The organism is Aeromonas sp. XH (assembly GCF_033348475.1).
Taxonomy (GTDB): domain Bacteria; phylum Pseudomonadota; class Gammaproteobacteria; order Enterobacterales; family Aeromonadaceae; genus Aeromonas; species Aeromonas sanarellii.
Genome location: NZ_CP137630.1, coordinates 3,181,050 through 3,238,720, shown reverse-complemented (window position 1 = coordinate 3,238,720; position 57,671 = coordinate 3,181,050). Strand labels below are relative to the sequence as shown.

General features: G+C 63.0%; 48 protein-coding genes (2 of these 48 cut by a window edge). 31 read left to right on the top strand and 17 right to left on the bottom strand.

Translation table 11 applies throughout. The features are described 5' to 3' along the window. Window positions 1–1,967: the 5' portion of a hypothetical protein gene (locus R2B70_RS14810; protein ID WP_318161864.1), read on the bottom strand. Its footprint begins 304 nt before the window's first position; only the first 1,967 of its 2,271 coding nucleotides appear in the window; the start codon lies at window positions 1,965–1,967; its stop codon lies beyond the left edge, outside the window. 115 nt (window positions 1,968–2,082) lie between these two features. Further along, window positions 2,083–2,931 carry an NADPH-dependent 7-cyano-7-deazaguanine reductase QueF gene (queF, locus tag R2B70_RS14805; RefSeq protein ID WP_318161863.1) on the bottom strand — a complete coding sequence of 283 codons (849 nt, stop codon included), beginning with the start codon at window positions 2,929–2,931 and terminating at the stop codon, window positions 2,083–2,085. A 105-nt stretch (window positions 2,932–3,036) separates the two neighbouring features. Between queF and syd the strand changes: the two genes are divergently transcribed. Continuing rightward, the gene (gene syd, locus R2B70_RS14800; protein ID WP_318161862.1) at window positions 3,037–3,585 is read left to right on the top strand and encodes a SecY-interacting protein; all 549 of its coding nucleotides are present in this window, start codon (window positions 3,037–3,039) and stop codon (window positions 3,583–3,585) included. Between the two features lie 81 nt (window positions 3,586–3,666). Here the strand turns inward: syd and R2B70_RS14795 are convergent, their stop codons facing one another. The 5 genes from R2B70_RS14795 to R2B70_RS14775 all read right to left on the bottom strand — a co-directional run bounded on the left by R2B70_RS14795 (window position 3,667) and on the right by R2B70_RS14775 (window position 6,642). After that, entirely contained in the window at window positions 3,667–4,452 is a 786-nt protein-coding gene (locus tag R2B70_RS14795; protein WP_200164414.1) for a Zn-ribbon-containing protein, read from the bottom strand. Between the two features lie 9 nt (window positions 4,453–4,461). Beyond that, a complete protein-coding gene (locus R2B70_RS14790) occupies window positions 4,462–4,761 on the bottom strand; it encodes a DNA-binding protein (RefSeq protein WP_200164413.1) in 300 nt (99 codons plus the stop codon). Window positions 4,762–4,950: 189 nt separating this feature from the next. Further along, a complete protein-coding gene (locus R2B70_RS14785; RefSeq protein ID WP_042074744.1) occupies window positions 4,951–5,187 on the bottom strand; it encodes a DUF2789 domain-containing protein in 237 nt (78 codons plus the stop codon). Between the two features lie 63 nt (window positions 5,188–5,250). Next, on the bottom strand, window positions 5,251–5,547 hold the full coding sequence (locus tag R2B70_RS14780) for a DUF3301 domain-containing protein (RefSeq protein WP_216990815.1): 297 nt from the start codon (window positions 5,545–5,547) through the stop codon (window positions 5,251–5,253). A 66-nt stretch (window positions 5,548–5,613) separates the two neighbouring features. Continuing rightward, the gene (locus R2B70_RS14775) at window positions 5,614–6,642 is read right to left on the bottom strand and encodes a DUF3549 family protein (RefSeq protein ID WP_216990814.1); all 1,029 of its coding nucleotides are present in this window, start codon (window positions 6,640–6,642) and stop codon (window positions 5,614–5,616) included. A gap of 193 nt (window positions 6,643–6,835) precedes the next feature. Between R2B70_RS14775 and R2B70_RS14770 the strand changes: the two genes are divergently transcribed. The 6 genes from R2B70_RS14770 (at window position 6,836) to ptsG (ending at window position 13,347) form a co-directional block, all read left to right on the top strand. After that, window positions 6,836–7,171, top strand: a complete 336-nt coding sequence (locus tag R2B70_RS14770) for a YqcC family protein (RefSeq protein ID WP_042074742.1) — start codon at window positions 6,836–6,838, stop codon at window positions 7,169–7,171. Continuing rightward, window positions 7,171–7,947 carry a tRNA pseudouridine(65) synthase TruC gene (gene truC / locus R2B70_RS14765; protein ID WP_318163362.1) on the top strand — a complete coding sequence of 259 codons (777 nt, stop codon included), beginning with the start codon at window positions 7,171–7,173 and terminating at the stop codon, window positions 7,945–7,947. Before R2B70_RS14770 ends, truC begins: the two co-directional genes overlap by 1 nt. A gap of 184 nt (window positions 7,948–8,131) precedes the next feature. After that, window positions 8,132–8,572 (top strand): flavodoxin, encoded by a 441-nt coding sequence (locus R2B70_RS14760; RefSeq protein ID WP_042074738.1) that lies wholly within the window; start codon window positions 8,132–8,134, stop codon window positions 8,570–8,572. A 524-nt stretch (window positions 8,573–9,096) separates the two neighbouring features. After that, on the top strand, window positions 9,097–10,419 hold the full coding sequence (locus tag R2B70_RS14755) for a maltoporin (protein ID WP_042074737.1): 1,323 nt from the start codon (window positions 9,097–9,099) through the stop codon (window positions 10,417–10,419). 90 nt (window positions 10,420–10,509) lie between these two features. Then, entirely contained in the window at window positions 10,510–11,484 is a 975-nt protein-coding gene (locus tag R2B70_RS14750) for a MalM family protein (RefSeq protein ID WP_042074735.1), read from the top strand. Between the two features lie 429 nt (window positions 11,485–11,913). Further along, window positions 11,914–13,347, top strand: coding sequence for a PTS glucose transporter subunit IIBC (gene ptsG, locus R2B70_RS14745; RefSeq protein WP_042074733.1), 1,434 nt, complete (start codon window positions 11,914–11,916; stop codon window positions 13,345–13,347). A gap of 170 nt (window positions 13,348–13,517) precedes the next feature. Here the strand turns inward: ptsG and R2B70_RS14740 are convergent, their stop codons facing one another. The 4 genes from R2B70_RS14740 to map form a co-directional block, all read right to left on the bottom strand. After that, window positions 13,518–13,901: a DUF3461 family protein gene (locus R2B70_RS14740; RefSeq protein ID WP_042074730.1), complete on the bottom strand. Its 384-nt coding sequence runs from the start codon at window positions 13,899–13,901 to the stop codon at window positions 13,518–13,520. A 266-nt stretch (window positions 13,902–14,167) separates the two neighbouring features. Then, entirely contained in the window at window positions 14,168–14,995 is an 828-nt protein-coding gene (gene dapD / locus R2B70_RS14735) for a 2,3,4,5-tetrahydropyridine-2,6-dicarboxylate N-succinyltransferase (protein ID WP_025327920.1), read from the bottom strand. Between the two features lie 179 nt (window positions 14,996–15,174). Beyond that, entirely contained in the window at window positions 15,175–17,817 is a 2,643-nt protein-coding gene (gene glnD, locus R2B70_RS14730; protein WP_318161861.1) for a bifunctional uridylyltransferase/uridylyl-removing protein GlnD, read from the bottom strand. 64 nt (window positions 17,818–17,881) lie between these two features. Continuing rightward, complete coding sequence (map, locus tag R2B70_RS14725; protein ID WP_318161860.1) at window positions 17,882–18,670, bottom strand: type I methionyl aminopeptidase; 789 nt, start codon at window positions 18,668–18,670, stop codon at window positions 17,882–17,884. Window positions 18,671–19,029: 359 nt separating this feature from the next. On the opposite strand from map, the gene rpsB reads away from it, so the two are divergent. From rpsB to R2B70_RS14625, 20 genes are all read left to right on the top strand, one after another. Then, a complete protein-coding gene (gene rpsB, locus R2B70_RS14720) occupies window positions 19,030–19,758 on the top strand; it encodes a 30S ribosomal protein S2 (RefSeq protein WP_042074723.1) in 729 nt (242 codons plus the stop codon). A gap of 104 nt (window positions 19,759–19,862) precedes the next feature. Continuing rightward, a complete protein-coding gene (gene tsf / locus R2B70_RS14715) occupies window positions 19,863–20,744 on the top strand; it encodes a translation elongation factor Ts (RefSeq protein ID WP_042074720.1) in 882 nt (293 codons plus the stop codon). A 71-nt stretch (window positions 20,745–20,815) separates the two neighbouring features. Beyond that, window positions 20,816–21,550, top strand: a complete 735-nt coding sequence (gene pyrH, locus R2B70_RS14710; protein WP_010673405.1) for a UMP kinase — start codon at window positions 20,816–20,818, stop codon at window positions 21,548–21,550. Between the two features lie 95 nt (window positions 21,551–21,645). Next, window positions 21,646–22,203, top strand: a complete 558-nt coding sequence (frr, locus tag R2B70_RS14705; RefSeq protein ID WP_042074717.1) for a ribosome recycling factor — start codon at window positions 21,646–21,648, stop codon at window positions 22,201–22,203. 72 nt (window positions 22,204–22,275) lie between these two features. Further along, window positions 22,276–23,052 (top strand): polyprenyl diphosphate synthase, encoded by a 777-nt coding sequence (uppS, locus tag R2B70_RS14700; RefSeq protein ID WP_042074715.1) that lies wholly within the window; start codon window positions 22,276–22,278, stop codon window positions 23,050–23,052. Window positions 23,053–23,079: 27 nt separating this feature from the next. Next, window positions 23,080–23,937 carry a phosphatidate cytidylyltransferase gene (locus R2B70_RS14695; RefSeq protein WP_209793912.1) on the top strand — a complete coding sequence of 286 codons (858 nt, stop codon included), beginning with the start codon at window positions 23,080–23,082 and terminating at the stop codon, window positions 23,935–23,937. A 67-nt stretch (window positions 23,938–24,004) separates the two neighbouring features. Further along, window positions 24,005–25,201, top strand: a complete 1,197-nt coding sequence (ispC, locus tag R2B70_RS14690; RefSeq protein WP_318161859.1) for a 1-deoxy-D-xylulose-5-phosphate reductoisomerase — start codon at window positions 24,005–24,007, stop codon at window positions 25,199–25,201. Window positions 25,202–25,274: 73 nt separating this feature from the next. Then, the gene (rseP, locus tag R2B70_RS14685; protein ID WP_318161858.1) at window positions 25,275–26,627 is read left to right on the top strand and encodes a sigma E protease regulator RseP; all 1,353 of its coding nucleotides are present in this window, start codon (window positions 25,275–25,277) and stop codon (window positions 26,625–26,627) included. 34 nt (window positions 26,628–26,661) lie between these two features. Further along, window positions 26,662–29,085, top strand: a complete 2,424-nt coding sequence (gene bamA, locus R2B70_RS14680; RefSeq protein ID WP_042074704.1) for an outer membrane protein assembly factor BamA — start codon at window positions 26,662–26,664, stop codon at window positions 29,083–29,085. Window positions 29,086–29,233: 148 nt separating this feature from the next. Then, entirely contained in the window at window positions 29,234–29,746 is a 513-nt protein-coding gene (locus R2B70_RS14675; RefSeq protein ID WP_042074703.1) for an OmpH family outer membrane protein, read from the top strand. Between the two features lie 3 nt (window positions 29,747–29,749). Further along, the gene (gene lpxD, locus R2B70_RS14670; protein WP_042075018.1) at window positions 29,750–30,769 is read left to right on the top strand and encodes a UDP-3-O-(3-hydroxymyristoyl)glucosamine N-acyltransferase; all 1,020 of its coding nucleotides are present in this window, start codon (window positions 29,750–29,752) and stop codon (window positions 30,767–30,769) included. A gap of 24 nt (window positions 30,770–30,793) precedes the next feature. Next, window positions 30,794–31,255 carry a 3-hydroxyacyl-ACP dehydratase FabZ gene (gene fabZ, locus R2B70_RS14665; RefSeq protein WP_010673414.1) on the top strand — a complete coding sequence of 154 codons (462 nt, stop codon included), beginning with the start codon at window positions 30,794–30,796 and terminating at the stop codon, window positions 31,253–31,255. Window positions 31,256–31,257: 2 nt separating this feature from the next. Beyond that, a complete protein-coding gene (lpxA, locus tag R2B70_RS14660; protein WP_209793910.1) occupies window positions 31,258–32,049 on the top strand; it encodes an acyl-ACP--UDP-N-acetylglucosamine O-acyltransferase in 792 nt (263 codons plus the stop codon). Continuing rightward, complete coding sequence (gene lpxB / locus R2B70_RS14655) at window positions 32,042–33,181, top strand: lipid-A-disaccharide synthase (protein WP_318161857.1); 1,140 nt, start codon at window positions 32,042–32,044, stop codon at window positions 33,179–33,181. The genes lpxA and lpxB overlap by 8 nt, the downstream gene beginning before the upstream one ends. 80 nt (window positions 33,182–33,261) lie before the next feature. Further along, window positions 33,262–33,852: a ribonuclease HII gene (gene rnhB / locus R2B70_RS14650; protein WP_318161856.1), complete on the top strand. Its 591-nt coding sequence runs from the start codon at window positions 33,262–33,264 to the stop codon at window positions 33,850–33,852. 53 nt (window positions 33,853–33,905) lie between these two features. Further along, entirely contained in the window at window positions 33,906–37,385 is a 3,480-nt protein-coding gene (dnaE, locus tag R2B70_RS14645) for a DNA polymerase III subunit alpha (protein ID WP_318161855.1), read from the top strand. A 16-nt stretch (window positions 37,386–37,401) separates the two neighbouring features. Then, window positions 37,402–38,352: an acetyl-CoA carboxylase carboxyl transferase subunit alpha gene (accA, locus tag R2B70_RS14640; RefSeq protein ID WP_042074697.1), complete on the top strand. Its 951-nt coding sequence runs from the start codon at window positions 37,402–37,404 to the stop codon at window positions 38,350–38,352. A gap of 369 nt (window positions 38,353–38,721) precedes the next feature. Further along, complete coding sequence (cadC, locus tag R2B70_RS14635; RefSeq protein WP_318161854.1) at window positions 38,722–40,230, top strand: lysine decarboxylation/transport transcriptional activator CadC; 1,509 nt, start codon at window positions 38,722–38,724, stop codon at window positions 40,228–40,230. 773 nt (window positions 40,231–41,003) lie between these two features. Beyond that, window positions 41,004–42,338 carry a cadaverine/lysine antiporter gene (gene cadB, locus R2B70_RS14630; protein ID WP_318161853.1) on the top strand — a complete coding sequence of 445 codons (1,335 nt, stop codon included), beginning with the start codon at window positions 41,004–41,006 and terminating at the stop codon, window positions 42,336–42,338. 76 nt (window positions 42,339–42,414) lie between these two features. Continuing rightward, on the top strand, window positions 42,415–44,547 hold the full coding sequence (locus R2B70_RS14625; RefSeq protein ID WP_318161852.1) for a lysine decarboxylase CadA: 2,133 nt from the start codon (window positions 42,415–42,417) through the stop codon (window positions 44,545–44,547). Window positions 44,548–44,644: 97 nt separating this feature from the next. Here R2B70_RS14625 and R2B70_RS14620 read toward each other — a convergent pair whose 3' ends face one another. Both R2B70_RS14620 and R2B70_RS14615 read right to left on the bottom strand, forming a co-directional pair. Continuing rightward, the gene (locus R2B70_RS14620) at window positions 44,645–46,063 is read right to left on the bottom strand and encodes an MATE family efflux transporter (protein ID WP_318161851.1); all 1,419 of its coding nucleotides are present in this window, start codon (window positions 46,061–46,063) and stop codon (window positions 44,645–44,647) included. A 106-nt stretch (window positions 46,064–46,169) separates the two neighbouring features. Beyond that, entirely contained in the window at window positions 46,170–47,075 is a 906-nt protein-coding gene (locus R2B70_RS14615) for a LysR family transcriptional regulator (protein ID WP_318161850.1), read from the bottom strand. Between the two features lie 500 nt (window positions 47,076–47,575). On the opposite strand from R2B70_RS14615, the gene R2B70_RS14610 reads away from it, so the two are divergent. Further along, the gene (locus tag R2B70_RS14610; RefSeq protein WP_042074690.1) at window positions 47,576–48,868 is read left to right on the top strand and encodes an HAAAP family serine/threonine permease; all 1,293 of its coding nucleotides are present in this window, start codon (window positions 47,576–47,578) and stop codon (window positions 48,866–48,868) included. 128 nt (window positions 48,869–48,996) lie between these two features. After that, a complete protein-coding gene (yjeH, locus tag R2B70_RS14605) occupies window positions 48,997–50,277 on the top strand; it encodes an L-methionine/branched-chain amino acid transporter (RefSeq protein WP_318161849.1) in 1,281 nt (426 codons plus the stop codon). A 60-nt stretch (window positions 50,278–50,337) separates the two neighbouring features. On the opposite strand, the gene R2B70_RS14600 is transcribed toward yjeH, so the two are convergent. Together R2B70_RS14600 and R2B70_RS14595 are read right to left on the bottom strand one after the other, a co-directional pair. After that, window positions 50,338–50,775, bottom strand: coding sequence for a PliI family lysozyme inhibitor of I-type lysozyme (locus R2B70_RS14600; protein ID WP_042074687.1), 438 nt, complete (start codon window positions 50,773–50,775; stop codon window positions 50,338–50,340). Window positions 50,776–50,888: 113 nt separating this feature from the next. Beyond that, window positions 50,889–52,919, bottom strand: a complete 2,031-nt coding sequence (locus R2B70_RS14595; RefSeq protein WP_318161848.1) for a M13 family metallopeptidase — start codon at window positions 52,917–52,919, stop codon at window positions 50,889–50,891. A 128-nt stretch (window positions 52,920–53,047) separates the two neighbouring features. Here R2B70_RS14595 and tilS point away from each other — a divergent pair, with 128 nt between their 5' ends. Further along, window positions 53,048–54,382, top strand: coding sequence for a tRNA lysidine(34) synthetase TilS (tilS, locus tag R2B70_RS14590; RefSeq protein WP_318161847.1), 1,335 nt, complete (start codon window positions 53,048–53,050; stop codon window positions 54,380–54,382). 7 nt (window positions 54,383–54,389) lie between these two features. Here the strand turns inward: tilS and R2B70_RS14585 are convergent, their stop codons facing one another. Continuing rightward, the gene (locus R2B70_RS14585; protein WP_209793898.1) at window positions 54,390–55,292 is read right to left on the bottom strand and encodes a GGDEF domain-containing protein; all 903 of its coding nucleotides are present in this window, start codon (window positions 55,290–55,292) and stop codon (window positions 54,390–54,392) included. Window positions 55,293–55,499: 207 nt separating this feature from the next. Between R2B70_RS14585 and R2B70_RS14580 the strand changes: the two genes are divergently transcribed. Beyond that, the gene (locus R2B70_RS14580) at window positions 55,500–57,452 is read left to right on the top strand and encodes a monovalent cation:proton antiporter family protein (protein WP_042074250.1); all 1,953 of its coding nucleotides are present in this window, start codon (window positions 55,500–55,502) and stop codon (window positions 57,450–57,452) included. A gap of 2 nt (window positions 57,453–57,454) precedes the next feature. On the opposite strand, the gene R2B70_RS14575 is transcribed toward R2B70_RS14580, so the two are convergent. Beyond that, a protein-coding gene (locus R2B70_RS14575; protein WP_318161846.1) for a patatin-like phospholipase family protein crosses the window boundary here: on the bottom strand, window positions 57,455–57,671 show its 3' end. It continues 941 nt past the right edge of the window; 217 of the gene's 1,158 nt are visible here — the last part of the coding sequence; the start codon falls outside the window, past its right edge; the stop codon is at window positions 57,455–57,457.

Genomic DNA, 57,671 nt, shown 5'->3' with positions numbered 1-57,671 from the left:
CTGATGTGCCTGTCCAGCGGGTGTTCGCAGGGGAAGGCGGCCAGGGTGTCCAGCAGCTCCTGCGCCAGCTGGTGCAGCTGGGCCACGTGGCGCTGGGGCACCACATAGAGCAGATGTCCCTCGCGCAGGTCGTAGATGCGGCCATCCTTCGGGGTCAGTTTGGCGACGTAGTGGCCGAAGGCCTGCTCAATCTCGCGGCTGACCTGATAGCCATGCTGCTCTAGGCTGTTGACCAGGAAGGGCACCCGGAACAGCAGGTAGTGAAGCTTGTCGTCAAACTCGCTGGTGGGGCGCTCGCTCAGGTACCAGCGCTCGGACTTCTGCTGGCGCTTGGCCATCTCCCTCGGCCAGCGGCTCATCAGCCGCTGCCAGTTGGCCAGGCCGCTGCGCGGCTCCACCAGCAGGGCTTCCCCCAGCTGCTTGGCATTCAGGCGGGCGACCCTCAGCTTGAGCCAGAGGGTGAAGAACAGGTAGATGAAGAGCGCCAGCAGCAGCCCGGTGCTGACGCTGGACCAGAGGTAGCGCTCCTGCTGGTGCTGGCTCTGGTCGAGCTGCTGCTCCAGCTCCTTGACCTGCTGGGCCCGCTCCACCTGGGCATAGTTGTCGCGCACCGCCTCCTGCTCCAGCGCGATCTGCTGCTGGCGCACCAGCTCGCTGCGCTGATGAAAATTCTTGTAGCTCTCGAGGGCCTGCTGCAGGTAGCCCTTCTGCTCGTAGGCGATGGAGAGCAGGCGGAAGATCTCCAGCTGGCGCCGGATGTCGCCAATCCGGTTCGCCAGGGTCAGGGCGTTCTCCAGCTGCAGGATGGCGATCCCCGCCTCCTGCTGCTTGAGGTGGAGATCCCCGAGCAGCAGCAGGGTATCGATCAGGGACTCCTTGTCGTCCCCCAGCTCGTGGGACTGGCGCGCGGCATTCAGGTAGTTGCGGGCCAGGTTCAGGTTGCCGGTCTGCAGATAGGTCTTGCCAATCTCGAACTTGAGGTGGGCGATGCGGATGCGGTTGCTGTTCTCGTCCAGCAGATCCAGGGCATTGAAGAAATAGACCAGCGCCATGTTCATCTCCCCCAGATCGCGGTTGAGACGGGCGAGCACGATCAGGGCGTCGCTGAGCAGGGAGGGGTTGCCTAGGGCATGGAAGTAATTGGCCGCCTCGTTGGCGTATTGCAGCGCCTTCTGTGGCTCCTGTTCCGCTTGATAAAGGCTGACCATCTGGTTGGAGAGCAGGCCGAGGAACAGGGGATCCTGCAGATCCCTGGCCTGCTGCTGGGCATCGATATACTCCCCGAGGGCGAGCTGGGGCTGGCCCAGGGCCTGATAGAGATCGCCCCCCACGGCGCTGGTCCAGGCCCTGGCCAGGGGGTTCTTGGCCTGCTCGGCCCACTGGCGCGCCTCCGCCAGCTGGCGTTTGGCCAGATCGAACTGTCGCTCTTCCATGCTGGCGTTGACATGTAGCAGACGGGCGTAGACCTGCAATTGGCTCTCTTTGAGCGGGGGGCTGGCGAGCAGCTTGTCCAGCTTGTCGAGCTGGGCGGCGCCGGCACCGTGGGCGTGCAGCTGCAGGGTCTGGCTGCGGATCTGGAGGTAGAGGCCATGGGCGTGCAGCTCGAACTGCTGCTCCTTCTCGGCCATGGCGATGCCCTTCGCGAAGGACTCCTGGGCCGGTTTGAATTGCCCCAGCTGCTGCAGGCACTCTCCCTTGAGCAGGTAGGCCCCCGTGGTCTGGGTGGCGGAGCCGTAGTTCAGCATGGGCTCCCGATAACCGTACTCCTGGCGATTGCTGATGATCTGCTTGGGGTTGCTGGCCGTGCGTTCCAGAAAGGCGGTGGCGATCTGGACACATCTGGCGGGATCGGTCAGCACCAGGGTCTGGGCCTGCTGCAGATCGATGGACAACTGCTCCTTCGCCAGATCCAGATCCGGAGCCGACAGGGAGGACATCATCATTGCCAGAAAAAACAGTTGATTCATTGGATTAAGGACGGCACGGAGGTGCAGGCATGTTATCCAAGCCCACCCCCGCCCGTCCAGAGTTCATTGATGAGATGCGTGATGGGCCGGATGTGTCGGAACCCGAGTGCCCGGCTTACTGGCGGATGAGGCGCAGATTCGCGGGAACCGGCTCCCAGTCGCTGCGGAAGGGGTTGATGTCCAGTCCGCCGCGGCGGGTGTAGCGGGCGTGGACGGTCAGCTGTGTCGGGGCGCAGAAGTGCTTGAGATCGGTGAAGATGCGCTCGATGCACTGCTCGTGGAACTCGTTGTGCTGGCGGAACGAGATGAGGTAGCGCAAGAGCTTCTCCCGGTCGAGGCGCGAGCCGCGATAGCGGATCACCACGGAACCCCAGTCCGGCTGGCTGGTGACCAGGCAGTTGGACTTGAGCAGGTGGCTGTGCAGGGTCTCCTCCACGATCTCGGTGCCGGCGGCCCCTTGCAACAGGGTCTCGTCAAACTCGTAGCCGTCCACCTCGATATCCAGATCGTCGATGCATTCACCGGGCAGCTGCACTATCTGGTGGGGGGCCTCATCGAGGGTAAAGAGGGCGACGCTCACGGGGGCGCCGGCGCAGGCGCTCAGATCCTGAACCAGCAGCGCCTGTACCGCTTCCAGGGAGTCGCAGCGCGTCTGGTTGAAAGAGTTGAGGTAGAGCTTGAAGGATTTTGATTCGATGAGGTTCGGGCTGGCGGCGGGCACGGCCACCTCGCCGAGGGCGACCACGGGCTTGCCCTTGGCATTGAGCCAGGAGAGTTCGTACAGGGTCCAGACGTCGCAGCCCTCGAACGGCAGGGTCTCGCCAAGGCCCAGATCGTCGCGGTTCAGGCTGCGTGGCACAGGTTGCAGCAGACTCGGGGTGTACTGGCTGATGTAGGTGGACTGCTGCCCCAGGCTCAGGCCCTGCAGCGCACTGGCGCCGGCGTATCTCTCTTGTTTGCTCATGCTGGTTTGCTCACGCTTGTCTGACAAAGGGTTTGATGGTGCAATGGCCGGATTTTTCGGTCACTGTCTTGCGGCGATCAGAGGCCGCTATTGTGGGGAATATCGATGACGGATCAAGTCCTGTCTGCTCTGGAGCAGTTCTTTTTACGCTGGCAGCGCGATGGCGAGGCGAGACGGGGGCTGCCCCTGTGCGAGTGGGAGGCCGGGTGGCGCTCTCCCTGCGAGCTGGATGAGCCCAAAGAGGGGCGGGTGGCCTGGCGCCCCCACAGGCGCGACCAGCCTGCCGACTTCGCGGCCATGGCCGATGCCCTCGAGCTGACCCTGCATCCGAGCGCCCTTGCCCTGTTTGGTCACTGGTTCAGCCGCCCCCTTCCCTGTTCCTACAAGGGACTGCGCATCGAGCTGATCCTGCCGTGGAACGAGGACGATCTGGACCTGCTCAAGGAGAACCTCATCGGTCACCTGCTGATGCTGCGCAAGCTGCAGCGTTCCCCCTCGCTCTTCATCGCCACCACCCGCAACGAGATGACGCTGGTGTCGCTCGACAACGAGAGCGGCCAGGTATGGCTGGAGTGGCTGGACTCAGGTCGCCGCCTGGCGCTGGCCCCCTCGCTGCCGGCATTTCTGGCGCGGCTGGAGACCCTGCCCCATTGAGACGGGCAGGATGAGCAGGATGAGAGAGGGCCTTGCCATCTGGCAAGGCCCTCTCTTTTTATGGGGGCCGCGCCGGCGGCCCTAGTCCTTGAAGTCCCAGGAGAGGTTGGACACCAGGCGGCAGGGATCGCACTTGAAGTCGAAGATCTCGTGCAGGGGGGCGGCCAGCGCCCAGTCGCCGCCACAGCCGGGGCAGGGGCGGGCCCGCTCTTCGGCGGCGCTCAGGCCGCCGACCCGGTAGAGATAGTAATAGGTAGGGATGCCGCTCAGGGCCTCCAGTCGACTGACGAGATCGCTGCCCCGGCGTTGCAGCCGGCTGCCCACCTCGCCGATTTCGTGCAGGGCGGCGTGCTCGGCGATGGAGCCGTTCATCTGCAGCTGATCGCAGGCCTCCCAATCCTCCTGCCACTTGATGATCTGCTTGTGGTCGCCGTTGGCGACGGCAGGCAGCCGATAGAGCGGAATGGGGGCGAAATGGTCGCCGCAGCGCAGGGGAGAGCAGCTGTGCAGGAAGCTGGTATAGAGCAGCATCCAGCTCGGGCGCTCGCCCTCCTGGCCGCACGGATCCGTGCTGTCGGACAGCAGATCCATGCCCTGAAGCTGGAGTTTGGGAGCCAGCAGCCCGGCCTGGTGCAGGCCCTGTTCGGCCAGGGCCACCAGTTCGCTCTGATTGTCCGGGTGCAGGCTGTCCTGCTCCGGGCAGACCACCCGGCTGATGAAATGGCCTGGGTGCATGCTGGTGGGAAACTCCCGCCCCAGGATCTGCCCCTGGTAGCGCAGCATGTCGAGGTAGTGGACTATGGCCCGCTCGGCCTCCCCGAGGGAGGTATCGCGGTAGCACTCAAAGGTGAGTTCGAGGATGTACATGGTGACGCGTCAATCCCGCTTGTGGTCGAGCAGCAGGTCGGTGAGGCGATCAACCTTCTGCTCGAGCCGGGCGAGTTGTTCGCTCAGTTGCAGCAGGCTGACGGTTTCCGGGGCCGCAGGGGGCGTCGCGGGGACGCTGGCTGGCGCGGGCTCAGCCGACTGGGGCTGCTGCTTCCACTGGCTCAGCACCTTGAGCAGCTCGGCCATGGGCACGGGATGGCTGAGGCGGGCCTTGACCATGGCGGTGGAGGGGGTGATCCCCCTGGCACTGAGTTCGTTGGCTATCTGGATGATCTCTTGGGCTGACATCTTGGCTCCTGCGCGGCCGTCTTGCTGCTTGCGGATGGTGGCACAGAGCTTAATCAAAGCCTGCCCATCAGGAAAGCGGCGCGAGGGGGACTGGCTCAGCTGATTGACGTGGGGGGACGCCAGGGCGATTGAGATGTGACTGGGGGCTCTGCGCTAACCCAGAGCCCGGCTGCCGGGAAAGCGGGAGCGTCAGTGGGTCTGGCGCAGCATCACGTCCAGCTGATCGATGGCTTCCGCCCAGTCTGAGTCATTCCAGAGCGCATCGCGCAGGAAGCCCGCCTGGGAAGGGGTCCAGAACGGGGCCTCGGGCAGCAGGGTCTGGTTGTCCAGGGGGTGCTCGCGGATGAAGCGGTGCAGGCTGGTCTCGTCATTGGCCAGTCCCAGCTGGGCAAACAGGGCTGTCATGTCATGGGTCAGCAATTCCATCTCGGCGCTCCTTGCAGGGGGGGTGTCGAGAATTATAGCCAGCCCCCGGGGCCTTGACCCGGCCTAGGAGGGCAGACGATGGGGTGGCAGCTCGACCCCGGCGACGTGCAGCCCCTGCATGCACAGCTGGCCATGGTAATGGCTCTCGCCGTCGCTGGAGAACTCGAACTGGTAGTAGGTCAGCAGGCGCAGGGGCTTGTGCCCCAGCGCGCGATGGGTGCGTGCCAGCGACAGCAGTTGCAGGTCGTGGTGCTGGCAGTAGCGGCGCATGTATTGCCAGGCCAGCTCCGCCTGACGGCGCTGTTGCCAGAAGGCCCAGCCAACGAGGCCGAGCAGCAAGATCCCAAGCATTTCTCCCATCAACGGGTTCCTTCTGTGATGTCGGTGGGGCCCGGCTCCAGGAGGGGGGCGGGCCAGCAAGCGTTCCTACGCCGAGGCGAACAGGCGACCTATGGCCTGGCCGAGGGCCTCGCTGCGTGCGGGGTCGCGCAGTCTCGCCAGCATATCATTGCGCAGGGCCGGTAAAGTGACGAGCTCGGCAAATACCTGGTTGAAGAACTGGGTGGGTTGCAGGGCGAGCTGCTCGAGGAACAGGCCGAGCAGCGCCGGGCTTTTCAGATCGGGCCAGAGGCGGCCCGCGATGGCGAGCAGCAGGGAGGGGCTGGGACGGGTCTGCAGCAGGGTCAGCAGCTTGTTGCTGCGCAGCTCGTTGCCCGGGCAGGAGGCCAGGGCCCGGCACAGATAGGCCAGGGTCTCGGCATCGGGCTCGGCGCACTCCTGCTCCTTGCCGATGCGCTCCAGCAGCGCGCCTTGTAGGGCGGGGGGGAGGGGCGCGTTCTCCAGGCTCTGGCACAGGGCGTAGAGCGGTGCCTGCGGGAGCTTCGGCAACGCCTTGCACACCAGGGCCAGGTTGCGCTCATCCTGCAGCCGCTCCGCCAGATCGGCAAAGCCCTGCAGCCCCAGGTGCTGCCACCCCTCTTCCCCCGGCGCCGCCAGATAGTGGCAGAGCGCCTCGTAGTAGGCGGAAGGGGCCTGCTCCAGCTGGCGGGCCAGCTTGGCGTGCAGGCTGGCCATCTTGGCCTCGGCCGGACGGAAGGTGTAGGGGTTGTCGGCCAGACGCTGCGCCTTCTCCTCATCCAGCTCCCCGGTGAGCTTGTAACCCAGGGTCTCGACCACCTGGTCCATGAAGTGCTTGGGGCCGCTGGAGATGAGCAGGCCACGCTCATCGAGGGCAAACTTGAGGAACCAGAGGTAGTGTCTTGACTCGGCGGGCTGGAAGAAGTGCACGCCGAGCCAGGCATGTTGCTGCAACGGCCAGGGGTAGGGCTCCTGCTGCTGCTCGATGCGCACGAAGAGGTCGCTCGCCAGCGGGCGCACCTGGCGGCCCATGTCGAACAGCTGGAACTGGGTATCGGCCTGGGTCAGAAATTCGGTCAGCGTATTGATGGAAGACATGAGGAGATCCGGCTTGAAGGTGATGCCGGGGATTATAAGGAGGCTGCACCAGATAGCCAGTGGCGGTCGCAGCGGGCGAGAGGGCGACGGCAGCATGGCAGCCGTCCCGGGGGCGGTGTATAGTAACGCCCCTTTTTGATGGCTCTGTTGAGTGGGGCGCCGACAACTGTCGGCCGCACGATGAGGAAGTGAGATGAATCAATATCTGCTGGTCGCCGGCCTGCTGGGAGAGTTGACCGCCGAGTTGCAACGCCTGGAACGCTGGCAAGCCGAGCATCCGGGCAGCGAGGCGCTGGCAAGCGAGCTGCCGTTCTGCGTCGATACCCTGAGTTTCGATCAGTGGCTGCAATTCGTGCTGATCCCCCGCATGGAGCAGCTGGTGCTGCTGCAGGCGCCGTTGCCGACCAGCGTCTCCCTCTACCCCATGGCGAGCGAAGTCTACAAGGAAGAGCTGGCCGAGGTGGAAGCCCTGCTGCGTCTGATCGCCCGCTTCGATCTGCTGCTCTCCGGCAAAGTGGTCGAGCAATGATGGGTGAGCCGGTCAGCGCAGAGAACGCCTTGGTACCGACCCTGCTCTATCAGGATGACTGGCTGGTGGCGGTCAACAAGCCGTCGGGTCTCCTGGTGCACCGCAGCTGGCTCGACAAGGGGGAGACCCGCTTCGCCATGCAGATGACCCGGGATCTCATCGGCGGTCGCCATGTCTATCCGGTACACAGGCTCGACAGGCCCACTTCTGGGGTGCTGCTGTTTGCGCTGGATCCGGCGGTGGCCCGCACCCTGACCGAGGCCTTTGCTGCCCGTCAGGTCCACAAGGAGTACCTGGCACTGGTGCGGGGATGGGCCCCCGAGGAGGGGCTCATCGATTACCCGCTCAAGGAGCAGCTGGACAAGATAGCCGACGCCATGAGCGACCCGGATCGCCCCGCCCAGGAGGCGGTGACCGCGTTTCGCCGCCTGCACAGGGTCGAGCTGCCCCATGCGGTCTCCAAGAAGCATCCCACCAGCCGCTACAGCCTGGTACGGCTCTTCCCCAAGACGGGGCGCAAGCACCAGCTGCGCCGCCACCTGGATCACCTGTTCCATCCCATCGTCGGCGACACCACCCATGGCGATGGCCGGCATAACCGCTTCTTTCGCGAGCACTACGGCTGCGACAGGCTGCTGCTGATCGCCCACCGCTTGAGCTTCGAGCATCCCGTACTCAAGGTGCCGATGCGGATCCAGGCGCCGTTGGGGTCCCAGGTGCTGCAGCTGTTCGCCGAACTGGGCTGGCCCGCCAGCGAGAGCGACTACGGCGTCTGAGTCAGTCTTCATCTGTTTCCTCTGACCGGGCTGTGGCATGCTGTAGGCCAGGTCCGTCAGAGGAATGACTTATGGCTCAACGAGATACTTCTCCCTTCACCGCGTGTCATCATGTCCAGCCTGGGGGAAATCCCCCGAGCATCCCGCCCGAAGCGGGCCAGCCTCTTCCCCTGAGGAGTCGCTGATGGCCGAGATCGACATCCTGGTCGGCACAGTCTATGGCGCCGCCATGCTGGTGGCCGAGACCCTGAGCGACCACCTGCAAGCCAGCGGCCATGTCTGCCGTATCTTCGACGAGGCCGAACTGGAGGACATCGATGCCTCCCGTTTTCTGCTGATCGTCAGCGCCACCACGGGGCAGGGCGATATTCCCCCCAACTTGCAACCCTTTGCCAGCGCCCTGGCCGATCGTGCTCCTTATATGAAGGGGTGGCGCTATGCCCTCATCGCCATGGGGGACAGCAGCTATGAGCATTTCTGCGGGGCGGGGCGAAGGCTGGATGAGTTGTTGCAGGAGCTGGCGGCCGTTCCCCTGATACCGCGTCTGGAGATAGACGCGACTGTGGTGGATGAGCCAGAGGTGGCGGCGCTGGCCTGGCTGAAAACCTGGGAAAATAGGCTGTAGCCGGATTGGCGCATATTTTAAATGTCTCCCCCGTGAGCCTGCTGACGGGGGAGCATTATTTTGGGACTCATTGCTTCTGCTCTCAAATATTATCCTGTCTGACTGCCGGTTATTTTTCTCTCGAACAGAGTGCACCGACAGACCCATATTCATCAAAAACGCGACAAACCAGAAAATTAAAAGTTCCCCATTGAAAGCGATTTCAATCATGTTTTTGCCACTGAATGACTGGTTTTTAACTTAACTCTCATCGCAAATTAATGTTTGAATGCATTTTTAATGGTCTGTTGTTGCTGTGATTGGCTCTTTCTGGGTGATTTGTTGTTCTTGTTCTGCTTTTCTTGACTAACTCTCTCTCCTGTGGATTGAGGGGGGCGATTTGTCACCATTTTGTGAATCAGCTCATGTTTGTGGCGAAACCGGGTACATATAATCGACCTCGGTTATCACCAAAACGTTTTTCCGGTGATAAGAACTTGAATATCAGGATCACACTCCTCTCAGCGGGAATAAGGAAAATGAAAATGAAAGCAAAGTGGCTCCCGATCGCTGCAGCAGTTACCGCAGCCCTGGCTTCCCAAGCCGCCTTCGCCGTTGATTTCCACGGCTACTTCCGTTCAGGTGTCGGTGTTTCCGGTGACGGGGACATGGTCAAATACAACGTCAACAAGGTCGGTCGTCTGGGTAACGAAAACGACACCTACGGCGAAGTACAACTCGGTCAGGAAGTCTTCAACAAAGACGGCAAGACTTTCTATGTAGACTCCATGTTTGCAATGACTTCCAACGGTTCCAACGACTGGGAAGGTACCGGTACCGTCTGCAACTTCGACGCCAAGCAGTGCAACGGCGACTCCGAATTCGCTCTGCGTCAGTTCAACGTGCAAGCCAAGGGCCTGCTGGGCTTCGCGCCGGAAGCCACCCTCTGGGCTGGCAAGCGCTTCTACCAGCGTCACGACATCCATATCTCTGACTTCTACTACTGGAACATCTCTGGTCCGGGTGCCGGTATCGAAGGTATCCAGGCTGGTCCGGGCAAGCTCTCCCTGGCTTGGGTCCGCAACGACCGCAGCGCTGCTGACGTATTCGGCCAGTACACCGAAACCAGCCCCGGCGTCTTCCAGAAGAACGAAGATCTGAACGTCAACACCCTGGACGTGCGTTATGCCGGCATCCCGCTGTGGCAAGACGGCTCCCTGGAAGTGGGCGCCATGTATGCTCTGGTCAATGAGACCGAAGCCCAGAAAGATCTGAAAAACGACAACATGAAAGACGGTCTCATGCTGACCGCCGAACTGACCCAGGGCATCTTCGGTGGCTTCAACAAGACCGTGCTGCAGTACGGTACCGAAGGCTACTCCAAGACCATGGCTTACTACGGTGATGGTTCCTGGTACGGTGCCGAGGCCAAAGACGGTGCCGACGGCTACCGCTTCATCAACTGGGGCGTCATCCCGATGGGTAACTCCTGGGAGATGGGCCACCAGCTGGTCTACGGTGTAGGCAACGAGATGTGGAGCGGCCACGACAAGACCGAAACCCTGTCTGCCGTTATCCGTCCGATGTACAAGTGGGATGACTTCAACAAGACCATCTTCGAGGGTGGTGTGTTCAAGGACAAGACCAGCTACAACAACGGCGGCAGCGACAAGGATGGTGGTTACAAGCTGACCCTGGCTCAGGCCTGGTCTGCCGGCTCCAGCTTCTGGGCCCGTCCGGAAATCCGTGTGTTCGCCTCCTACCTGGCTGACACCGAAGCCGATTCCAGCGGTAGCAAGAACAGCTTCGAAGGCGGCACTTCCGATGACACCTGGCAAGTGGGTGTACAAGCAGAAGCTTGGTGGTAAGCAGTATCTTCAGTTAAGTTAGTCACTGCCCCCTTATGGGGGCAGTTTTGTTTCGCTGGATTTGGCAACCGGGTTATGGAGATAAGAAGAATGAAACTGGTAAAGATGTCTATCGCGGCCGTGGTTACCGCGCTGTTGGCCGGCTGTTCCGGTAGCATGGTCGTGCCCGTGCAGGAGCACGCCTCCATCCTGAGCAATGCCGACCAGGCCAAGCAGGCGCTCTCCCAGACGACGAGCTGCTGCCAGGATTTCAACGAATTCAATTATGTTTCTCTGCCGGAAGGCGAGACGCTGCTGACCATAGATGGCAAGCAGCCCAGTTATCAGTTCGACGAGGGGATGAGCTACTTTGCCGCCTATCGCCTGCCCGTCAATACCGGCAACCTGGCCATCACGCTGGCGTCCCAGGTGAGCAAGACGGTGATGATTCCCAAGGTGATCATGCTGGATGCCCAGTTCAAGGTGACTCGCGTATTGGGTGAGTCCGTATTCAGTTATCAACCCGCCCACCTGCTCGACAATGACAGGATCGAAGGCAAGGTGTTCGTGGACCGCAGCATGCCGGGCAATCCCGCCAGCGAAACCTATATGGTCATATATGCCCCGGGGAATGAGCTGTCCGGCAGCACTACCATCTTGCACCCGGCCAAGGCCTTTGCCCGTGCCAATGGCACGGTCGAGCCGGATATCAAGGATCCCGTGATCCCGCATTCACCCTGGGGCCTGGTGCAGATCAAGGCTGTCGACATGGCCAAGGGGCAGGGTATCGAGGCCGTCTTCAAGCCCGAATATTCGGACAAGGTGGCGATGAGTCAGGCCAAGCCGGCCACAACAGCCGTGGCTGCCTCGGCCGTCACCACGGCGGCAGTGGCCGCAGCACCGAGTACGCCGGCTCCCGCCATGCTGAGCGAGACCGAGAGCTTCTACAACGCCCAGATCGAGAAGGCGGTGAAGGCCGGGGATATCGACAAGGCGATGCAACTGGTGAATGAAGCGGAACGTGCCGGGTCAACCAAGGCGAAATCCGTCTTTATTGATGCGGTGAAACGGTCACAAAAGAACTAAATATCCTGACTTATTTAAATTGCTATTTGTTGGAGGCCTCCCTTGTTGGAGGCCTTTTTAATCGGTAGACTTGATAATATAAAGCAGCGCTTGGTTACGTTTAGTTACATTGGGTTTCTCTGTGTATTATTTTGTTTCTCCTTGATTTATTTTGAAGTGGTTTTTTTCTTTTTGCGGTATTGCTATAACAACGCGAAATAATATTCAAGATTACACCCTTCCTGCTTATTTATTATCTTGTGATCTCTCCTCCAAATTTATTATTCCCTTGTCCTCGGTAGAGGCAATTCCATATCTGCTGGGTTATATTCTGGTGGTCAAAATAAGCAACCCGGGAAACGCTCCAGTACAATCGCGGATGAAGCAGGTGGTCATCCATAAACTGTACGGGGTCGTTGTCGGAAAAAAAATCCATTCAGGAGCGCACACATGTTAAAAAATGCATTCTCTAATCTGCAAAAGGTCGGTAAGGCGCTGATGCTGCCTGTATCGGTCTTGCCCGTAGCAGGTATTCTGCTGGGGGTGGGGGCTGCCCACTTCAGCTGGCTGCCGGAAATCGTCTCCCAACTGATGGAGCAGGCCGGTGGTTCCGTCTTCGGCCAGATGGCTCTGCTGTTTGCCGTGGGCGTCGCTCTCGGCTTCACCAATAACGACGGTGTATCCGGCCTGTCCGCCATCGTCGGCTACGGCATCATGGTCGCCACCCTGAAGGTGATGGCCCCTGTGATGGGCGTCGAGAGCATCGATACCGGTGTGCTGGGCGGTATCCTCGCCGGTGGTGTTGCCGCCTGGGCGTTCAACCGCTTCTACAAGATCCAGCTGCCCGAGTACCTCGGCTTCTTCGCAGGCAAGCGTGCCGTGCCCATCATCACCGGTTTCGTCTCCATCGGTCTGGGTGTGGTCCTCTCCTTCATCTGGCCGCCGATCGGTGGTGCCATCGGTGCCTTCTCCGACTGGGCTGCCAACCAGAACCCGGTTCTGGCCTTCGGTATCTACGGCGTGGTTGAGCGCTCCCTGATCCCGTTCGGTCTGCACCACATCTGGAACGTGCCTTTCTTCTACCAGGCGGGTACCTGTGTTAACGCCGCCGGTGAAACCGTGCACGGCATCATGACCTGCTTCCTGACCGCGGACGATGCGTCCCGCGCTGCCGGTAACGGCTTCGGTCAGCTGGCCGGTGGTTACCTGTTCAAGATGTTCGGTCTGCCTGCCGCTGCGTTTGCCATCGCACACGCTGCCAAGCCGGAAAACCGTGCCAAGATCGTCGGTATCATGGCCTCTGCCGCCCTGACCTCCTTCCTGACCGGTATTACCGAACCTATCGAGTTTTCCTTCCTGTTCGTGGCTCCGGTGCTGTACGCCATTCACGCGCTGCTGGCGGGTCTGGCCTATGTCCTGACCAACACGCTGGGTGTCGTGCACGGTCACACCTTCTCCAACGGCTTCATCGACTTCGTGGTGCAATCACCCCGTGCCGACAACATGCTGCTGCTGGTGGGTCTGGGTCTGGTTTACGCCGTCATCTACTACGTGGTCTTCACCGTGGTGATCCGTGCCATGAACCTGAAGACGCCGGGTCGCGAAGATGAGAGCGCACAAGAGTCCTCTGCCGGTCAGAGCAAGGATGAGATGTCTGCCGCTCTGGTCTCCGCCTTCGGTGGCAAAGAGAACATCGCCTCCCTGGACGCCTGCATCACCCGTCTGCGTGTCGGTGTGAAGGACGTGGCCAAGGTTGACCAGGCTGGTCTGAAGAAGCTGGGCGCTGCCGGTGTGGTGGTTGCCGGTTCCGGTGTACAGGCCATCTTCGGCACCAAGTCCGACAACCTGAAAACCGACATGGACATCTGGATGAAGAGCAACTAATCCCTGCTTTCATACCGAGTTCCGAAAGGGGAGGCACAAGCCTCCCTTTTTGCTGCCCGCCGTTCAGGAGTCGGCATCATCGCGCAGGGTCCCGGGCCTGGCTTGTGGCGTAGGGCTGGCCAGCGGCCATAAAAAAGGCGCCTGATGGCGCCTTTTTGAATGGAATGGGGTCAGAGTTTCTCCAGATCCCGCTCAATCTCGCTGATCTTGTTCTGTACCACCTTCTCCAGATGGCGCAGGTCCCGCAGTATCTTCTGCTTGATGTCCGGATCGGCCTGGGTCTGTCCGCCCTGGGTCAGGCTGTCGAGTTCATCCACCACGTACTTGAGGTTGGCGTTGATCTCGGTGACGTCCTTGTATTCATGGGTACCCGAGTTGACCAGCATGGTCTTGCGCTGGCGGGGATACTTGAACTTGACGCTCTTGGCGAAGAACTCGCCCTTCTGCTTCTTGAAATAGATCTTGAGAATGTCGTGGTTGGCCTCCTGGCGCAGGGTGTAGCTGTCCACTGAGGTGGGTTCCTGGATCCCCAGGCTCTTCAGATTCTCGTACATCGGGCTTCCTTGGTTTGAAACGATCCTGACCTGTTTATCTTACCCGAGTCGGGCCCGCTTGCCTGTGACAGGTGCGCCAAATTCAGGAGGGGCTCAAAGGAGTGCTGTGTTCAGGGGATGGATCATGGGAAGAGCCCCTTGCCGCTATCGCCGCCTGGCGAAGTGATGAAGAGACTCTCGTTGGTGTATTGGAAAAACGGGTGCGGGCGGGACAAGAGCAACAAAAAAGGCGCCATCAGGCGCCCTTTTAATCACGGCCAAGAGGATTACTCGTCGATGGAACGCAGCAGGGCGTTGATGCCGACCTTGGCGCGGGTCTTGGCATCCACCTTCTTGACGATGACGGCGGCGTACAGGCTGTACTTGCCGCACTTGGAGGGCAGGGAGCCGGAGACGACCACGGAGCCGGCCGGGACGCGGCCATAGTGGATCTCGCCGGTTTCACGGTCATAGATACGGGTGGACTGGCCGATGAAGACACCCATGGAGATGACGGAGCCCTCCTCGACGATCACCCCTTCCACCACCTCGGAACGGGCACCGATGAAGCAGTTGTCTTCGATGATGGTCGGGTTGGCCTGCAGCGGCTCCAGCACGCCACCGATGCCGACGCCGCCGGAGAGGTGCACGTTCTTGCCGATCTGGGCGCAGGAGCCCACGGTGGCCCAGGTGTCGACCATGGTGCCTTCATCCACGAAGGCGCCGATGTTGACGTAGGAGGGCATCAGCACGGTATTGGGGGCGATGAAGGAGCCCTTGCGCGCGGTGGCCGGCGGCACTACGCGTACACCGGCGGCCTTGAACTGTTCGGCGCTGTAGTCGGAGAACTTGAGGGGAACCTTGTCGTAGTACTGGGCGTCGTCGCCCTTGATGATGCCGTTGTCATTGATGCGGAAATAGAGCAGCACCGCCTTCTTCAGCCACTGGTGGACGACCCACTCGCCGGCGATCTTCTCGGCGACGCGGGCCTTGCCGGAGTCCAGCAGATCGATGGCCTCCAGGATGGCGGCCTTGGTGGCGGCATCGACGGAGCCGGGGGTGATGGAGTCACGGCGCTCGAAGGCCGCTTCTATGGTCTGTTGCAACTGGGTCATGACAAGTTTCCTCTAAAAAATTCTGTTTGTTGTATCACACTTTTCCAATTGTTTTTAAGGGCTCTCGCCGATTTCTTGAGAAGAAAGGCGATTTATTGTGCTTGAGTGGCCCAACCACTTGTTATGATTGAAAAATTAATACGAGATAAAGGCTCTTATGGGGCCTTCCTCCGGCCTGTTCAGCCCTCCGCCTCGCCGGATTCCTGCGGGTTGAGCTGATTGACCAACCGCTCTTCCAGCGCCTGCTGCTCGGCCTGGTTCAGGGGCTCCCCGGCCAGGGTGGTGAGGCTGAAGAAGTCTTCCACCCGCTCGCCTATGGTGGTGATCTTGGCGGCGTGCAGCGACAGGCCGCATTGCTGGAACACGGCACCGATGCGGGCCAGCAGGCCAGGGGTATCCAGTGCCGTCAGCTCCAGCAGGGTGTGACGGTTTTCGCCCCTGTGGGGCAGAAACACCACCCGGGTCGGCACGCTGAACTGGCGGTGGCGCCGTGACAGGGGCTTGCTGCGCAGCACCAGCTTGCCCGGCTCCTGCAGCGCCTTCTCCAGCGCCTTCTTGATGGTGGCGGTGCGGTTGGGGCTGATGGGTTCGCCGCTCGGTTCCAGCACGATGAAGGTGTCCAGCACATAGTCGTTGCGCGAGTTCATGATCTGGGCGTCGTGGATGCTCAGGTTCTTCTGATCCAGTGCCGAGGCCACGGTGGCGAACAGGTTGGGCATGTCGCGGCAATAGATGAACACCTCGCTGCCGCCCCGGATGGGGTGCTTGCCGATGAGCACCAGGGGCGCCGGGTTGTCGCCGTGGGCGATGATCTTGCGGCAGTGCCAGGCGATCTGCTCCGGACTGTGGCGCAGGAAGTAGTCGGCCTTGAAGTCGTTCCAGAGGGCGTTGACCGCATCCAGGGATACCTCGCGCTGGGCCAGGATCTGCCGTGCCTGACGCTGGTTCTCGCGGATCTTGAGCCGCATGTCCGGCGGGTTCTCCAGACCCTGGCGCAGGGCCTTCTGGGTGGCGAAGTAGAGCTCCCGCAGCAGGGTCCCCTTCCAGTCGTTCCACAGGGTGTCGTTGGTGGCGCAGATGTCCGCCACGGTCAGGCAATAGAGCAGATCGAGGTGTAATTCGTCGCGCACCTTCTGGGCAAAGTCGGTGACCACGTCCGGATCGTAGATGTCGCGGCGCTGGGCGGTGACCGACATCAGCAGGTGGTGGCGCACCAGCCAGGCGACCAGCCGGCTCTCGTAGCGATCCAGCCCGTGCAACTGGCAGAACTCCAGCGCATCCACGGCGCCGAGTTCGGAGTGATCCCCCCGCCGCCCCTTGGCGATGTCGTGGAACAGGGCCGCGATGCTGAGCAGCTCGGGCTTGCGCAGCTGGGTGAATACCTCGTGGCAGAGCGGGTGGGTCTGGCGGCTGGCCGGGTTGGGGAAGCGATGGATGTTCTGGAGCAGCCTGTGGGTGTGTTCGTCCACCGTGTAGGCGTGGAACATGTCGAACTGCATCTGGCCGACGATGAGGTTCCACTGGGGCAGGTAGGCCGCGAGGATCCCGTACTTGTGCATGAGCGTGAGCGGCTGGCCGATGCCGTTGGGGTGGCGCAGCAGCGCCATGAAGAGGCGGCGGCACTCGGGCAGATCCTGCAGCCAGCAGCTCAGGGTGCGCCTGGCCTCGCGCAACTGGCGCAGGGTGGCGGAGTGGATGCCGGCGATCTCCGGGTGCTGGGCTATCTGGTAGAAGAGCCGCAGGATGGCGGCCGGATCCCGGCCGAACAGTTCGGAATCCACCGCATCGATGAGGCGACCGCGCAGCTGGAACTCGTCGCTGATGCGGCGCACGTCCATGGCGGTGTTGCCGAGGATCGCCTCGTCAAACAGTTGCAGCAGCATCTCGTTGAGCTCGGCCACCCGCCGCACCGTCTGGTAGAAGCGCTTCATCATCTGCTCGACCGGGGTATTGCCTTCCCCCTCGAAGCCCAGCATCTGGGCCACGGTGCGCTGGCGGTCGAACAGCAGGCGGTTGTCCCCCTTGTTGATGGCCATGTGCAGGGCGAAGCGCACCTTCCAGAGGAAGTTCTGGCAGTCGAGCAGTTCGCGGTACTCGGCCCGGTTGAGGAAACCGTGACTGGTCATCTCGAACAGGGTGGTGGCGCCGAAGTGGCGGCGGGCGACCCAGGCCAGGGTCTGGATGTCGCGCAGGCCCCCCGGATTGTTCTTGAGATCCGGCTCCAGCTTGTAGGCGGTGCCGAGGAACTGCTGGTGGCGCAGGGCCTGCTCTTCGCGCTTGGCGCGGAAGAAAGCCTCGCTCGGCCAGAAATGCTGGGGCTGGGTGGCGGCCTGCAACTGTTCGAACCCCGCCAGGCGACCCGTGATGTAGCGCGCCTCGATGAGGTTGGTGGCGACCGTGATGTCGGCGCGCCCCTGCTCGATGCACTCGGCCACGTTGCGCACCGATTGCCCCACTTCCAGCTTGAGATCCCACAAGAGGGTGATGAACTCGCCGATGCGCAGCCCCAGCACCTCGTCCAGTTCATCCCCTTCGTAGAGCAGCAGCAGGTCGATGTCGGAGTGGGGGTGCAGCTCGCCCCGGCCATAGCCACCCACCGCAATGAGGGTGAGTTCCGTCTTGTCGAAGCCGAACTTGTGCCACAGCCTCGTCAGCAGCGCGTCCATGTATTCGGAGCGGGTGGCCACCAGTTCGATGATGTTGTCACCGGCATCGAAGCGCTCGTGCAACCAGGCGAGGAAGCGGCTCAGGTACTCCTTGCAGTTGTCGCGGGTGAGCTGATCGTCGGGCAACAGGTGGGGGGAAAGCAGGCTGGCATCCATGGCATCTCGCACTCTCGGTCTGGCCGGATAAAGAGCAACCCCGGCGTGCGGCCGGGGTTGAATGTCAAACGTGGCGGATAACGCGCTCGATGGTGTCGTCGGGGCGCAGGGTCAGCACCTCGCAGCCGTCCTCGGTCACCAGCAGGGTGTGTTCCCACTGGGCTGAGTCGCCGCCATCCTTGGTGGTGACGGTCCAGCCATCCTTCGGGTTGACCTTGCAGTGGTACTTCTTGCTGTTGACCATGGGCTCGATGGTGAAGCACATGCCAGGTTTCAGCTCCAGCTTGCCTCCGTTGCGGTAGTGCAGGATCTGCGGCTCCTCGTGGAATTCGGCGCCGATGCCGTGGCCGCAGTAGTCGCGCACCACGGAGAAGCCGGCCTGCTCGACGATGGGCTGGATCACGGCGCCGATCTCGGTGATGCACATGCCGGGGCGTACCCGCTTGATGGCGGCGTAGAGGCTATCCTGGGCCACTTTGCACAGCTGGCGGCGCAGGGGAGTGGTCTGGCCCACGATGAACATGGCGGAGGTGTCGCCGTGATAGCCGTCCTTGATGACGGTGATGTCCAGGTTGATGATGTCCCCTTCCCGCAGTTTCTTGTGGTTGGGGATGCCGTGGCAGATGACATCGTTCACCGAAGTGCAGATGGACTTGGGGAAGCCGTGGTAATTCAGCGGCGCGGGGATGGCCTGCTGTACGTCGACGATGTGGTTGTGGCACAGGGTGTTCAGTTCGTCGGTGGTGACGCCCGCCTTGACGTGGGGGGCGATCATGACCAGCACGTCGGCGGCCAGCTGGCCGGCAACGCGCATTTTTTCAATCTCTTCCGGTGTCTTGATTTTAATGGACATGGGATCTCTCTTGGGGCCCGATCGCGCATCCGTTGATGTCCGGCAATCGGGTAATGAAAAATAGATGCGTTTGCAATCAGGGCGAAATTTTATCCCCAACCCCCGTTTACTTCCAGTGTGATCGTCATCGCAACGTCATCAGGCGGTCGCACCCTGGTTCGGGATCCATTTTTAGCGCCCTGGCTGGTGGTGTCGTGACCAAACTTATGGTATAAAGCGCGCCGGAATGGGGAACTTGTCTTCCCATACCATCACCCTTACTCAAACAACACACACACATCGACACCTGTACCGGGGTGCCCCTCTGGGGTCGGTTACATGGGATGTGTGGAGGCCTAACCCCAATACAGAGGTATAAAATGGCTAAAGTTTCTATGCGCGACATGCTGCAAGCCGGCGTTCACTTCGGTCACCAGACCCGTTACTGGAACCCGAAAATGAAGTCCTACATCTTCGGCGCCCGCAGCAAGGTTCACATCATCAACCTGGAAAAAACCGTTCCGATGTTTGACGATGCCATGAACTTCATCAGCTCCGTAGCTGCCAAGAAAGGCAAGGTACTGTTCGTTGGTACCAAGCGTGCCGCGTCTGAAGCCGTTAAAGAAGCCGCTGAGCGTTGCGACCAGTTCTATGTTAACCACCGCTGGCTGGGCGGCATGCTGACCAACTGGAAAACCGTTCGTCAGTCCATCAAGCGCCTGAAAGATCTGGAAACCCAGAGCCAGGACGGTACCTTCGACAAGCTGACCAAGAAAGAGGCGCTGATGCGTACTCGCGAAATGGACAAGCTGGAGAAGAGCCTGGGTGGTATCAAGAACATGGGCGGCCTGCCTGACGTTCTGTTCGTTGTCGACGCCGACCACGAGCACATCGCTATCAAAGAAGCCAACAACCTGGGTATCCCGGTAGTTTCCATCGTTGATACCAACTCCAACCCGGACGGCGTTGACTATGTCATCCCGGGTAACGACGACGCTATCCGTGCCGTACAGCTGTACCTGAACGCTGCTGCTGACACCGTTCTGGAAGCCCGTGAGCAGGACATCGTTGTTCAAGCCGAACAAGATGGCTTCGTTGAAGCTGAGTAATTGATAAGGACTGCAAAGCCCTTATTAACCAAGCTGATGTAATTGGTTAGCAGGGGCCCTTGTGGCCCCTGTTTCTTGTCAATTCAAGACCGAGGATACTGGACATGGCAAACATTTCTGCCGCCCTGGTAAAAGAACTGCGCGAGCGCACCGCCGCTGGCATGATGGATTGCAAAAAAGCGCTGGAAGAAGCCAACGGTGACATCGAACTGGCTATCGAGAACATGCGTAAATCCGGTCAGGCCAAGGCCGCCAAGAAAGCGGGCCGTATCGCCGCCGAAGGCGTGATCTTCGCCCGTACCGAAGGCAACGTTGCCGTCATGATCGAGCTGAACTGCGAGACTGACTTCGTTTCCAAGGATGCCGGTTTCCTGGCCATGGGTCAGAAGATCGTCGAGATCGCCGCTACCCAGAAAATCGCTGACGTTGACGCGCTGAAAGCCGCCGACTTCGGCAACGGTGAGTCCGTCGAGCTGACCATCACCAACCTGATCGCCAAGATCGGTGAGAACATGAACCTGCGTCGCGTGATGCTGGTTGAAGGTGACAACCTGGGCACCTACGTTCACGGCTCCCGCATCGGTGTTATCACCAAGCTGGCCGGTGGCTCCGAAGAGCTGGCCAAAGATCTGGCCATGCACGTCGCTGCCAACAGCCCGCAATTCGTCAAGCCGGAAGACGTGTCTGCCGAAGTCGTTGCCAAAGAGCGCGAAATCCAGATCGACATCGCCATCAACTCCGGCAAGCCGAAAGAAATCGCCGAGAAGATGGTTGAAGGCCGCATGAAGAAGTTCACCGGTGAGGTTTCCCTGACTGGTCAGCCGTTCGTGAAGGATCCTTCCATGACCGTTGCCGAGCTGCTGAAGAAAGAAGGCGCTGACGTTGTTTCCTTCACCCGTTTCGAAGTGGGCGAAGGCATCGAGAAGCAAGAGACCGACTTCGCTGCTGAAGTAGCAGCCCAGATCGCGGCCGCTCAGAAGGCCTAATCGAACCGGTTTTTCCGTTTCCCCAGACCGCGACTTATGTCGCGGTCTTTATATGACCAGGAATCAGTGACATGAGTACCAATCCCAAGCCTGCATACAGACGTGTTCTTCTGAAGTTGAGTGGTGAAGCCCTGCAAGGATCCGAGGGTTTCGGCATTGATCCGGCGGTGCTGGAACGGATGGCCCAAGAGATCAAAGAGCTGGTTGAGCTGGGTGTTCAGGTCGGTCTGGTCATCGGTGGCGGCAACCTGTTCCGTGGTGCCGGCCTCGCCAAGGCGGGCATGAACCGCGTGGTGGGTGACCACATGGGCATGCTGGCGACCGTCATGAACGGCCTGGCCATGCGTGATGCCCTGCATCGTGCTTATGTGAATGCTCGCCTGATGTCGGCCATCTCCCTGCAGGGGGTCTGCGACTCCTACAGCTGGGCAGAGGCCATCAGCCAGCTGCGCGCCGGCAAGGTGGTGATCTTCTCCGCCGGTACCGGCAACCCCTTCTTTACCACCGACTCGGCAGCCTGCCTGCGCGGCATCGAGATCGAAGCCGACGTCGTGCTCAAGGCCACCAAGGTCGATGGTGTGTTCACCGACGATCCGGTCAAGAACCCGGATGCCGTGCTCTATCAGGAACTGAGTTATGATGAAGTTCTTGAAAAAGAACTCAAAGTGATGGATCTTGCTGCTTTTACCCTGGCCCGCGACCACGATCTGCCGATCCGGGTGTTCAACATGAACAAACCGGGCGCGCTGCGCCGCGTGATCATGGGTGAGCCGGAAGGTACCCTGATCCACCAGGCCAGCAAGTAAGGCAAGTGTGAGCCCCAGGCTCGCTTGTCCATTACGCCAGTCAACAAGATAGATATGGGCCGCCCGCCGGCTCGTTCGCCAAAAGGAAAACCACTGTGATCAACGAGATTAAAAACGACGCCAAGGACCGCATGGGCAAAAGCGTAGAGTCGCTCAAGACCCAGATGTCCAAGATCCGTACCGGTCGTGCTCACCCGAGCCTGCTCGACGGCATCCAGGTGGAGTATTACGGTGCTGCCACTCCTCTGAAGCAGTTGGCCAACGTGGTGGCAGAAGATGCCCGTACCCTCTCCATCTCCATCTTCGATCGCTCCATGATCCAGGCGGTGGAAAAAGCCATCCTGACCTCCGATCTGGGCCTGAATCCGTCCAGCAACGGCCAGACCCTGCGCGTGCCGCTGCCGCCGCTGACCGAGGAGCGTCGTCGCGATCTGACCAAGATCGTCCGTGCCGAGGCCGAAGGCGCCCGGGTTGCCATTCGCAACATCCGCCGCGATGCCAACGCCGACCTGAAAGCCCTGCTGAAAGACAAAGAGATCTCCGAGGATGACGACCGTCGCGCCCAGGAAGAGATCCAGAAGCTGACCGATACCTTCATCAAGCTGGTGGATGACGCCCTGGTTGTGAAGGAAAAGGAGCTAATGGAAATCTAAGCCTCCGACAGGTATATTACGAGCGCCGTGTAGTGCCCCTGCACGGCGCTTTTGTCTTTGTGGGAGAAATGAATGTCGCTTTTGGCAGCGCTGGGCGATAGCGCCAGCTCGTCCTTGCCCCGTCACGTCGCCATCATCATGGATGGCAACGGTCGCTGGGCTCAGAACCGTGGCAAGATGCGGGTCTCTGGCCACAAGGCGGGCGTGAAATCCGTGCGTGAGGCCGTCTCCTTTGCCGCCCGTGCCAAGATGGAGGCGCTGACCCTGTTTGCGTTCTCCAGTGAAAACTGGCGCCGCCCCGAGGGGGAGGTCAATGCGCTCATGGAGCTCTTCATGACGGTGTTGGGGCGCGAGGTGAGCAAGCTGCACAGCAACGGCATCCGTCTCAAGGTCATTGGCGATACCGCCCGTTTCAGCGAGCGGCTGCAGGCCAGGATCGCCAAGGCCGAGGCCCTGACCGCCAACAACCGGGGGATGACCCTCAACATCGCCGCCAACTATGGCGGCCAGTGGGACATCGCCCAGGCGGCCCGCAAGCTGGCTCGTGCCGTGGCCGCCGGCGAGCTGGATGCCGAGGCGGTCGATGAGGCCGCGCTGGCGCGCGAGGTCTGCATGGCCGACCTGCCGCCGGTGGATCTGCTGATCCGCACCGGCGGGGACCATCGCATCAGCAACTTCGTGCTGTGGCAGCTTGCCTATGCTGAACTCTATTTTACCCCGGTCCTGTGGCCCGATTTCGACGAGGCCGAGTTCAGTGGGGCGGTTGCCTCCTTCGTTGCTCGCGAGCGTCGCTTCGGCTGTACGGGCGAACAGATCCGGGAACTGATCGCCGCGCAACAGACCGGCTAAACCCCGCTCCCAAGAGAGAGGTTTCTTTTGCTAAAACAACGAATTATTACCGCATTACTGTTAGTGCCCCTGGTGTTGGGGGCGCTGTTTTTCCTGCCATTGAAATTCTTTGCCCTGCTCGCCGCCCTGGTCTTTCTGCTGGCCAGCCGCGAGTGGAGCGCCTTCGTGACCGCCCAGCCGCAGCAATGGCTGCCGGTGGTGTTCTGCCTGCTGCTGGGGGCCAGCCTGTTCTGGGTGCCGGTAGAGCAGCTCTGGATCCCTCAACTGCACCCACTGGTGATGGGCGTGCTCTGGACCGCGGTCAGCTGGTGGCTGCTGGGGCTGCTGCTGGTGCTGCGCTACCCGCAGAGCGCCAAGTTGTGGCGAGAGTCCATCTGGCTCAAGTCCCTGTTCGGCCTGGTGACCCTGGTGCCCTTCTTCTGGTCCCTGGTGGCCATCCGGGGCTACAACTTCTACCACGACCCCATGATGGGGGCCTGGATACTGCTGTTCGTGATGGGACTGGTCTGGGCGGCAGATTCTGGCGCGTATTTTTTCGGCAAGGCGTTCGGCAAACACAAGCTGGCGCCGGCGGTCAGCCCGGGCAAGACCATAGAGGGCATGCTGGGCGGCCTGTTCACTGCGAGCCTTCTTGCCATCGGCGTCACCTGGTTCATGGGCTTCGTGCCGGCCAAGATGGCGGCCGTGCTGATCTGCTCCCTGCTGGCGGTGCTCGCCTCCGTACTCGGAGATCTCACCGAGAGCATGTTCAAGCGCGAAGCGGGCATCAAGGATTCCGGCACCCTGCTGCCGGGCCACGGTGGCATCCTCGATCGCATCGACAGCCTGACGGCGGCCCTGCCCGTGTTCCTGCTCAGTTACCTGTTGCTCGGTCAGGAGTTTTGATGCCCCGCGCGCTGATGATCCCGGGAGCGTCCCGCTCCATCAGTCTGTTACCCATTCAGGAGTCTTGATGCATAACCTGGTGATCCTGGGAGCGTCCGGCTCCATCGGTCAGAGCACCCTCAAGGTACTGCGGCACAATCCTGGGCGCTGGCAGGTGCTGGCGCTGACGGCGGCTCGCAGCGTGGATGCCATGCTGCGCGACTGTCTCGAATTCTCCCCCCGTTTCGCCGTCATGGTGGACGAAGGCGCCGCCAGCGATCTGGCGGGCAGGCTCAAGGCCCATGGCTCTGCGACCCGGGTGCTCAGTGGCCAGGCGGCCCTGTGCGAGGTGGCGTCCCATCCCGAGGCCCACAGCGTGATGGCGGCCATCGTCGGCGCGGCGGGTCTGGCGCCTACCATGGCCGCGGTGCGGGCCGGCAAGCGTATTCTGCTGGCCAACAAGGAGGCGCTGGTCATGTCGGGCGCCTTCTTTATGGAGGCGGTGCGCGAGCACGGTGCCGAGCTGCTGCCCATCGACAGCGAGCACAATGCCATCTTCCAGTGTCTGCCCGAGACCATCCAGCGCCAGCCGGGCTTCTGCGATCTGGCTGCCGCCGGCATCAGCAAGATCCTGCTGACCGGCTCCGGCGGTCCGTTCCGCTACACCGAGATCGGTGCGCTGGCCAAGGTCACCCCTGCCCAGGCGGTGGCCCATCCCAACTGGTCCATGGGGGCCAAGATCTCGGTGGATTCCGCCACCATGATCAACAAGGGGCTGGAATACATAGAGGCGCGCTGGCTGTTCAACGCGGCGCCCGAGCAGATCCAGGTGGTGATCCACCCCCAGTCGGTCATCCACTCCATGGTGCAGTACAAGGACGGTTCCGTGCTGGCCCAGCTCGGCAATCCCGACATGTGTACCCCCATCGCCCATGCCCTGGCCTATCCGGCTCGTATCGAGTCCGGGGTGGAACCTTTGGATTTCTTCAGTGTCGGAGAATTCAGCTTCATTCGCCCCGACTACGAGCGCTATCCTTGCTTGCGGCTGGCCATCGCGGCCTGCCAGCAGGGGCAGGGGGCGACCACCTCCCTCAATGCCGCCAACGAGGAGGCCGTCGCGGCTTTTCTTGCAGAGCGGATTGGATTTATGGATATTGCCAGAGTCAACGAATCCGTCATGAGCGCGCTGGGCACGAGTGCCGCTGGCTCCCTGGAGGATCTCATTGCCCTGGATGGTGCGGCCCGTGTCCGTGCCCAGCAGCTGATAAAGGAGCTTGCCGTATGAACGGACTGTGGTGGCCAGGTGCCTCTCTCCATGCTCTGCGCAGGACTGGTCATGACCTCGAGGTGCGTGGCTGATGGGAACCCTGCTGTGGAACATAGGCGCCTTCATCGTCGCCCTCGGGCTCCTGGTAGCGGTCCATGAATTCGGCCACTTCTGGGTCGCCCGTCGCTGTGGCGTCAAGGTGGAGCGTTTCTCCATCGGCTTTGGCAAGGCGATCTGGCGCCGGCTCGGCAAGGATGGCACCGAATACGTGCTGGCGCTCATTCCCCTGGGTGGCTACGTCAAGATGCTGGACGGCCGGGTCGACGATCTCAAGCCGGGCGAGGAGCAGTACGCCTTCAACCACAAGAGCGTCTGGGCACGGATGGCCATAGTCGCGGCCGGGCCCATGGCCAACTTCGTGTTTGCCCTGTTCGCCTTCTGGCTGATGTTCATGATCGGCGTCCCGAGCGTCAAACCTGTGGTGGGCGAGGTGCGCCCCGCCTCCATCGTCGCCCAGGCCGGCATCGAGCCCGGCATGGAGATAGTCGGCGTCGGTGGCGAGGAGACCGGTGACTGGGAGAGCGTGACCTATGCCCTCATCAGCCACCTGGGGGACGATTCGGTCCAGCTCAAGCTCAAGGCGGCCCACACCAGCTATGCGGTGGACAAGACCCTGCAGCTCGCCGGCTGGCAGTTCGATCCGGACAAGGAGTCCCCCATCGGCAGCCTGGGGATAGTTCCGCTGGGTGGCAAGGTGCTGCCCGTGGTCGAGGCCGTGGTGCCATCGAGCGCCAGCGAGAAGGCCGGCCTGCTGGTTGGGGATCGCATCAAGGGCGTCGATGGCCAAGTCATCACCGAATGGGCCCAGTTTGTCGAGCGGGTGCAGCAATCCCCTGAGCAGCCGCTGCAGGTGACGGTGGAGCGGGCGGGCAGCGATCTGACCCTGACCCTGACCCCGGATGTGAAGAAGGTGAGAGGCCAGTTGGTCGGTTTCGTCGGCCTGTCGCCGCAACTGGTTCCATTACCGGATGAGTATCGAACTCTGTTACAGTATGGGCCTTTGCAAGCCCTGTGGCATGGGGTCCAGAAGACCTGGAGCCTGATCACCCTGACCTTCGACATGATTGGCAAGCTGATCGGTGGCATCGTCTCCCTGGACAATCTGAGCGGCCCCATCTCCATCGCCAAGGGGGCCGGCAGCAGCGCCGATTACGGGTTGGTCTATTTCCTGGGGTTCCTGGCGCTCATCAGCGTCAACCTGGGGATCATCAATCTGTTCCCCCTGCCGGTTCTCGATGGTGGCCACCTGGTCTATTTCCTCATCGAGGCGATCACCGGCAAGCCGGTACCGGAAAAAATTCAGGAAGTTGGGTTCAGGATAGGCGCCGCCATTCTGATGTTACTGATGGGCATTGCGCTGTTTAATGATTTCGCTCGCCTCTGAGGCCAGAGCATCAACAAGGACACATAAGAACAAAATGGCTGTTAAAAAAGCATTGGTGTTGAGTTGCCTGCTGGGGGCCAGCTTCCTGGCTCAGGCTGCCCCGGCCTCTTTTGTGGTGCAAGACATTCAGGTCGAGGGTCTGCAGCGGGTGACCCTGGGCGCCGCCCTGTTGAATCTGCCGGTACGGGTCGGTGACTCCGTCGACTCCGTGGCCCTAGCGAACGCCATCAAGAAGCTCTATGCCTCCGGCAACTTCGAGGACGTCAAGGTCTATCGTGACGGCCAGGTGTTGCAGGTCGTGGTGAAGGAACGCCCGACCATCTCCAGCATCGAGTTCTCCGGCAACAAGGACATCAAGGAGGAGCAGCTGACCCAGAGCCTGGAGTCCTCCGGCATCCGGGTCGGTGACCCCCTGGATCGCACCGTGCTGAGTTCCCTCGAGAAGGGACTGGAAGATTTCTACTACGGCGTGGGCAAGTACTCCGCCAAGGTCAAGGCCATCGTCACTCCGCTGCCGCGCAACCGGGTCGACCTCAAGTTCACCTTCGTGGAAGGGGAAGCGGCGAAGATCCAGCAGATCAACATCGTCGGCAACCAGGTGTTCCCGGAAGAGAAGCTGCTGGCCCAGCTCTCCCTCAAGGACGACGTGCCCTGGTGGAACTTCACCGGCGATCAGCGCTATCAGAAGCAGAAGCTGGCCGGCGACATCGAAGTGCTGCGCTCCTACTACATGGACCGCGGCTACATCCGCTTCGCCCAGGAGTCCACCCAGGTCTCCATGACCCCGGACAAGAAGGGGGTCTACGTCACCCTCAACATCAAGGAAGGGGACCAGTACAAGGTCTCAGGCGTCCAGCTCAAGGGCGACCTCATCGATCGCGGCGGCGAGATGAAGGGGCTGATCCCCATCGAGGCCGGCAGCGTCTATTCCGCGAGCCAGGTGACCCACACCGAAGAGGTGCTCTCCAAGTTCCTCGGCCGTTACGGCTATGCCTATCCCAAAGTCGTCACCTTCCCCCAGATCAATGACGAGACCAAGGAAGTCGAGCTCATCGTCAACGTGGAGCCGGGCCCCCGGGTCTACGTGCGCAACATCAACTTCAGCGGCAACGTCACCACCAAGGACGAAGTGCTGCGTCGCGAGATGCGCCAGATGGAGGGCACCTGGCTCTCCTCCGACAACGTCGAGCAGTCCAAGACCCGTCTCAACCGCCTCGGCTTCTTCGAAACCGCAGAGGTTGACACCAAGCGGGTGCCCGGCAGCGACGACCAGGTCGATCTCGACTTCAAGGTGAAGGAGCAGCCCGCGGGGTCCATCAACGCCGGTATTGGCTATGGCACCGAATCGGGTCTGAGCCTGCAGGCGGGTCTGCAGCAGGACAACTTCATGGGGACCGGCAAGAAGATCGGCATCAACGCCAGCACCAACGACTACTCGAAGAACATCGATCTGAGCTACAACGATCCCTACTTCACCGTCGATGGGGTCAGCCTGGGCGGCCGTCTCTACTACAACAAGTTCAGCGCGGCCGACGCCAACATCGTCGACTACGAGAACACCACCATCGGCTTCCGTCTCTCCAGCGGCTTCCCGGTCAACGAGAACAACCGTCTCGACTTCAGCCTGGGCTACGAGAACAACAAGCTCTCCCAGCCCAACCCCTATGTGCAGGTGGACGAGTTCTGGAAGGTCTATCAGGCCAACCTGGACGGCGACAACCGCATGGTGTTCAACACCGTCGACGTCACCGCCGGCTGGACCCGTTCCACCCTCAACAAGGGCCAGTTCCCGACCGCCGGTGACCGTCAGCGGGTGAACGCCAAGGTGACGGTACCTGGCATGGATCTGCAGTACTTCAAGCTCAACGCCGAAGACTCCCACTACTTCCCGTTCGATGCGGATCACCAGTGGGTGATGCTGGCCAAGGCCCGCGCCTCCTATGGCAACGGCTACGGCAGCAACGGCGACTACGACCACGTGCTGCCGTTCTTCGAGAACTACTATGCCGGTGGCTTCGACACCCTGCGCGGCTTCAAGAGCAACACCGTGGGTCCGAAGGCGCTCTATTACTACAACCTGGGCGGCAACGACGTCATCCAGGGCACCGACAGCTCGGTGGGCGGCAATGCCCTGGCGGTGGCGTCCCTCGAGATGATAGTGCCGACGCCGTTCGCCTCGGAAAGCTACCAGCCCCAGCTGCGGACCAGCTTCTTCGTCGATGCGGGCACCGTGTGGGACACCACCTTCGAATATGGCCAGTACCAGAACCGTTGCTTCAGCGGCTGCAACTATCTGATGGACTACTCCGACCCCACCAACATCCGGGTGTCGACCGGTCTGTCGCTGCAGTGGCTCTCTCCCATGGGGCCCCTGGTGTTCGTGCTGGCGAAACCGATCAAGAAATACGAAGGGGACGACACCGAAGTCTTCTCCTTCAACATCGGCCGTACCTTCTAATCGGGTCGGACGACCCCCGCTGCGGCGGGGGAGAAGCATGATGGGTCGCGCGGTTTGCGTGCCTCACCAGGTAACAAGACGGTCTTGTGGATCGCTTGCACAATCAGGTAAATCAGGTAGCCCTCGACCGAGGGACCAAGGAGTAAGTGTGAATAAAGCGTTGAAAGTAGCTGGTTTGAGTTTTGCACTGATGGCTGCCGGCATGGGCTCCGCCTGGGCTGAGACCAAGATTGCCGTGGTCGACATGGGCGAAGTCTTCCAGAAGCTGCCCCAGCGTGAAGCCGTTGCCAAGAAGCTGAAAGGTGAATTCGAGCCGCGCATGCGCGAGCTGCAGAAGCTGGAGTCCGATGGTCAGGCGCTGGTCGAGAAGTTCAAGAAGGACGAAGCCTTCATGAGCGCCGAGCAGAAGAAGCAGAGCCAGGAGAAGCTGGCCAAGCTGCAGATGGAGTTCAACCAGAAGCGTCAGGCGTTTGAGCAGGACAACGGCCGTCGTCAGGCGGAAGAGCGCAACAAGATCCTGACCAAGGTACAGGCTGCCATCGATGCCATCGCCAAGAGCAATGGCTACGATCTGGTGCTGGAGCGCAACGCCGCGCCCTATGCCGCCAGCAAGCTGGACATCTCCGGCCAGGTTATCTCTCAGGTTAGCAAGAGCAACTAATTGATGGCATTCACTCTCGCACAGCTGGCCCAGCAACTGGGGGCCGAGGTCCATGGGGATGGGACCCGGGAAATTCGCAAGGTCGCGACACTGGAAAAAGCCGGGGAGGGGGAGATCGCCTTCCTGTCCAACAAGAAGTACCGGCATTTCCTGGAGCAGAGCAAGGCGACCGCCGTGCTCATCACCGAAGCGGACCTGCCGTTTTGTCCCACCAATGCCCTGGTGCTCAAGGACCCCTACGTGGGCTTTGCCCGGGTAGCCCAACTGCTGGACACCACGCCGCAGCCGGCCATGGATATCCATCCGAGCGCCGTCATCGCGGCGGACGTGCAACTGGGCGAGAGAGTGGCCATCGGCGCCAATGCGGTCATCGAATCCGGCGTGGTGCTGGGGGATGATGTCCGCATCGGTCCTGGCTGTTTCGTTGGCCAGAACACCCGACTGGGAGCACGCTCCCGGTTGTGGGCCAACGTCACCCTCTATCACAACGTGACCCTGGGCACGGACTGTCTGGTGCAAGCCGGGACCGTGATCGGGGCCGACGGTTTCGGTTATGCCAACGAGCGTGGCGAGTGGATCAAGATCCCCCAGCTCGGTGGCGTGACCATAGGCAACCGGGTCGAGATCGGTGCCTGCACCACCATCGACCGCGGTGCGCTGGAAGATACCCGCATCGCCGACAACGTCATCATCGACAACCAGTGCCAGATCGCCCACAACGTCGAGATCGGCTACGGCACCGCCGTGGCGGGCTCCACCGTGATGGCCGGTAGTCTCAAGGTCGGCAAATACTGTATCATTGGCGGCGCCTCCGTCTTCAACGGGCACATGGAGATCTGCGACCAGGCCACCGTCACCGGCATGGCCATGGTGATGCGACCCATCACAGAGCCCGGTATCTACTCTTCCGGCATCCCCCTGCAAACCAATAAAGAGTGGCGCAAGACCGCCGCCCGGGTGATGCGTATCGAAGAGATGCACAAGCGGTTGAGCCGACTTGAGAAAAAGCTGGATCAAGAATAATCACGATTGGTATAGGGTACTGTTTTGACTACTGAAAAGAAGAGCCTGGGCATCCAGGAAATCATGGATCTGCTGCCCCACCGTTATCCCTTCCTGATGGTGGACAAGGTGGAAAACTACGAGATCAGCGATGAGCGCAAGACCCTGCGCGCCATCAAGAACGTCTCGTTCAACGAGCCGATCTTCCAGGGCCACTTCCCGGCCAAGCCGGTGTTCCCCGGCGTGCTGATCCTAGAGGCCATGGCCCAGGCGACCGGTATCCTGGCCTTTACCATGGTGGGCAAGCCGTCCCCCAACGAGCTCTACTATTTCGCCTCCATCGACAACGCCCGCTTCAAACGCCCGGTCGGCCCTGGCGATCAGCTGGTGCTGGACGTAGAGTTTCTGAAGGAGCGCCGCGGCATTGCCAAGTTCACCGGTGTCGCCACCGTCGACGGTGAAGTGGTCTGTACCGCCGAACTGATGTGCGCCAAACGCGAGGTGTAACCGTGATCGACCAGACTGCCATCATCCACGACAGCGCCATCGTCCATGAGTCTGCCGTCATCGGCAAAGGGGTCGAGATCGGTCCCTTCACCGTCATCGGTGCCGACGTGGAAATCGGCGACAACACCTGGGTGAGCTCCCATGTGGTGATCAAGGGGCCGACCAGGATAGGTCGCGGCAACAAGATCTTCCAGCACACCTCCATCGGTGAGGATTGCCAGGACAAGAAGTACGCCGGCGAGCGCACCTTCCTCGAGATCGGCGACAACAACGTGTTTCGCGAGAACTGCACCGTGCACCGCGGCACCACCCAGGATCAGAGCCTGACCAAGGTGGGCAGCGGCAACCTGTTCATGGTCAACGTCCACGTGGCCCACGACTGCATCATCGGTGACAACTGCATCTTCGCCAACAACGCCACCCTGGCGGGCCACGTGCACATCGGTGACTTCGTGATCTTCGGCGGTCTGTCTGCCATTCACCAGTTCGGTCGTGTCGGCTCCCACGCCTTCGTCGGTGGCTGCGCCGCCCTGAACAAGGACGTGCCCCCCTACGTGATGGCGGCCGGCAACTATGCCAAGCCGTTCGGGGTCAACTCCGAGGGGCTGCGTCGTCGCGGCTTCAGCGCCGAGGCGATCTCCGCCGTCAAGCGTGCCTACAAGGAGATCTTCCGCTCCGGCAAGACCATCGAAGAGGTGCTGCCGGTGCTGAGCGAGATGGCCCAGGCCGAGCCTGCCATCCAGCTCTATGTGGATTTCCTCAAGGACAACGAGCGCGGGATCATCCGTGCCTAAGCCCATCCGCATCGGCATAGTCGCCGGAGAGACCTCCGGCGACATCCTGGCCGCAGGGCTGGTGCGCGAGCTGCAGCGTCGCTACCCCGACGCGCAGTTTGAAGGGATCGCCGGGCCGCGCATGCAGGCTCTCGGCGTCAAGGCGCTGTTCGAGATGGAGGAGCTCTCCGTCATGGGCATCGCCGAGGTACTGGGACGTCTGCCCCGCATCCTGCAGGTGCGCCGCGAGCTGCTGCGTCACTTCATTGCCAATCCCCCCGACATCTTCGTCGGTGTGGATGCGCCGGATTTCAATATCGGGGTGGAGCTGAAACTGCGCCGCGCCGGTATCAAGACGGTCCACTACGTCAGCCCCTCGGTCTGGGCCTGGCGTCAGGGCCGCATTCACAAGATCAAGGCCGCCACCGACATGGTGCTCGCCTTCCTGCCGTTCGAGAAAGCCTTCTACGACCGTTTCGATGCCCCTTGCCGGTTCGTCGGCCACACCATGGCGGACGACATCCCGCTGGTACCGGATCAGGCCGCCGTGCGCAAGGAGCTCGGCATCGATCCCGCCCGCCGCTGGCTGGCGGTGCTGCCTGGCAGCCGGCATGCGGAGGTGGCCTTCATGGCGCCGGTCTTCCTCGAGGCGTGCAAGCACCTGACGGTGCACAACCCGGATCTCGGCTTCATCGTGCCCCTGGTCAACCAGAAGCGGCGCGAGCAGTTCCTGGCCATCAAGGCCGAGGTGGCGCCGGATCTCGACATGGTGCTGCTGGACGGCCAGGGCCGCGAGGCCATGATCGCCGCCGATGTGGTGATGCTCGCCTCCGGCACAGCCGCGCTGGAAGCCATGCTGGTGAAGAAACCCATGGTGGTGGGCTACAAGCTCAAACCCTTCAGCTACTGGCTGGCCCAGTGGCTGGTGAAGACGGAATACGTCTCCCTGCCCAATCTGCTGGCGGACAGGATGCTGGTGCCCGAACTCATCCAGCACGAGTGCACCCCCTGCAATCTGGTGGAAGAGGTCAGCAAACTGCTGGAGCACGACAACAGCGAGCTCATCGCGACCTTCACCAAGCTGCACGAGAAGATCCGCTGCAATGCCGACGTGCAGGCCGCCGAGGCGGTGGTGGCGCTGCTTGACCGCTAGTTGGGCTGGAATGTGCGCTTTTGGCGTGATGTTGTGCTGATACTGGCCCTGCGGGGCCGGTTTTGATTCAAGGCTGTGAGATGACGATCGATATTCCTCAAGACAAGCTGATTGCCGGGGTGGACGAGGTGGGTCGCGGCCCCCTGGTGGGTGACGTGGTCACCGCCGCGGTGATCCTGGATCCCGCCAACCCGATCGAAGGCCTGGCCGACTCCAAGAAGCTCTCCGAGAAGAAGCGCCTGGCCCTCCATGACGAGATCAAGGCGAAGGCCCTGGCCTGGGCCATCGGTCGCGCCAGCCCGGCGGAGATCGACGAGCTCAACATACTGCACGCCACCATGCTGGCGATGCAGCGCGCCGTGGCGGGGCTCTCCGTCCAGCCGGAGCTGGTGTTTATCGACGGCAACCGCTGCCCAAGCTTGGCCGTGGAGGCCCGTGCCGTGGTCAAGGGGGACAGCCTGGTGGCCGCCATCAGCGCCGCCTCCATCCTCGCCAAGGTGACCCGCGACGCCGAGATGACCGAGCTGGATGCCCGCCATCCCGAGTACGGCTTCGCCCGCCACAAGGGCTATCCCACCGCCGAGCACCTCGCCATTTTGGCCTCGCGCGGGCCCCTGCCCGAGTACCGGCAGAGCTTCAAACCGGTGCGCCGCGCCCTGGGGATCGCATAACTCATGCCGATCTGTCTGAACGATTTCTGCTTGCGCAATGAGAGGGCGTGACCATGGCTGATCCCCGCTTCATCCACCTGAGGGTGCACTCCGACTTCTCCATGGTCGACGGCCTGCAGAAGATCGGTCCCATCGTCTCCGCTGCCGCCGCCAACAACATGCCGGCCCTGGCCCTAACGGACCAGATGAACATGTGCGGCCTAGTGCGCTTCTACGGCTCTGCCCACGGCAAGGGGATCAAGCCCATCGTCGGTGCCGACTTCTGGGTGCAGAGCGATGAGCTCGGGGACGAGCAGTTCCGCCTCACCCTGCTCGCCATGGACAACGACGGCTACCAGAACATCACCCTGCTCATCTCCCGGGGCTATCAGCGTGGCCACGTGCAGGGCCGCCCGGTCATCGACAAGGCCTGGCTGGGCGAGCACGCCAAGGGGGTGATCGTCCTCTCCGGCGGGCGCGAGGGGGACGTGGGCAAGTTCCTGCTCAAGGGCAACCGCCAGATGGTGGAGCAGTGCCTCGCCTTCTACCAGCACCACTTCCCGGATGCCTACTACCTGGAGCTGCTGCGTACCGGTCGCCCGGACGAGGAGGTCTACCTCCATATGGCGGTCGCCCTGGCGACCGAGTTCGAGGTGCCCGTGGTGGCCACGAACGAGGTGGTGTTCCTCGGTGCCGACGACTTCGACGCCCACGAGATCCGGGTTGCCATCCACGACGGCTACACCCTGATGGACAAGCGCCGTCCGCGCCGCTACAGCCCGCAGCAGTACCTGCGCAGCCAGGAGGAGATGTGCGAGCTGTTCGCCGACATCCCGGAGGCCCTGGAGAACACGGTGGAAATCGCCAAGCGCTGCAACGTGACGGTGCGCCTGGGCGAATATTTCCTGCCGAACTTCCCCACCGGTGACATGACCACCGAAGACTTCCTGGTGATGAAGTCAAAAGAGGGCTTGGAGGACAGGCTCGCCTTCCTGTTCCCGGATCCCGCGGTGCGGGCCGAGCGCCGCCCCGAGTATGACGAGCGTCTCGACATCGAGCTCAAGGTGATCAACCAGATGGGCTTCCCGGGTTACTTCCTCATCGTGATGGAGTTTATCCAGTGGTCCAAGGACAACGGCATCCCGGTCGGCCCCGGCCGGGGTTCGGGGGCAGGGTCGCTCGTAGCCTACGCCCTCAAGATCACCGATCTGGACCCGCTGGAATTTGATCTGCTGTTCGAACGCTTCCTGAACCCCGAGCGGGTCTCCATGCCCGACTTCGACGTCGACTTCTGCATGGACCGGCGGGACGAGGTGATCGAGCACGTCTCCGAGATGTACGGCCGGGAGGCTGTCTCCCAGATCATCACCTTCGGCAGCATGGCGGCCAAGGCGGTGGTGCGGGATGTAGGAAGGGTGCTGGGCCACGCCTACGGTTTCGTGGATCGCATCTCCAAGCTCATTCCGCCCGACCCCGGCATGACGCTCGCCAAGGCGTTCGAGGTCGAGCCCAAGCTGCCGGAGCTCTACGAGCAGGACGAGGAGGTCAAGGACCTCATCGACATGGCGAAGAGGCTGGAAGGGGTGGTGCGCAACGCCGGCAAGCACGCCGGTGGCGTGGTCATCGCCCCCACCAGGATCACCGACTTCGCGCCGCTGTATTGCGATGACGAGGGTCACCACCCGGTCACCCAGTTCGACAAGAACGACGTGGAATACGCGGGTCTGGTGAAGTTCGACTTCCTGGGGCTGCGCACCCTGACCATCATCGACTGGGCGCTCGGCATGATTAACCCGCGTCTCGCCAAAGAGGGCAAGCCGCCGGTTGACATCGCCGCCATCCCCATCGACGACAAGAAGTCGTTCGCGCTCTTGCAGCGCTACGAGACGACGGCGGTGTTCCAGCTCGAATCCCGCGGCATGAAGGACCTCATCAAGCGGCTGCAGCCCGACTGTTTCGAAGACATGATCGCCCTGGTGGCCCTGTTCCGTCCGGGCCCGCTCCAGTCCGGCATGGTGGACAACTTCATCGACCGCAAGCACGGCAACGAGGCCATCTCCTACCCGGACGAGAAGTGGCAGCACGAGAGCCTCAAACCCATACTCGAGCCCACCTACGGCATCATCCTCTATCAGGAGCAGGTGATGCAGATCGCCCAGACCCTGGCGGGCTACACGCTCGGCGGCGCGGACATGCTGCGCCGGGCCATGGGCAAGAAGAAACCCGAGGAGATGGCCAAGCAGCGGGCCGGCTTCGAGGAGGGGGCCGTCAAGAACGGGGTCGACGGCGAGCTGGCGATGAAGATCTTCGATCTGGTGGAGAAGTTCGCGGGCTATGGCTTCAACAAGTCCCACTCCGCCGCCTATGCGCTGGTCTCCTACCAGACGCTCTGGCTCAAGACCCACTTCCCGGCGGAGTTCATGGCGGCGGTGATGACCGCGGACATGGACAACACCGACAAGATAGTGACCCTGGTGGACGAGTGTCAGCGCATGGGGCTGACCGTGATACCGCCGGACGTCAACACCGGTCGCTACCGCTTCAGCGTCAACGAGGACGGCCACATCGTCTACGGCATCGGCGCGGTGAAGGGGGTGGGCGAGGGCCCCATCGAGGCGATCCTGGAGGCGCGGGATCGGGACGGCCCCTTCCGGGATCTGTTCGACTTCTGCAACCGGGTCGACATCAAGAAGCTCAACAAGCGGGTGATGGAGAAGCTGATCCTCTCCGGCGCCATGGACCGCCTCGGCCCCCACCGCGCCGCCCTGATGGCGACCCTGGAGGAGGCGATGCGCGCCGCCGAGCAGCACGCCAAGGCGCAGGCGGTGGGCCAGGTCGACATGTTCGGCGTGCTCACCGAGGAGATCGACGACGTCAAGAAGGCGTTCGCCAACGTGCCCCACTGGCCCGACAAGGTGTGGCTGGAAGGGGAGCGGGAGACCCTCGGGCTCTACCTGACCGGTCACCCCATCAACCAGTACAGCAGCGAACTGCGGCGCTACACCTCGGGCCGGCTGTGCGATCTGCATCCCACCTCCCGCGATACCGTGACCACGGCGGCGGGGCTGGTGATCGCGGCGCGCAGCATGGTGACCAAGCGCGGCAACAAGATGGGGATCTTCACCCTGGACGACAGATCCGGCCGTCTGGATGTGACCCTCTTCAGTGAAGCGCTGGAAAAATACGAAGAATTGATGCAAAAAGACCGTATTTTAGTGGTTTCTGGACAGGTCAGCTTTGATGACTTCTCCGGTGGCCTTAAAATGTCGGCCCGCGAATTGCTGGATATCAACGATGCGAGGGAGCGTTTCGCCAGGGCGATCCGGATTTCCCTCGATGAACAACGCATTGACGAGCGCTTTTTCCCGCGTTTGTGCGAGATTTTGGAGCCCGCCCGTGCCGGAGTCTGTCCGGTTCAGGTAAACTATCGTCGCCCCGGCTCCCGGGTGCGATTGACGCTCGGTACCGAGTGGCGGGTGACGCCCACCGATCAACTGATAGATGACTTGCGAGTCCTGCTTGGACGAGAGCGGGTTGAATTGGTTTTTGATTAGAGGATCTATTGTCCCTATGAGTCTTTTTCTGGATTTTGAACAGCCGATCGCCGAATTGCAGGCACAGATCGATGAACTTCGCCATGTGAGCGAGCACAACAGTGCCGTGGATCTCAGCGAGGATATCCGTCGGCTGGAGAAGAAAAACGAAGAGCTGACCAAGAAGATCTTCGGCGATCTGGGGGCCTGGCAGGTGTCCCAGATGGCGCGTCATCCCCAGCGCCCCTACACCCTCGACTACATCGAGCACATCTTCACCGACTTCGACGAGCTGGCCGGCGATCGCGCCTATGCGGATGACAAGGCCATCGTCGGCGGCATCGCCCGCCTCGACGGCGAGCCCGTGATGATCATCGGCCACCAGAAGGGCCGCGAGACCAAGGAGAAGATCAAGCGCAACTTCGGCATGCCGCGCCCGGAAGGGTACCGCAAGGCCCTGCGCCTGATGGAGATGGCCGAGCGCTTCAAGATGCCGATCATCACCTTCATCGACACCCCGGGCGCCTATCCGGGTGTGGGGGCCGAGGAGCGTGGCCAGTCCGAGGCCATCGCCCGCAACCTGAAAGTCATGGCCGGCCTGACCGTGCCCGTGGTCTGCACCGTGATCGGTGAAGGCGGCTCCGGCGGCGCCCTGGCCATCGGTGTGGGCGACCGCGTCAACATGCTGCAGTACTCCACCTACTCCGTCATCTCGCCGGAAGGCTGCGCCTCCATCCTGTGGAAGAGCGCCGACAAGGCGCCGGTGGCCGCGGACGCCATGGGCATCACCGCCCAGCGCCTGAAGGAGCTGAAGCTCATCGATTCCATCGTGGAAGAGCCGCTCGGCGGCGCCCACCGGGATCTGGAGAAGATGGCGAAGAACCTCAAGACCCGCATCAAGCAGGACCTCGACGCCCTGCGCCCGCTGGACAGCGAGCAGCTGCTGGAGCAGCGCTACCAGCGTCTGCTGGGTTACGGCTACTGCTAAGCCGTTTCTTCCCGAACGAGACCAAGAGGCCCCCGCTCCGTCGGGGGCCTTTTTGTTGCCGGCAATCCAGGCTCATAGGACTACCGCCTCGGCGGTGAGCCCACCAAAAACCCCTGCGGGATCAAGGCCGCGGCGATTAATCGGCGAAAAAAGTGGGATCCGGCTCCCGTTTTGCTTACAGTGCCCTCCTTTCGCTCCCCGGAGCGAAATGCCCGCAAGGATGCGCCCCAGACGTCGGCAGGCTGGCCCCGCCAGGCTGACTCGCAGAACGCATCATCGCCCCGGCTGTATCGCTTCCCCGTGTCTCTGCGTCCTCGGCTCCTGCCCGTCACTCTCATCGTCACCGTCTTCATCTGCAGTGAGTGAAACATGAGCGAATCGGTTTTTGAGATCCATGACTGGACCCTGAGGGTCGACGACAACATGCTGTGTCGCCCCGAGCGCGAGGTCTACCTCGAGCCCAGGCTGGTCAACCTGCTGCACTTCCTGGCGAGCCACGCCGGCACAGTATTCTGTCGCGACACCCTGATCGACGAGGTGTGGGACGGCGCCGAGGTGACCGATCAGGTGGTCACCCAGTCCATCTTCGAGCTGCGCAAGATCCTGAAAGATGGCCGTCCCGATGCGGCCGACTACATCGCCACCGTCCCCAAGCGCGGCTACAAGCTGGTGGCGCCGGTGCGCCCGTTGCAGGCGGAGTCGGTGCAGTCCGCGTCCGAGGCGGAGGCCCCCGAGGCCGAACCACCGGTGGAGGCAGACACTCTGGCCCCCGGTGCGGCCCCCTTCCCGGCGGGCCCCCTGACCCGCGCCATCTCGACCCGGGCCAGGGACGGGCACAGCCGCCGGCGGATGATCGGGTTCGACATCTTCGTGGCCCTGCTGCTGGTGACCCTGGTCAGCCTGCTCGGCTACCAGCACACCAGCCCCAGCGTGCACGGCATGCTGGATCCCGAGCTGCTGGTGTTTCGCTTCCACACCGGCATGGACGGCAGCAACGAGAACGTGCGCCTCGCCGACGGCATCACCCGCGCCCTGATGGGGGAGGTGGCCGCCGCCACGCCGCTGCGGGTGCAGTACGGCGCCAATACCCTGGTGGGGGGGATACGGCCAGGCAAGGAGCTGAGCGTGCGGGTCTCCCGCCAGCCGGGGGGCACCTACCTGGATCTGGAATACCGCAACATCAACACCAGCCGGGTGCTGTTCAGCCACCAGTACCGGCTCAGCCGCCACAACGTGCACGAGGTGCTGCAGGCCAGCAGCCTGGATCTGCTGCGGGTGCTGGAGCGGCCGGACGCCACGCCCGGGGTGGGCTGGCCCACGGATGACGGGGCACTGATGGCGCTGATGGAGGCCCACTACTACACCAACAAGCAGGATCAGGTGGCCCTCAGACGCGGCGTCGAGCTGCTCGACGGGTCGCTGGCGGCCCAGCCGGATCAGCCGCTGCTGCTGGCGGAGCGCTACCTGGCGGGGGAGGCGCTGGCCACCCTGGCCGGGAAGCCCCAGAGCGAGCGGGTGCAGGCGATCGGCACCCATCTGGCCCGGATCGCGGGGGAGCAGGCCGGCTTGCCGGCCCGGGTATGGGAGGCCCTGGCCCTGCAGGCCATTCTGGGTGGCCAGCCGCAGGAGGCACAGCGTCAGCTGGCCCGGGCCGCCGAGCGGGGGCGCACCGTGCTCTATCACATCTTGCGCGGCAAGCTGGCGGAGCTGGACGGCCGCCCCGAGGCGGCGGGAGACGCCTACAGCCAGGCCTTCCTGATGGAGGCGACCGAGCAGACCTATCTGCTCTGCCAGCGCCTCGGCTTCTACAGCAATATGGAGGCCCTGGCGCCGGCGCTGTTCAACAGCCTGGGTCAGAGCAAGGTGAAGCTGTTCTAGCTGGAGCCAACGCCAGCGCCTCGGTTTCTACGACAGGATGGAGGCCCTGGTGCCGGCGCTGTTCAACAGCCTGGGTCAGAGCAAGGTGAAGCTGTTCTAGCTGGGGGCCAACGCCAGCGCCTCGGCTTCTACAGCAATATGGAGGCCCTGGCGCCGGCGCTGTTCAACAGCCTGGGCCAGAGCAAGGTGAAGCTGTTCTAGCTGGGGCCAACGCCAGCGTCTTGCCGAACGCTGGGCTGCCTGCGGGCAGCCCCGGCGACATCCGGCTTCTCCCTGCCGACTCGCTCCCACCAAAGGCATCTTCCCTCCTTCTCTTCCAGATCCGCTCAATCCCTCCAACCTTCCCGACCGCCATGTCCCCCCGCTTTTGCCAGTCCCGCCGACTCACCGGTTTTGCCTCGGTGCGCGGGTCAAGGCCGGAGACTGGGGCCCGAGCGAGGCAGGTTGGGGACAAAAGGAGGCGGATCCGGGCAGAGAGGGGCCGAAAAGATATCAAGGGATGTTCAGGGGCTCTGGCAAGGAGTATCAGGGCGCCATAGGGGTGGGGTGGGGATATCAGGGTTTTATCAAGGCGGCCGGGCTGCATGTCGTCAATGTGCTGTTTTTAAAAAGGTTTTAAGTCAATCTCCTGGAGGGGAAAGAAATTTCCCTCATGATTTTATCCCTGAGCGGGTCCTTATGTTTTCCGGGGCGCGGGGGCCTAGTCTGTGGCCATTCGCTGGCGGCCTGTCCGCCATTGTCACGACTCGCCCCTTTATCGACCCGGAGAGCTTATGCCCCTAGATTCGAGCAAGAAGATCGGCCTCATCGCCTGTACAGGTGTGGTGGCCGGCAACATGATGGGGAGCGGCATCGCGCTGCTGCCCTCGGCCCTGGCCACCATCGGCTCCATCTCCCTGTTCAGCTGGGCCATCTGCCTGGTGGGCGCCATGGGGCTGGCCTTCGTGTTCGCCCGCCTCGCCACCAAGAACCCGCAGGAGGGCGGCCCCATCGCCTACGCCGGCGAGATCTCCCCCGTGTTCGGCTTCCAGACCGGCGTGCTCTACTACCACGCGAACTGGATAGGCAACCTGGCCATCGCCATCACCGGCGTCTCCTACCTCTCGGTCTTCTTCCCCATCCTCAACGACCCCATTCCGGCGGCCCTGGCCACCATAGCGGCGGTCTGGATCTTCACCTTCGTCAACCTGCTGGGCGGCAGCTGGGTGAGCCGGCTCTGTACTCTGGGACTGGTGCTGATCCTGCTGCCGGTCGTCGGTACTGCCGTGATGGGGTGGGGCCATTTTGATGCCGCCGTCTACAGCCAGAACTGGAACACCACCAGCGGCAGCGATCTGCATGCGGTCATCAGCGCCGTGCTGATCTGCCTCTGGTCCTTCGTCGGTGTTGAATCTGCCGCCGTCTCCTCCGGCATGGTGAAGAACCCCAAGCGCACCGTACCGCTCGCCACCATGCTGGGTACCGCCATCGCCGGCGTCATCTACATCCTCTCCACCCAGGTGATCGGCGGCATGTTCCCGGCCGGTGAAGTGGCTGCCTCAGGCGCGCCCTTCGCCATGGCGTCGTCCGCCATCTTCGGCGATTGGTCCGCCCCCTTCGTCTCCGCCTTCACCGCCCTGGCCTGCTTCACCTCCCTGGGCTCCTGGATGATGCTGGTGGGCGAGGCGGGCAAGCGCGCCGCCCAGGACGGCAACTTCCCGAAAATCTACGGCGAAGTGGACGAGAACGGCGTCGCCAAGAAGGGGCTGATACTCGGCTCCCTCAAGATGACCGCGCTGATGATCGGCCTGACCGCCTTCACCTCCCAGTCCGCCCACGCCGCCGACTTGTTCAACGTGCTGACCACGGATGCGGTGCTGCTGACCATGCTGCCCTACTTCTACTCCAGCATTAACCTCATTCGCTTCGAGGGCATGACCTCCCGCAGCGCGGGCGCGATGATCTTCTCCGGCGTGGCCTGCGTGTTCTGCCTGGTGGCGCTGATGGGGGCCAAGGGCTCCAACCTCACCGCTACCTTCGTGGTGTCGCTCATCATCCTGATGTTCTACGCCAAGAAACAGGGTCTGCGTCAGCACGACTCCCTGCTGAGCGAACAGGCCAGCCACTAATCCTCCCTTTTCCATTCCTGCGCTCTCCACTCCCCATCCCCGATGGAGAGCGCCCCCTTATGTGTGGAGCATCAAGATGAACATCATTGCCATCCTCAACCACCTGGGTGTCTTCTTCAAAGAAGAACCGATTCGCCAGCTGCAAGCCTCCCTCGAGCGCAAGGGCTTCGAGGTTGTCTACCCGGTCGACGTGGCCGATCTGCTGAAACTCATCGAGAAGAACCCCCGCGTCTGCGGCGCCATCTTCGACTGGGACAAATACTCCCTGGGCCTGTGCAAGGAGATCCACGATCGCAACGAGAAGCTGCCGATCTTCGCCTTCGCCAACGACCAGTCCACCCTGGACATTCACCTGACCGACCTGCGTCTGAACGTGCACTTCTTCGAGTACCGTCTCGGCATGGCCGACGACATCGCCCTCAAGATGGGTCAGGCCACGAGTGAGTATCAGGACGCCATCCTGCCGCCGTTCACCAAGGCACTGTTCAAGTACGTGGAAGAGGGCAAGTACACCTTCTGTACTCCGGGTCACATGGGCGGTACCGCCTTCCAGATGAGCCCGGCCGGCAGCCTCTTCTATGACTTCTATGGCCCGAACGCGTTCAAGGCTGACGTCTCCATCTCCATGCCGGAGCTGGGCTCCTTGCTGGATCACTCGGGCCCTCACAAGGAAGCCGAAGAGTACATCGCCCGTACCTTCAACGCGGATCGCTCCTACATCGTCACCAACGGGACCTCCACCGCCAACAAGATCGTCGGCATGTACTCCGCGCCGGCCGGCAGCACAGTGCTGGTGGATCGCAACTGCCACAAGTCGCTCACTCACCTGATGATGATGAACGACGTGACTCCGATTTACTTCCGTCCGACCCGCAACGCCTACGGCATTCTGGGGGGTATCCCGCAGAGCGAATTCAGCCGTGAGACCATAGCTGCCAAGGTCGCCGCCACCCCGGGTGCCCAGGCGCCACGCTACGCCGTGATCACCAACTCCACCTACGACGGCCTGCTCTACAACACCGGCTTCATCAAGGAGGCGCTGGACACCCCTTACATCCACTTCGACAGTGCCTGGGTGCCCTACACCAACTTCAGCCCGATCTACGAAGGCAAGTGCGGCATGAGCGGCGAAGCCATGCCGGGCAAGGTGTTCTACGAAACCCAGTCCACCCACAAGCTGCTGGCGGCCTTCTCCCAGGCCTCGATGATCCACATCAAGGGTGACGTGGAGGAAGAGACCTTCAACGAAGCCTTCATGATGCACACCTCCACCTCGCCACAGTACGGCATAGTAGCGTCCACCGAGATCTCCGCTGCCATGATGCGTGGCAACACCGGCAAGCGGCTGATCAAGGACTCCATCGATCGCGCCATCTCCTTCCGCAAAGAGATCAAGCGTCTGCGCGAGCAGAGCGAAGGCTGGTTCTTCGACATATGGCAGCCGGACAACATCGACACCGTCGAGTGCTGGAAGCTGGATCCGAAAGATGACTGGCACGGCTTCAAGGAGATCGACGACAACCACATGTACCTGGATCCCATCAAGGTCACCCTGCTGACTCCGGGGATGGGTCGTGACGGCCAGCTGCTGGAGAGCGGCATCCCGGCCTCTCTGGTCTCCAAGTTCCTGGACGAGCGCGGCATAGTGGTGGAGAAGACAGGCCCCTACAACCTGCTGTTCCTCTTCTCCATCGGTATCGATCAGTCCAAGGCGATGCAGCTGCTGCGCGCCCTGACCGAGTTCAAGCGCGGCTACGACCTGAACCTGACCATCAAGAGCATACTGCCGAGCCTCTACCGCGAAGACCCGAGCTTCTACGAAGGGATGCGCATTCAGGAGCTGGCGCAGCGCATTCACGAGCTGACCAGCAAGTACCGCCTGCCGGAGCTGATGTTCAAGGCGTTCGACGTGCTGCCGGAGATGAAGATGACCCCGCACGCCGCCTGGCAGCAGGAGCTGGCCGGCAAGGTGGTGGAAGTGCCGCTGCGCGACATGGTGGACCGCATCAGCGCCAACATGATACTGCCCTACCCGCCGGGAGTACCCCTGGTGCTGCCGGGCGAGATGGTGACCCAGAACTCCCTGCCGGTGCTCGAGTTCCTCGAGATGCTGTGCGAGATCGGGGCCCACTACCCGGGCTTCGAGACCGACATCCACGGCCTCTATCGTCAGGCCGATGGCAGCTACACCGTCAAGGTGCTGCGCTGATCGAGAGAGATGAAAACGGGCCGCGAGGCCCGTTTTTCTATTGGATTCCAGCCATTTGCGATCAGGGACGGATCACCCGGCGAGGGCGCTCGCGGCGCTAGCTCGTGTGGCGCGCCAGGGTCCCCTCCCGGCGGGCGGGCTGCGACCGGCGACGCCGGCTCAGGGGGGCGCACGCCAGCCTGAGGCGATGCCACTCCCGCCACAGCAGCCAGCACAGGGGCAGGGTCAGCAGCAGCACCGTGGTGGGCTGGGCCAGCAGCACCCCGTCCCGTCCCCATTTCAGCGGCAGCAGGAAGATGAGCGGCAGCAGCAGCACCGTCTTGGCGACCGAGATCAGCAGCGCCTGGCGGGTACGGGCCATGGCTTGCAGCAGCACTATGCCGAACATGACTATCCCCTCCAGCGGGATGGCGGCGAGGTTGAGGGTCAGGCTGCGCATGGCCGCGGCCAGCAGCTCGACATCCTGGCTGCCGGTGTAGAGCATGGCGACAGGTTGCGGCAGCAGCTGGATCAGCAGCCAGACCGCCAGACCGTAGAGGAGCGTGATCCTGATCCCCATCTCCATCAGGAATTTCAGATCGCGGTGGCGACGGGCGCCCGCCGCCTGGCTGACCAGGGGCTGGATGCCAAACGCCAACCCCTGCAGCACCACGATGAACACCGCCTCTGTGTAGCCGGCCACGGTGAAACCCGCCAGATCCTTGACCGAGCCGTGCACCATCAGCTGGCTGTTGTGCAGCATCAGCAAGAGCCCCAGATTGAACTGGGCGATGAGGCTCGGCAGCCCGGTGAACAGCAGGTTCGGCATGGCCGGGAAGCTGGGGCGCAGCTGGCGCCAGGAGAGGCGCAGGCGGGCATAAGGGGTGAAGAAGTAGCCCAGGCCCAGCAGGCAGACCATCCCCTCGGCCATCAGGGTCGCCTGGGCCGTGCCCGTCAGGCCGAGCCCGAGCCGGCCGACCATGATGTAGTTGAGCAGGATGTTGAGCAGGGCGCCGCCGCTCACCAGCACCATGGCGAGGCGGGGGCGGCCGTCGTTGCGCAGCAGATAGGGCACGGCGAGGTTGCCCGCCAGCAGCAGGGTGCCGCCGCCGATCCAGCCGAGATAGTCGCTGGCCTGCTGCCAGGTGTCGCTGCCCTGCTCAAGGCCGAGGGCCAGCAGGATGTCGATGTGCCAGCGGTGCAGCAGCAGCGGGGCCAGGGCCCCCAGCAGTGCCAGCAGCCAGAGTCCGTTGACCAGCCCCTGACGGGCGAGCGCCGTGTTTCTGGCACCCTGCTGGAAGGAGATGAGGGTGGCCGCCCCCATGGCGATCATGGCGGCCAGGCCTATCAGCACCATGATGACCGGGTAGACCAGGTTGATGCCGGCGAGGCCCGCGGCCCCCACGTAGTGGCCGACGAAGATGCCGTCCACCAGGTAGTAGGCGCCGGAGACCAGCATGGCGAGGACGGAGGGGAGGGCGTAGCCCCAGAAGCGGCGGGTCATGGCCCGCTGGCGCAGATGGAAGTAGGCGGACATATCTGTTCTCTCGGGGAGTTCGATGCTCGGACAGACAGTCTAAATTATTCTATTTTTACCGATAATCAGGATTTTCCTTGATGGATTGCTGAGTATTTTTCAGTAATCAGTCCGTCCGATGGTGGGCCTTCAGCATGTCGATCAGGGCGCGCAGGCCGCTGCCCAGCTGGTGGCGGCCGGGATAGAAGAGGTTGAAGCCGGCGAAGCTGGGGCTCCAGTCGTCCAGCACGCTCACCAGCCGCCCCGCGGCCAGCGCCTCCCTCACCTCCTCCTCCTGGCAGTAGGCCAGCCCCAGCCCCGCCTCGGCCGCCCCCAGGTAGAGCGCCGGGGTGCTGGTGGTGAGCGGGCCGCTCACCTCTATCTCCAGCAACTTGTCGTCGGCGGCGAAGGCCCAGCGATAGTGGTGGTGCGGGGTGAGGCGATAGCCGATGCAGTCGTGCTGGCTCAGCTCGCTCGGGTGCCGGGGGATGCCCCTGGCCGCCAGATAGGCGGGGGCGCCCACCACCAGGTAGCGCTGCTGGGCCCCGAGGGGCACGGCGATCATCTCCTTGGGCAGCAGATCCCCGTAGAAGAGGGCGGCGTCGAATCCATCCTCGATGAGGCGCGGCATCAGCTCCAGCTCCACCACCTCCACCTGCATGCGCGGGTAGCGCACCAGATAGTCGATCAGTACCGGGGCCAGCAGCTCCTGGATGGCGGCCCTGGGTCCGCAGATCTTGAGGCGGCCGACCGGTTCGTCGCCGTGGCGGGTCAGCTCCTCCAGCGCCCCCTCCAGCTGGGTCAGGGTGGGCAGCAACTGGGCCAGCAGCCGCTGGCCCGCATCGGTGGCCACCACGGCCCGGGTGCTGCGGTTGAGCAGCCGCACCCCCAACCGGTTCTCCAGCCCCTTCAGGCTGTGGCTGAGCGCCGAGGCCGAGACTCCTAGCTCGAGGGCGGCCTTGCTGAAACTCTGGTGGCGGGCGACGGCGGCAAACACCGCCAGTTCGGCGAGATCGGTGCGGGTGATGGTCATCATGGCTCGGCAGGAAGAGGGCGAGTCACAAGGGTACGCCAAGGCGCCGACCCAGACAATCGACCCCGGAGCCGGGCCTTGTAGCGAACTTGTGATCGCGGTAAGTATTGGAATCTATTGAAACAAATTTGAATTGTTAAAAAATACTAACAATCCGGCGCTAAAAATGTGAGCTGACACGATCGAAAGGCGACCAGAGTCAAACTTTGGTTGATTAATTCAAAAAAACACTGTGATTAATTGGGTCATTTAATTAGAGTCAGCGCATCGGATGAGGCGGTCGTTGTCAGTTTGTTAACGACAGAGGGCGCCGCCATCAGGTTCAGGATTTCATGCCGCAGTATGTTGCAATTCGGTTGTCGCGGGACGTGATGGCCCGGTTGCCCTGGCGTGAGAACACAAGAGCAGGGATGAACAGCAGCAGTTCCAGGGATGCGGAACCGGCCAGGTGGCCAAATAAGCAACGAGATTCCACTTTCCTTGATGACAGGATTACCCCTATGTCTGACATGAACATTGCAGTTGAAGGCAGCTTAAGCAACGCCTCCTCCCGTGGCATCAACAAGGCCGACGTGGTCTGGATGCTGGGTCTGTACGGTACCGCCATCGGTGCCGGTGTCCTCTTCCTGCCGATCAACGCAGGCGTCGGTGGTCTGTGGCCGCTGGTGGCCATGCTGATCCTGGCCCTGCCGCTGACCTTCTTCGCCCACCGTGGCCTGACCCGCTTCGTGCTGTCCGGCGCCACCCGTGACGGCGACATCACCGAGGTAGTGGAGGAGCACTTCGGCAAGACCGCGGGCAAGTTCATCACCCTGCTCTACTTCTTCGCCATCTACCCCATCCTGCTGATGTACTCCGTGGCCATCACCAACACGGTCGAGAGCCTGATGGTGCACCAGCTGGGCATGACTGCGCCCCCCCGTGCCATCCTCTCCCTGGTGCTGATCCTGGGTCTGATGGCGATCGTTCGCCTCGGCGGCCAGGTCATCGTCAAGGCGATGAGCGTGCTGGTCTTCCCCTTCGTGATCACCCTGATGGGCCTGGCGGTCTACCTGATCCCGCACTGGAACGGCGCCATCATCACCGAAGCCCCGGCGCTGTCCGACGCCTTCAACGGTGACTTCATCAAGACCCTGTGGCTGGCCATTCCGGTGATGGTGTTCTCCTTCAACCACTCCCCGATCATCTCCTCCTTCGCGGTGGACAACAAAGGCCGCTACGGCGCCAACGCCGAGAAGAAGTGCAGCAACATCCTGCTGGGCGCCCACGTCATGATGGTGATGACAGTGATGTTCTTCGTGTTCAGCTGCGTGCTGAGCCTCTCCCCGGCTGACCTGGCGGCGGCCAAGGAGCAGAACATCTCCATCCTCTCCTACCTGGCCAACCACTTCGACAACCCGGTGATCGCCACCGTGGCACCGCTCATCGCCATGGTCGCCATCAGCAAGTCCTTCCTGGGTCACTACCTGGGGGCGCAAGAGGGCATGAACGGCCTGATGGCCAAGTCCCTGCGCGAGAAGGGCAAGAACGTCGACGTCAAGCAGCTGAACAAGGTGACCGCGATCTTCATGATCCTGACCACCTGGGCCATCGCCACCATCAACCCGAGCATCCTCGGCATGATCGAAGACCTGGGCGGCCCCATCATCGCGATGCTGCTGTTCCTGATGCCGATGTACGCCATCGCCAAGGTGCCCGCCATGCGCAAATACGCCGGCAACCTGAGCAACGGCTTCGTGACTCTCATCGGCCTCATCGCCATGTCCGGCATCATCTACAAGCTGATTGCCTGACGACTCCGGTCAGTCTCGGTGAAAAGGCCGCCTCGATTGAGGCGGCCTTTTTATATGCGCGAAAGCTTAACAAAGCCGCGGCAGCGGCCTAACATGGCGGGATGTTTTTCTAGACAGGACAAAAGGATATGTCTGGGTTGAAAAAGGAGCTCGGGCTCTGGCAGGGGATGGGGCTGCTCGCCACCTCGTTGCTCGGTACCGGGATCTTCGTGGTACCGGCGACGGCGGCATCGCTGGCGGGCGGGGCGTCGCTCTGGGCCTGGCTGCTGCTCATCGCGCTGGTGCTGCCCATCGCCTTCACCTTCGCGCGGCTCGGGCGCCGCTATCCCCACGCCGGCGGGGCGCCCCACCTCATCGGGCTCGCCTTTGGCAACGGCGCCGAGCGCTTCTCCGCCTTCCTGTTTCTGGCGGTGCTGCCGGTGGGGCTGCCCGCCGCCCTCACCATAGCCGCCGGTTTCTGGCACGCCCTGTTCGACATGGGGGAGTGGACCCTCTGGGCCATCCAGCTGCTCACCCTGCTCGGGGTCTTCCTGCTGGGGCTGCGGGGGGCGCGCTCCTCCGGCAACCTGCAACTGTTGATCGCCCTGGCGATCCTGGGGCTGACCCTGCTCATCTGGTTCAAGGGGGAGCTCGGCTGGCGCGACGCGGCCCAGCCGTTGCCGGCGGCGAGCGAATGGCCCGCCATGGGCTCGGCGCTGGCGGTGATGTTCTGGTGTTTCGTCGGGCTCGAGGCCTTCGCCCACATGGGGGAGGAGTTCAAGCGGCCGCAGCGGGACTACCCGCTCGCCCTGCTCGGCGGCGTGCTGCTGGCCGGGCTCATCTACTGGATCCACTCCCTGGTGGTGCTGAAGTACGGCCTCTACGGGGACGAGGCGACCAACGCCACCGCCATCCCGGCCCTGCTCTCGCTCTTGTTCGGCCCCACCGCCAAGTGGCTGGTGGCGGTGCTCGGCTACCTCTCCTGCTTCGCCAGCATCAACATTTATCTGCAGGGCTTCGCGCGCCTTATCTGGAGCATGGCGCGGGAGGGCAAGCTGCCCGCCTCCCTCTCCCGGCTCTCGGCCCGCGGCGCCCCCCTCAATGCCCTGTGCTGGGTGCTCGCCATCTGCCTCGTCTCCATCACCCTGATCCTCTGGCTGAAGCTGCCGCTCGACGCTCTCATCCGCTACGCCAACGGCAACTTCGTGCTGGTCTACCTGCTCTGCATGGCGGCAGGCTGGCGCCTGCTCGGCGGCCTGGGCAAGGGGCTGGCGGGGGTGAGCGCCCTGCTCTGCCTCGCCGTGCTGGTGGCGCTCTCCTCCCAGGTGCTCTATGCGGTGCTGCTGAGCGCAGGCTACGGCGTTTTCTCCCTGTGGCGGCGCCGGCGCCGCCGTACCCCGGGGAGCGATTCGCCCTGCGCCATCAAGTGATGGCCCCAAAGAGAACAAACCCCGCATGGCGGGGTTTGTTCTCTTTGCTGTGGTGCGCGTTCAGTCGCGGGGGGCCTTGAGCGCCTGGATCACATCTTCATCGGGGGCCAGCCCCTCCACGTGGTTGAAGCTCTCCAGCCCCTCCTGGGGATGGATGGTGAAGGCGTCGGCGCTCAGGTAGCTGCCGCTGCCGGCACTCTCGACGATGACGATGAGTTCGGGCTGCTTGTCACCGTTGAGATCCAGCAGTTTCAGCGCCTTGACACTGCCGTCTCGCGGCAGCACCTTGCCGTCGATGAACTGATCCAGCGGGAACTGGGGGTTGGCACCCGAGTAGAGGCGCACGTCGTAGCTGCCGGTGGAGGCGGGCTCGCCGCGCCCCTCGCTGACGGTGATGACCTGGCCTGCCGGCAGGGTCTGCTGCTGGAAGAACCCGTCTGCCGCCTGGCTGGCCAGGGGCAGGGTGAGCAGACCGAGAGTAAGGTATAAGGCTTTCATGGAGATGACCCTTGTTGCTGCTTGTCTTGCTGTGTCGACGGGCAGGGGCTGGCCCCCGCCACATCGGAATGCGGTCCGGGGCCGCCTGTCGGCAACCCCTGAGCGCCCTGTGATCACCATATCTTGACCCGTTTGGCCGGGTCCAGATAGAGCTTGTCACCCGGCTGGATCTTGAACGCCTCGTAGAAGGCGGGGATGTTCGGCACCACGCCGTTGACCCTGTATTCGGGCGGGGAGTGGGGATCCGAGGCGAGCAGCATCTGCATCAGCTCGGGGCGATACATGCCCTTCCACACCTGGGCCCAGCCGAGGAAGAAGCGCTGCTCCCCGGTGAAGCCGTCCAGCACCGGCGCCTCCTTGCCATCCAGCGACAGCAGATAGGCCTTGTGGGCTATGGTGAGGCCGCCCAGATCGCCGATGTTTTCCCCCAGGGTGAACTGGCCGTTGACATACTGCCCCTTGATGGGCTCGAAGCGGTTGTACTGGGCCACCAGCCGGCTGGTGCGGAAGCGAAACTCCTTGAGATCCTGAGGCGTCCACCAGTCGCGCATCACGCCGTCACCGTCGGATTTGGCCCCCTGATCATCAAAACCGTGGCCCATCTCGTGGCCGATGACCCCGCCGATGGCGCCGTAGTTGACCGCGTCATCCGCCGTCATGTCGAAGAAGGGGGGCTGCAAGATGGCAGCCGGGAAGACGATCTCGTTGTTGCTCGGGTTGTAGTAGGCGTTCACCGTCTGGGGCGACATGTGCCACTCGTCCCTGTCCACCGGCTTGCCGAGGCGCGCCAGGTTGTCGGCGTATTCGAAGGCGCGGGCCCGTTGCAGGTTGCCCACCAGATCATCGGCACGGATGGCGATGGCGCCGTAGTCCTTCCACTTGTCCGGGTAGCCTATCTTGGGCCTGAACTTGGCGAGCTTCTCGAGGGCTTGGGCTTTGGTGGCCGGCGACATCCAGTCCAGCTCCTGAATGCTCTGGCCGTAGGCGGTGCGCAGGTTCTCCACCAGCTGCTCCATGCGGGCCTTGGCCTCTGGCGGGAAGTAGCGTTCCACGTAGAGCTTGCCCACCGCCTCCCCCAGGTTGTTGTCCAGCACCCCGAGCGCCCGCTCCCAGGGGGCGCGCTGCTTGGGCGTGCCGCTCAGGGCGGTGCCGAAGAAGGCGAAGTTCAGGGCATCGGTCTGGCTGTCGAGGTAGGGGGCGTAGTCCGTGATGAGCTGCCACTTGAGGTAGGCCTGCCAGTCGCCGACCGGGGTCGTCGTCATCAGCTCGTTCAGGGCCGAGAGGTAGGTCGGCTGGCCGATGACGAGGCTGCTCTGGCCCGCGAGGCCGGCCTGGCCGAGATAGGCGTCCCAGTCGATGGCGGGGGCGAGGCGCCCCAGCTCGCTCACCGGCCCCTTGTTGTAGTTCTTCTCTCTGTCCCGCAGGGCCACGTTGTCCCACTGGATCCGGGCGATCCGGGTCTCGAGGGCCAGGATGCGCTTGGCCTTGGCCCCCGCGTCTGTCTCGCCGAAACGGGCCAGCATGGCGGCGATGTGCTGCTCGTACTTGTGCAGCAGCGCCTGGCTGGCGGCATCCGTCTTGAGGTAATAGTCCCTGTCCGGCAGGTTGAGTCCGGCCTGGTAGAGGTAGACCGCATAGCTGTCCGGCGCCTTGGCGTCCGCGTCTATCCAGAAGCCGAAGGGGGCGCCGCCACCGGTGCGGCCGCTCTGGGCGAAGGCGCGGGCGAGATCACTCGGGGTCCGGATCTGCTCGATCTCGCTCAGCATCGGTAGCAGGGGCGTGGTGCCCTTGGCGTTGCGGGTCGTCTGATCCAGATAGCTCTGGTAAAGGTCGTGGATCTGCTGGGCCGGGGTGCCGGCGGCGGCCTTGCCGTCCAGTCCTTCCACCAGCACCCGCACGTCCGCCAGGGATTTGTCCCGCAGCAGGTAGAAGGCGCCGTCGGCGGGCCTGTCGTCCGGGATCTTGGCGGTGGCGAGCCAGTGGCCGTTCACGTAGCGGAAGAAGTCGTCGCCGGGTTTGACGCTGGTGTCCATGTTGGCCAGCGCGAGGCCGGAGTGCTTGTCTGAGCCGTCCGGTGCCTGACTGCAACCGGCCAGCAGGGCCAGCCCGACGAGGGCGGCCAGCAGGTTTTTCTTGTTGTTCATTATGTTGTATTCCAATTCGGGTTAGGTGGCTTCCTTGCCCACGCAGGGAGCGTCTCACTCTAGCAGCCGGGTTAGCGCTTGATAAGCCCGACTCTGCTAAGATCGCCCTGGTCGTATTGGGGAAGCCTATGATTTCTCGTATTTATTCTTGTTTTTGTCAGACTCTGCCCGCGCCGGAAGGTTCCCGCGGCCTGCTGGTGGCCTTCAGCGGCGGGCTCGACTCCACCGTGCTGCTGGTGCTGGCGGCCCGCTTTGCCCGTGAACAGGGCCTGGCCTTGCGCGCCCTGCACGTCCATCACGGCCTGAGCCCCCACGCCGACGACTGGGTGGCCCATTGCGAGGGGGTATGCCGGCAGCTGGCGGTGCCCCTCGTGGTGGAGCGGGTGCGCCTCGCCCGGGGCAACGGCGATAGCCTGGAGGCCCAGGCGCGGGAGGCCCGCTATCAGCGCCTCGCCGCCCACCTGGGGGAGGGGGAGTGGCTGCTCACCGCCCATCATCAGGACGATCAGCTGGAGACCCTGCTGCTGGCGCTCAAACGTGGCGCCGGGCTGCGCGGGCTGGCGGGCATGGTGCCAGACCAGCCCTTTGCCGGCGGCCGCTTGCTGCGCCCCTTGCTGGAGATCAGCCGGGCCGAGCTGGCCGACGTGGCCGCTACCCTGCCCTATGGCTGGGTGGAGGACGAGAGCAACGAGGACCCGAGCTATGACCGCAACTTCCTGCGCCAGCAGCTCATCCCCCAGCTCAAGGCGCGCTGGCCCGCCATGGCCCAGACGGCGGCGCGCAGCATGGCCCTGTGCGCCGAGCAGGAGGCGCTCATCGGCGAGCTGGCCGAAGCGGACTGGCTACGGGCCGGGGAGGGAGAGGCGCTGCGCATCGCGCCTCTGCACGGGTTGTCCGAGGTGCGGCGCAACAACCTGCTGCGCCACTGGATCCGCCGCCAGGGGGGGGAGATGCCGTCCCGGGCGCAGCTGGGCCTGCTGTGGCAGGAGGTGGCGCTGGCGCGCGAGGACGCCAACCCCAGGCTGAATCTGCAGGGACTGGAGTGTCGCCGCTTTCAGGGACGGCTGTATCTGGTGGCGCCGGGTCTGGCGCCCCGCGAGGAGGTGCTGCCCATCGGGGTGGGGGAGGCGCTCACCCTGCCGGACGGCTTGGGGCAGTTCAGGCTGTGGTCATCGGGTGGCGAGGGGCTGAGGGCGCCGCGGGAGGACGAACCGCTCTCGGTACGCTTCCAGGTGGCGCCCGGTATCATGCTCAAGCCGGTGGGACGGGTTGGTAGCCGGCGGCTCAAGAAGCTGCTGCAGGAGCATGGGGTGCCCTCCTGGCAGCGGGGACGCATTCCCATCCTCCATTACGGCGAGCAGGCGGCCCTGGTGGCCGGGCTCTTCGTCTGCGACGGATTTCTGGCGCCCGAAGGGGGAATGGCCTGGGAGTGGCGGCGTGCCGTCACCCCGGATGCCGATTGACGGCGCCCTATTCGGGGATGCCCGCTTCGCCGGCCTTCTTGCGGGCGTAGAGGTGGGCATCTGCCGTTGCGTAGAGCCGCTCCACGTCCATGCCCGAGTGCCAGCTCGCGGCCCCCAGGCTGCACCCCACCGAGAAGGCGCTGAGCTCCTTGTGGCTGTGCAGCACATGTTGCAGCCGCAGCCAGACCGGGCGCCAGGCCTCGGGGTCGGCGGGTTGCAGCAGCAGGGCAAACTCGTCCCCGCCGAGGCGAAACGCCTGATCCGTGCCGCGAATGCAGCCCTGCAGCAGCTGGGCGAAGCGGCTCAGCACCAGATCCCCCACAGGGTGGCCCCAGGTGTCGTTGACCTGCTTGAAGCGATCGAGATCCAGCAGCACCAGTACCAGGCCGTGGGGCTCCCGGCTGTGCTGCTCCACCGCCCGGCCGATGGCCTCGTCGAAGTAGGCGCGATTGCCGAGCCCGGTCAGGTGGTCGAGCCGCACCTGCTGCTCCAGCCGATCCAGCCGCAGATAGAGGGGCAGGGGGAGGCTGAACAGCTGATGGTACTGCTCCAGCAGCCGGCGCTGGCCGTCGCCCAGGGGCTGCTCCAGCTCGTAGTGCAGCTGGCCGAGCAACTGGTCGTGCTGGCCCCGCAGCTCGAAGCGATAACCGTGCAGCACCTGCCTGGCCTGGGGCGGGTGGGAGATGAGGGGGTGGGGCTGGCCACAGTCGAAGTGGAGGGCGTGGATCCGGACAATCTTTGCCACCCGCTCGGCAAAGATTGCCAGCAGGGCGTCAAGATCCCGCTGCCCCAGCAACTGCTCCAGCTGCTGATAACGGTCCTGCCCGCTCAGGGGCGCAAGGCGCTCCATCTGCTGCACCCACTGCTCTATGCCATGTCCGAAGCCGTTCAATGACGATGTGTTTTCCACGTTACAGCCCTTACACCTCTCCACTCATTGCGTGGGTTCTTGCAATCCTTGTGCCCAAAATATGTCCGATGAAAAACAAAGGGGCTGGCTAGGCTTAACGGGATGAAACGGGAGGGAAAAAGGGGAGCCTAGCCCCTTCCCGGGCCGGCCTGGCAGGGCACCGCAGCGGCGAGTTGGCAGGCCACGAAGAGGAAAGGGGAGGAGTGCGTGTACGCCGATGTGTTGATCCTGCTGCTGTTCGCCGTCCTGCTGGTGGCCATTTTTCGCCGCCTCGGCCAGCCGGTGATCCTCGCCTATCTGTTCGTCGGCATGCTGCTCGGCCCCCACGGGATGGCCATCGTCACGGGGCAGGCCATGATGCAGACCATAGGGGAGCTTGGCATCGTCTTCCTGATGTTCTCCCTCGGCCTCGAGTTCTCGCTGCCGCGCCTGCTCGCCATGCGCAAGCTGGTGCTGGGGGTCGGCGGCCTGCAGGTGCTGCTCACCTCCTTGCTGTTTTTCTGGCTCGCCTGGTGGTGGGGGCTGAGCCTCTCCCAGGCGCTGGTGGTGTCGGGCACCCTGGCGCTCTCCTCCACCGCCGTGGTGATCAAGCAGCTCGGCGAGCTCAAGCAACTGCATACCCGGCGGGCCCAGCTCGGGGTGAGCGTGCTCTTGTTCCAGGATCTCGCCGTGGTGCCCCTGCTGGTGATGATCCCCATCCTGGCCCAACCCGAGGTGCAGGGCAGCGCCCTGCTGGCGGAGGTCGCCTGGGCCTCCCTCAAGGGGCTGTTCGCCCTGTCGGTGCTGCTGGCGGTGGGCAAGTGGCTGCTGCCCATGGTGTTTCACGAGGTGGCGCGGGCGCGATCCGACGAGCTGTTCGTGCTCTGCACCCTGCTGGTGGCCCTGCTGGCGGCCTCCCTCACCCAGTGGATGGGGCTCTCCATGGCCCTCGGTGCCTTCCTGGCGGGCATGATGCTGGGGGAGTCCCACTACCGCCACCAGCTGGAGGTGGACATCAAGCCGTTTCGGGACGTGCTGATGGGGCTCTTCTTCATCACCATCGGCATGACCATGGACTGGGCCCTGGTGGCGAGCGCCTGGTGGCAGGTGCTGCTGTGCGTGGCCGGCCTCATCCTGTGCAAGTCGCTGCTGGTGCTGCTGGCGGGCCGGCTGATGGGGGAGCGCAAGCGCGACGCCATGGCGGCCGGCATCATGCTGAGCCAGGTGGGGGAGTTCGGCTTCGTGCTGCTGGCGCTGGCGAGTCACCACGGCCTGCTCGACCACCGGCTGGTCTCCCTGCTCATCGGCATCGGCGTCATCTCCATCGCCCTCACCCCCTGGCTGGTGTTGCGGGCCCTGGGACTGGCCCGCTCCCTCACCGACAGCGCCCTGCTCTCCCGCGCCGAGGTCGCCCAGTCGGGCCTCGGCAAGCATCAGCACGTCATCATCGCCGGATTCGGCCGCGCCGGGCAGACCTGCGCCCGCTTTCTCAAGCTCGAGGAGATCCCCTTTCTGGCGCTGGATCTCGACCCCGAGCGGGTGAGCGAGGCCAAGCTGGCGGGGGAGCAGGTGGCGTTCGGCGATGCCAGCCGCCGCGACATCCTGCTGGCCGCCGGCCTGCTGCGGGCCAGGCTGGTGATCATCACCTTCGACGACATCAAGCGGGTCGACGCCATGCTGACGCTGATCCGGGAGCTGGCGGGGGAGCTCAAGGTGCTGGTGCGCACCCGGGACGACAGCTTCCTCGAGCACTACAAGCAGGCCGGCGCCTTCGAGGTGATCCCCGAGTCCCAGGAGGGGGCCCTGATGCTGGTCTCCCACCTGCTGCTCAACTGCGACGTTCCCATCGGCCGGGTGATCCGGCGCATGGAGCACGAGCGCAGCAGCCAGTACCGCTTCCTGCACGGCTTCTACTGGGGGGGACAGAGCGCCGGCAATCTGGAGACGGACCAGCTGCTGGAGCGGCTGCACCCCGTGCTGCTGCACGATCAGGCCTGGGCGGTGGGGCACAGGGTGCGGGAGCTCGCCCTGGGAGAGGTGCGCATCAAGGCGGTACAGCGCGGGGAGCGCAGCCTGGAGCCGAGGGCGGAGCTGCGGCTGGCGGCGGGAGATACCCTGGTGCTCTTCGGCACCGCCGTCGCCATGGAGCAGGCGGAGCAGCGCCTGCTGGAGGGGCGCTAGGCTCAGGCCTCCTCGCGAAGGCGCTCCTCCCTTAGGCCAGGCAAGTCCAGAAATGCCTCTATGCGCTGGCGCTGCGCCATCGCATCCTGATACCCCAGCTTGAGCAGGCGCTGGCAGTAACCCGGATCAAACATCAGGAAGCTGGCCAGGCTGCTGCTCTCCTCGCCGTTCACCCCGAGCACCCGCAGCAGGCGGCGCACCTGGGTCGGCAGTCTGGCC

What these genes read in the sequence shown, in the direction of transcription:
- R2B70_RS14750 (WP_042074735.1), top strand. Translation starts at nt 10,510, where the DNA reads ATGAAACTGGTAAAGATGTCTATCGCGGCCGTGGTTACCGCGCTGTTG.
- R2B70_RS14600 (WP_042074687.1), bottom strand. Translation starts at nt 50,775, where the DNA reads ATGAAAGCCTTATACCTTACTCTCGGTCTGCTCACCCTGCCCCTGGCC.
- R2B70_RS14775 (WP_216990814.1), bottom strand. Translation starts at nt 6,642, where the DNA reads ATGTCTTCCATCAATACGCTGACCGAATTTCTGACCCAGGCCGATACC.
- dnaE (WP_318161855.1), top strand. Translation starts at nt 33,906, where the DNA reads ATGGCTGATCCCCGCTTCATCCACCTGAGGGTGCACTCCGACTTCTCC.
- R2B70_RS14595 (WP_318161848.1), bottom strand. Translation starts at nt 52,919, where the DNA reads ATGAACAACAAGAAAAACCTGCTGGCCGCCCTCGTCGGGCTGGCCCTG.
- ispC (WP_318161859.1), top strand. Translation starts at nt 24,005, where the DNA reads ATGCATAACCTGGTGATCCTGGGAGCGTCCGGCTCCATCGGTCAGAGC.
- lpxD (WP_042075018.1), top strand. Translation starts at nt 29,750, where the DNA reads ATGGCATTCACTCTCGCACAGCTGGCCCAGCAACTGGGGGCCGAGGTC.
- R2B70_RS14790 (WP_200164413.1), bottom strand. Translation starts at nt 4,761, where the DNA reads ATGTCAGCCCAAGAGATCATCCAGATAGCCAACGAACTCAGTGCCAGG.
- pyrH (WP_010673405.1), top strand. Translation starts at nt 20,816, where the DNA reads ATGAGTACCAATCCCAAGCCTGCATACAGACGTGTTCTTCTGAAGTTG.
- dapD (WP_025327920.1), bottom strand. Translation starts at nt 14,995, where the DNA reads ATGACCCAGTTGCAACAGACCATAGAAGCGGCCTTCGAGCGCCGTGAC.
- accA (WP_042074697.1), top strand. Translation starts at nt 37,402, where the DNA reads ATGAGTCTTTTTCTGGATTTTGAACAGCCGATCGCCGAATTGCAGGCA.
- R2B70_RS14785 (WP_042074744.1), bottom strand. Translation starts at nt 5,187, where the DNA reads ATGGAATTGCTGACCCATGACATGACAGCCCTGTTTGCCCAGCTGGGA.
- ptsG (WP_042074733.1), top strand. Translation starts at nt 11,914, where the DNA reads ATGTTAAAAAATGCATTCTCTAATCTGCAAAAGGTCGGTAAGGCGCTG.
- R2B70_RS14740 (WP_042074730.1), bottom strand. Translation starts at nt 13,901, where the DNA reads ATGTACGAGAATCTGAAGAGCCTGGGGATCCAGGAACCCACCTCAGTG.
- R2B70_RS14610 (WP_042074690.1), top strand. Translation starts at nt 47,576, where the DNA reads ATGTCTGACATGAACATTGCAGTTGAAGGCAGCTTAAGCAACGCCTCC.
- tsf (WP_042074720.1), top strand. Translation starts at nt 19,863, where the DNA reads ATGGCAAACATTTCTGCCGCCCTGGTAAAAGAACTGCGCGAGCGCACC.
- rnhB (WP_318161856.1), top strand. Translation starts at nt 33,262, where the DNA reads ATGACGATCGATATTCCTCAAGACAAGCTGATTGCCGGGGTGGACGAG.
- R2B70_RS14760 (WP_042074738.1), top strand. Translation starts at nt 8,132, where the DNA reads ATGGCCGAGATCGACATCCTGGTCGGCACAGTCTATGGCGCCGCCATG.
- bamA (WP_042074704.1), top strand. Translation starts at nt 26,662, where the DNA reads ATGGCTGTTAAAAAAGCATTGGTGTTGAGTTGCCTGCTGGGGGCCAGC.
- cadC (WP_318161854.1), top strand. Translation starts at nt 38,722, where the DNA reads ATGAGCGAATCGGTTTTTGAGATCCATGACTGGACCCTGAGGGTCGAC.
- map (WP_318161860.1), bottom strand. Translation starts at nt 18,670, where the DNA reads ATGTCCATTAAAATCAAGACACCGGAAGAGATTGAAAAAATGCGCGTT.
- queF (WP_318161863.1), bottom strand. Translation starts at nt 2,931, where the DNA reads ATGAGCAAACAAGAGAGATACGCCGGCGCCAGTGCGCTGCAGGGCCTG.
- R2B70_RS14615 (WP_318161850.1), bottom strand. Translation starts at nt 47,075, where the DNA reads ATGACCATCACCCGCACCGATCTCGCCGAACTGGCGGTGTTTGCCGCC.
- truC (WP_318163362.1), top strand. Translation starts at nt 7,171, where the DNA reads ATGGGTGAGCCGGTCAGCGCAGAGAACGCCTTGGTACCGACCCTGCTC.
- R2B70_RS14625 (WP_318161852.1), top strand. Translation starts at nt 42,415, where the DNA reads ATGAACATCATTGCCATCCTCAACCACCTGGGTGTCTTCTTCAAAGAA.
- R2B70_RS14795 (WP_200164414.1), bottom strand. Translation starts at nt 4,452, where the DNA reads ATGTACATCCTCGAACTCACCTTTGAGTGCTACCGCGATACCTCCCTC.
- rpsB (WP_042074723.1), top strand. Translation starts at nt 19,030, where the DNA reads ATGGCTAAAGTTTCTATGCGCGACATGCTGCAAGCCGGCGTTCACTTC.
- uppS (WP_042074715.1), top strand. Translation starts at nt 22,276, where the DNA reads ATGTCGCTTTTGGCAGCGCTGGGCGATAGCGCCAGCTCGTCCTTGCCC.
- R2B70_RS14620 (WP_318161851.1), bottom strand. Translation starts at nt 46,063, where the DNA reads ATGTCCGCCTACTTCCATCTGCGCCAGCGGGCCATGACCCGCCGCTTC.
- glnD (WP_318161861.1), bottom strand. Translation starts at nt 17,817, where the DNA reads ATGGATGCCAGCCTGCTTTCCCCCCACCTGTTGCCCGACGATCAGCTC.
- syd (WP_318161862.1), top strand. Translation starts at nt 3,037, where the DNA reads ATGACGGATCAAGTCCTGTCTGCTCTGGAGCAGTTCTTTTTACGCTGG.
- yjeH (WP_318161849.1), top strand. Translation starts at nt 48,997, where the DNA reads ATGTCTGGGTTGAAAAAGGAGCTCGGGCTCTGGCAGGGGATGGGGCTG.
- R2B70_RS14780 (WP_216990815.1), bottom strand. Translation starts at nt 5,547, where the DNA reads ATGGGAGAAATGCTTGGGATCTTGCTGCTCGGCCTCGTTGGCTGGGCC.
- tilS (WP_318161847.1), top strand. Translation starts at nt 53,048, where the DNA reads ATGATTTCTCGTATTTATTCTTGTTTTTGTCAGACTCTGCCCGCGCCG.
- R2B70_RS14755 (WP_042074737.1), top strand. Translation starts at nt 9,097, where the DNA reads ATGAAAGCAAAGTGGCTCCCGATCGCTGCAGCAGTTACCGCAGCCCTG.
- rseP (WP_318161858.1), top strand. Translation starts at nt 25,275, where the DNA reads ATGGGAACCCTGCTGTGGAACATAGGCGCCTTCATCGTCGCCCTCGGG.
- R2B70_RS14770 (WP_042074742.1), top strand. Translation starts at nt 6,836, where the DNA reads ATGAATCAATATCTGCTGGTCGCCGGCCTGCTGGGAGAGTTGACCGCC.
- cadB (WP_318161853.1), top strand. Translation starts at nt 41,004, where the DNA reads ATGCCCCTAGATTCGAGCAAGAAGATCGGCCTCATCGCCTGTACAGGT.